This is a genomic window from Jiulongibacter sediminis (genome assembly GCF_001306455.1).
Lineage (GTDB): Bacteria > Bacteroidota > Bacteroidia > Cytophagales > Spirosomataceae > Jiulongibacter > Jiulongibacter sediminis.
Genome location: NZ_LGTQ01000009.1, coordinates 519,043 through 561,312, shown reverse-complemented (window position 1 = coordinate 561,312; position 42,270 = coordinate 519,043). Strand labels below are relative to the sequence as shown.

The 42,270-nt window shown below is 43.2% G+C and carries 32 protein-coding genes and 2 pseudogenes (1 of these 34 only partly in view); 18 read left to right on the top strand and 16 right to left on the bottom strand.

From position 1 onward, the window contains the following. Positions 1-193: 193 nt before the first annotated feature. The 4 genes from AFM12_RS13060 to AFM12_RS13045 form a co-directional block, all read right to left on the bottom strand. A complete protein-coding gene (locus AFM12_RS13060; RefSeq protein WP_055148880.1) occupies positions 194-925 on the bottom strand; it encodes a response regulator in 732 nt (243 codons plus the stop codon). After that, positions 922-2,721, bottom strand: coding sequence for a histidine kinase dimerization/phosphoacceptor domain -containing protein (locus tag AFM12_RS13055; protein WP_055148878.1), 1,800 nt, complete (start codon positions 2,719-2,721; stop codon positions 922-924). Before AFM12_RS13055 ends, AFM12_RS13060 begins: the two co-directional genes overlap by 4 nt. 134 nt (positions 2,722-2,855) lie before the next feature. Next, entirely contained in the window at positions 2,856-4,730 is a 1,875-nt protein-coding gene (locus tag AFM12_RS13050; protein WP_055148876.1) for a DUF5060 domain-containing protein, read from the bottom strand. An 83-nt stretch (positions 4,731-4,813) separates the two neighbouring features. Next, positions 4,814-6,352: a hypothetical protein gene (locus AFM12_RS13045; RefSeq protein ID WP_374754268.1), complete on the bottom strand. Its 1,539-nt coding sequence runs from the start codon at positions 6,350-6,352 to the stop codon at positions 4,814-4,816. Positions 6,353-6,704: 352 nt separating this feature from the next. On the opposite strand from AFM12_RS13045, the gene AFM12_RS19605 reads away from it, so the two are divergent. Next, positions 6,705-7,484, top strand: a complete 780-nt coding sequence (locus tag AFM12_RS19605; protein ID WP_055148874.1) for a 3-keto-disaccharide hydrolase — start codon at positions 6,705-6,707, stop codon at positions 7,482-7,484. A gap of 6 nt (positions 7,485-7,490) precedes the next feature. Continuing rightward, positions 7,491-8,921, top strand: coding sequence for a Gfo/Idh/MocA family protein (locus tag AFM12_RS19600; protein ID WP_055148872.1), 1,431 nt, complete (start codon positions 7,491-7,493; stop codon positions 8,919-8,921). A gap of 77 nt (positions 8,922-8,998) precedes the next feature. On the opposite strand, the gene AFM12_RS13030 is transcribed toward AFM12_RS19600, so the two are convergent. Beyond that, a complete protein-coding gene (locus tag AFM12_RS13030) occupies positions 8,999-10,036 on the bottom strand; it encodes a serine hydrolase domain-containing protein (protein ID WP_055148870.1) in 1,038 nt (345 codons plus the stop codon). A 182-nt stretch (positions 10,037-10,218) separates the two neighbouring features. Then, on the bottom strand, positions 10,219-12,342 hold the full coding sequence (locus AFM12_RS13025; RefSeq protein WP_055148868.1) for a hypothetical protein: 2,124 nt from the start codon (positions 12,340-12,342) through the stop codon (positions 10,219-10,221). A 336-nt stretch (positions 12,343-12,678) separates the two neighbouring features. Here AFM12_RS13025 and AFM12_RS13020 point away from each other — a divergent pair, with 336 nt between their 5' ends. The 5 genes from AFM12_RS13020 (at position 12,679) to AFM12_RS13000 (ending at position 21,730) form a co-directional block, all read left to right on the top strand. Next, positions 12,679-13,815: a glycoside hydrolase family 53 protein gene (locus AFM12_RS13020; protein WP_055148866.1), complete on the top strand. Its 1,137-nt coding sequence runs from the start codon at positions 12,679-12,681 to the stop codon at positions 13,813-13,815. A 53-nt stretch (positions 13,816-13,868) separates the two neighbouring features. Beyond that, positions 13,869-16,847 (top strand): SusC/RagA family TonB-linked outer membrane protein, encoded by a 2,979-nt coding sequence (locus AFM12_RS13015; protein WP_055148864.1) that lies wholly within the window; start codon positions 13,869-13,871, stop codon positions 16,845-16,847. A 21-nt stretch (positions 16,848-16,868) separates the two neighbouring features. Then, on the top strand, positions 16,869-18,410 hold the full coding sequence (locus tag AFM12_RS13010; protein WP_055148862.1) for a RagB/SusD family nutrient uptake outer membrane protein: 1,542 nt from the start codon (positions 16,869-16,871) through the stop codon (positions 18,408-18,410). A gap of 20 nt (positions 18,411-18,430) precedes the next feature. Then, the gene (locus tag AFM12_RS13005) at positions 18,431-19,732 is read left to right on the top strand and encodes a SusE domain-containing protein (RefSeq protein WP_055148860.1); all 1,302 of its coding nucleotides are present in this window, start codon (positions 18,431-18,433) and stop codon (positions 19,730-19,732) included. A 147-nt stretch (positions 19,733-19,879) separates the two neighbouring features. Continuing rightward, on the top strand, positions 19,880-21,730 hold the full coding sequence (locus tag AFM12_RS13000) for a glycoside hydrolase family 13 protein (protein ID WP_055148942.1): 1,851 nt from the start codon (positions 19,880-19,882) through the stop codon (positions 21,728-21,730). A 165-nt stretch (positions 21,731-21,895) separates the two neighbouring features. Here AFM12_RS13000 and AFM12_RS12995 read toward each other — a convergent pair whose 3' ends face one another. From AFM12_RS12995 to AFM12_RS12985, 3 genes are all read right to left on the bottom strand, one after another. Continuing rightward, complete coding sequence (locus AFM12_RS12995; RefSeq protein ID WP_055148857.1) at positions 21,896-22,744, bottom strand: DUF2971 domain-containing protein; 849 nt, start codon at positions 22,742-22,744, stop codon at positions 21,896-21,898. A gap of 295 nt (positions 22,745-23,039) precedes the next feature. Then, entirely contained in the window at positions 23,040-23,450 is a 411-nt protein-coding gene (locus tag AFM12_RS12990; protein ID WP_055148855.1) for a DUF6326 family protein, read from the bottom strand. 155 nt (positions 23,451-23,605) lie between these two features. Then, the gene (locus tag AFM12_RS12985) at positions 23,606-24,772 is read right to left on the bottom strand and encodes an alginate lyase family protein (RefSeq protein WP_216598512.1); all 1,167 of its coding nucleotides are present in this window, start codon (positions 24,770-24,772) and stop codon (positions 23,606-23,608) included. Between the two features lie 262 nt (positions 24,773-25,034). On the opposite strand from AFM12_RS12985, the gene AFM12_RS12980 reads away from it, so the two are divergent. Further along, positions 25,035-25,601, top strand: coding sequence for a hypothetical protein (locus AFM12_RS12980; RefSeq protein ID WP_055148852.1), 567 nt, complete (start codon positions 25,035-25,037; stop codon positions 25,599-25,601). Between the two features lie 89 nt (positions 25,602-25,690). Here AFM12_RS12980 and AFM12_RS12975 read toward each other — a convergent pair whose 3' ends face one another. Continuing rightward, positions 25,691-26,062, bottom strand: a complete 372-nt coding sequence (locus tag AFM12_RS12975; protein WP_055148850.1) for a VOC family protein — start codon at positions 26,060-26,062, stop codon at positions 25,691-25,693. 314 nt (positions 26,063-26,376) lie between these two features. On the opposite strand from AFM12_RS12975, the gene AFM12_RS19705 reads away from it, so the two are divergent. The 7 genes from AFM12_RS19705 to AFM12_RS12940 all read left to right on the top strand — a co-directional run bounded on the left by AFM12_RS19705 (position 26,377) and on the right by AFM12_RS12940 (position 32,194). After that, positions 26,377-26,529, top strand: a complete 153-nt coding sequence (locus AFM12_RS19705) for a hypothetical protein (RefSeq protein WP_157687398.1) — start codon at positions 26,377-26,379, stop codon at positions 26,527-26,529. Between the two features lie 215 nt (positions 26,530-26,744). Then, positions 26,745-26,978 carry a hypothetical protein gene (locus tag AFM12_RS12965; RefSeq protein WP_055148940.1) on the top strand — a complete coding sequence of 78 codons (234 nt, stop codon included), beginning with the start codon at positions 26,745-26,747 and terminating at the stop codon, positions 26,976-26,978. Between the two features lie 44 nt (positions 26,979-27,022). Beyond that, positions 27,023-27,748, top strand: a complete 726-nt coding sequence (locus AFM12_RS12960) for a hypothetical protein (protein WP_055148846.1) — start codon at positions 27,023-27,025, stop codon at positions 27,746-27,748. Continuing rightward, positions 27,745-28,008 carry a DUF2024 family protein gene (locus tag AFM12_RS12955; RefSeq protein ID WP_055148844.1) on the top strand — a complete coding sequence of 88 codons (264 nt, stop codon included), beginning with the start codon at positions 27,745-27,747 and terminating at the stop codon, positions 28,006-28,008. Before AFM12_RS12960 ends, AFM12_RS12955 begins: the two co-directional genes overlap by 4 nt. A gap of 51 nt (positions 28,009-28,059) precedes the next feature. Then, a complete protein-coding gene (locus AFM12_RS12950; RefSeq protein ID WP_055148842.1) occupies positions 28,060-28,665 on the top strand; it encodes a MarR family winged helix-turn-helix transcriptional regulator in 606 nt (201 codons plus the stop codon). A gap of 82 nt (positions 28,666-28,747) precedes the next feature. Beyond that, on the top strand, positions 28,748-30,259 hold the full coding sequence (locus AFM12_RS12945; protein WP_055148840.1) for a glutamate synthase-related protein: 1,512 nt from the start codon (positions 28,748-28,750) through the stop codon (positions 30,257-30,259). A gap of 258 nt (positions 30,260-30,517) precedes the next feature. Then, a complete protein-coding gene (locus AFM12_RS12940; protein WP_055148838.1) occupies positions 30,518-32,194 on the top strand; it encodes a 3-coathanger stack domain-containing protein in 1,677 nt (558 codons plus the stop codon). Position 32,195: 1 nt separating this feature from the next. Here the strand turns inward: AFM12_RS12940 and recQ are convergent, their stop codons facing one another. From recQ to AFM12_RS19500, 6 genes and pseudogenes are all read right to left on the bottom strand, one after another. Then, positions 32,196-34,376 carry a DNA helicase RecQ gene (gene recQ / locus AFM12_RS12935; RefSeq protein WP_055148938.1) on the bottom strand — a complete coding sequence of 727 codons (2,181 nt, stop codon included), beginning with the start codon at positions 34,374-34,376 and terminating at the stop codon, positions 32,196-32,198. A 165-nt stretch (positions 34,377-34,541) separates the two neighbouring features. Next, positions 34,542-34,847, bottom strand: a pseudogene (locus AFM12_RS12930) (GxxExxY protein). Positions 34,848-35,028: 181 nt separating this feature from the next. Next, the gene (locus AFM12_RS12925) at positions 35,029-35,352 is read right to left on the bottom strand and encodes a single-stranded DNA-binding protein (RefSeq protein WP_055148836.1); all 324 of its coding nucleotides are present in this window, start codon (positions 35,350-35,352) and stop codon (positions 35,029-35,031) included. A 220-nt stretch (positions 35,353-35,572) separates the two neighbouring features. Further along, a complete protein-coding gene (locus tag AFM12_RS12920; protein WP_055148834.1) occupies positions 35,573-36,694 on the bottom strand; it encodes a sialidase family protein in 1,122 nt (373 codons plus the stop codon). 28 nt (positions 36,695-36,722) lie between these two features. Next, positions 36,723-36,788, bottom strand: coding sequence for a DUF8493 domain-containing protein (locus AFM12_RS20095; RefSeq protein ID WP_510186027.1), 66 nt, complete (start codon positions 36,786-36,788; stop codon positions 36,723-36,725). Positions 36,789-36,860: 72 nt separating this feature from the next. Then, positions 36,861-38,509 (bottom strand): annotated as a pseudogene (locus tag AFM12_RS19500) (DNA polymerase III subunit gamma/tau); the annotation flags it as partial. A gap of 265 nt (positions 38,510-38,774) precedes the next feature. Between AFM12_RS19500 and AFM12_RS12910 the strand changes: the two are divergent. The 3 genes from AFM12_RS12910 to AFM12_RS12900 form a co-directional block, all read left to right on the top strand. Next, on the top strand, positions 38,775-39,170 hold the full coding sequence (locus AFM12_RS12910) for a hypothetical protein (protein ID WP_131458352.1): 396 nt from the start codon (positions 38,775-38,777) through the stop codon (positions 39,168-39,170). 157 nt (positions 39,171-39,327) lie between these two features. Next, positions 39,328-40,416, top strand: coding sequence for an efflux RND transporter periplasmic adaptor subunit (locus tag AFM12_RS12905; RefSeq protein ID WP_055148830.1), 1,089 nt, complete (start codon positions 39,328-39,330; stop codon positions 40,414-40,416). A 27-nt stretch (positions 40,417-40,443) separates the two neighbouring features. Further along, positions 40,444-42,270: the 5' portion of an efflux RND transporter permease subunit gene (locus AFM12_RS12900; protein WP_055148828.1), read on the top strand. Its footprint extends 1,428 nt past the window's final position; 1,827 of the gene's 3,255 nt are visible here — the first part of the coding sequence; its start codon is at positions 40,444-40,446; its stop codon lies beyond the right edge, outside the window.

Here is a 42,270-nt window from a genome sequence, read left to right as displayed (position 1 = left end):
GGAAGGTTCGCCGGTATCCGGACCCGTGAGAACTGACTGGGCCATAGACCGACCTAATGTCAAAAGAAAGAATAGGGAGAATAGTAACTGTTTCATGTGCTCCTGATTTGAATCAAAATTGACTCTTTACACAAGACCAAATGAACGAATGTATGTGAACAGCTAAAGCATTGCAGTGAAGAACCGGATTTTGTCAGCGAAGCATAAACCGACTGATAAAGTCATCCTTATAGGAAGGGCCAATAGGCAATGGACGATCCAGAATGGTCAATTCCTGCTCGCTGAAGGCCTCCACTTTACTTATATTTACGGCATATGACCGGTGAATCCTGACCATATATGAGAAATCAATCTTTTCGCAAAGCTGACTTAAAGTAAGCCGAAGTGTGTATTTCTTAGAGGAAGTGTAAATATGGGTGTGGGTATTATCGGCCTCCAGAATATGAATCTCGGTCAGTGGTAGCTTCACAAACTGATAGTTCTGTTTGACAAAAATGCTGTCCTGAGCCTGCAGAATGGTTTCTGCTGATAGTTTTTGACCTGTGTTTGCCGGATTCTCCTTCACAAAATTATGCAAAGCCAGCTCAATGGCCACACGTAACTGAGACACCTGATAAGGTTTTGGAATATAAGCCGATGGATAAGTTTTCATGGCCCTGTCAAGGGTCTCTTTATCCGTAAATGCCGTCAAATATATGACCGGTACTTTTTTGATTTTCAGAAGCTTACCAACTGTTTCTACGCCATCCATATCTCCCTTGATATGAATATCACAGAGCAACAAATCGAAGTCCTCCGAGCGAGCAAAATCAAGGGCTTCTTCGCCGTTGTCCAGCGTGGCCACTACCTCATAACCTTCTGACTCAAGGGTATCTGCCAGCTCGGCGGCCAGGATAAATTCGTCTTCTATGATCAGTATCTTCATTTGAGTTTATTTGCCGGAATAGTAATGGTAAAGCGTGTTCCTTTTTGACTTTCAATTTCAAGTTTTCCTCCCAACTGCCGGGTCAATCCATTGACCAACTGTTTGCCAAAAGACTGCCCTCTTTTTTGCCAGGAAGCCACATCCACACCGGGGCCATTGTCCTGAATAGTTAAGGTCAAATCTTTCGCCTTTTTCAAAGATACAGAGAGCACCGGGTTTTCATTTTCAGTGAACGCATATTTAAAGGCATTGGTCACCAGTTCATTGATTATCAAACCCAAAGGCATAGCTACGTCCACTTCCAGTTCTTCGCTTTCTACCTCAAGATAGAGCTTTAGTGTTTCCTCGGTAAATCCATATGCAGTCATCAGACTGAGGCAGAGCTCACCAATGTACTGCTTCATATTCACCTGGGAGACGTTCTCTTTGTGATACAATCCCTGGTGAATCAGCGACATGGCATCTACCCGTTGCCGACCTTGCAAAACGGCTTGAACGGCAGTCTCGTCTTCCATTCTGTTTGATTGAATTTTCAATAGACTACTCACAATCGCTAGGTTATTTTTCACACGATGGTGTAGCTCCCGCATCATGGTTTTGAGCTGACCCGACTGTTCCTCTATCTTCTTGTTTTTTACCTTTATACTTCGATTCTGTAACAAAGCGAGCCCGGCCAGTCCCAAAAAAAGCACAGAGGCCAGACCTGCACCGATAAACTGATTGCGTCTTCGGCGATTTTCTGTACTCAGTTGAGCAATTTCCTCTTCCTTTTTTTCCGTTTGATACCGTGTTTCTACCTCCGCTATGGCCAGGTTCTTTTCGACCGTAAGCGTGCTGTCTTCGTAGATTTTGTAAAGCCTCATGTGCTCCAGAGCCTTCCGGTAATCGCTGGTTTGATCATAAATCTCATAAAGAGCCTTGTGAGATAGAAAAATCCGGTATTTATCATTGAACCGCTGGCCTATTTCCAAAGCCATTTTACCATACATTTCTGCTTTGGCGTACTCCTTTTTCTGGGTGTAGGCCACTGCCAAATTGCGGTAGCTATGCTCCAGTCCGGTTTCATCTTCATAAAGAGGATATAGCTCCAATGCCCTGTTCAAATTTCTAATGGCCCTGTCAGGATCGTTCCTCAATTTGAGAATGACTTCGGCCGAATTGCTGTACAAACTCGGCAACCATGGAGCTTTCAGATTGACTATCTCTGCCAAAAGAAGACCTCTCTGAAACGCATTGAAAGCCACTTCATAATCTTCCTCATTATTGGCAATTACTCCTCTTGTATTGAGAGCGTTGACCAGAAAAATGGTATCTCTAAGTATCTCTATTTCTTTGATTGAAAGCTCAGAATACTCTGCTGCACGCTCGTAAAGGCTTTTAACGTCTTGCGAATGCCCCATTCGCAGATAAGCCACGGCCAGAGCATTGTGCAACTTGGCGATCCGGTTTTGATCCCGATTTTCCTCAGCAAACCTAAGAGCATCTAAATAAGCGTCTACGGCTTTATCATAGTGACTCTCAAAAAGATACAGATTACCCTGCTGGTGCATCGTTCTCCCAATGAGAGGTTTATCCTTGCTTTCCAGTGCCCATTGATATATATTGGGCATGAGCACCTTTGCGGTATCAGGGTTTTGGCGGGTCACTACATCCAGATAATCCAGACCTAGCAGTGTCTTCTCTTTAGCTCCGTTTGCCTTATAAAAAGCTTCCCTTTTCTCCTCTACAATAGTACTCTCCTGAGCCAGAGAGGCTACACTAAAAAGGAGACAGACGACGTGAAAAACTGTTTTCAAGGGCTACCGAATATTGAATCAAATGTCGGCAAAAAATGGATTTAATTTTGATGTTTTTATCAATGGGTTGCCTTCTCCAAAATGGAAGAAAACAAATAAAGCAACTAATTATTAATCAGAAACTTAAATCATCCTCATTTCTTCACCAAAGCTACCCAGTCCTCCTTATCCGGTGGATTGAGCTTACCTTTGGAGTTCACTTTTGAGGAAGAGCTTAACTCGCCTGTTCTGGGGTTGAACCATTGAACAGACCAACCTTTTGATGCCGGAAGCTTCAAATTGACGATCTTACCGTCTGGAATGTAAACCGCACATACTTCGCCTTCTTTGGCGAAAACATAATCGTCTGGATTGGCCGTCAGCTCATCCATGGAGTGCATTTGTTCAAAAGGCAGATGTTCCTCAAAGAAACGTCTGGCTATAGCTGCTTGTTCGTACTTCAAGGCACGGCTGCGATGATCCTGTGCGGTGAGGTCAGAAAGCTCTGTCTGGTAGCCGTAATAGTATTCCGTACCGTAGCCACCGGCCATTAATGTAGCCCAAAGCACCTTGTAACGAACCTCCTCCGCATTATCTTTCTTCACTTTTCCGGTATAACCAGGGTATGATTTGTCAACCGTAACGCCGTCAGAAGCATCCCCCTGCTCATCATTAGCGATGGCCCAGGGTTTCCCAGATTCCTCCGATAATTTGACCCATTTTTTCACCTGCTCATGAATATCCTTCTTTTGCAATTGTAAGGAAAGACCCGTCAGCTCCGACTGAAACCCAACCAGATTATAGTGGTAATACTCAAAATTCGGCCGAATCAGGCCTGTACTTGGGTATCCGATAGGAAAAGTATGCTGAACCACATGGTTTTTGTAAGGATCAAGGTTTCTGATGTAAGAAGCCGTATTCCTGATCACATTCAGGCTCACTTTGGTTTCTTCGCTCAGGTTCCAGTTCAGAGCCAGATGATGAGCAAAACGAGCAATCAGCTCGCGGTAATAGAGTTTACGATCATTGGTCATTTGCTCCATACCCATCAAGCCGACGTTCTCATTTTCGAAGGTTTTGAAATGCAAAAACATCCCTTTCATATCGGCATAACTGAATACCTTTTCCCACTGGGCCATTTTAGAGACATCAAATCGGTCGTGATACAAAGCATTCTCCCAGGTGGTATTGCCTTCATGATTTGCCAGAAAAACAGAATCGTTTTTCACTACATAGGGGTGTACAAAACCATCATCGCCGTCCGCCGAAAAAGTTAGAAAAGAGAAGGCATTCACCCCGGTTTCAGCCAAATAATTGACCATACCCAGGATATTCTTTCCTTTTCCATTTTGCCAGGTATATGGCTGAGCGGCTGAGTCATAATCGCGGGCGTGAGGTTGCCAGTCTTTCAACAAATGCTGATGCTCTTCCACTAAATCTAATTTTCGATTGGCATCTAATGTCCCATCGAAATCCTCGTAATGCAGAGCGTTTTCTGGCGAATCGGCTCCGGTTTTCAGAAAGCTTTTACCGGTTTCAGCCCATTTAAGATAGCGGGTTCCTATGTATTCTAAACGGCCTTTTGAGCGGTTATCGGGCCATTGTTTGTCTGAGGGCTTGACCTCAAAACTTCCAGTTTGTCCATCCATGTAACCAGCTGAGGCTCCATCATCTGAAAAGACAATATTTTCGCCAAACTTAAAAGATACCTCATATTTCCATTGCCCTTCTTTTGGCGGAGCAAAATGTACCCGCCAAGAATTTCCAGAAGTCGCTGAGGTATTTTCAGCCTGCCCGTCGGCCGCAAAGAATCCGGGAACTTTCAGAACCGGGGCACCACTCTCATGGCTAAACGTGACATCAAGTCGATAATCGGTAAAAGGATTGGGATTAGCCAGCTCAGCAGACATCGGTCCTTCAAAATCAAGAGTGACTTTATGCCACTTTTGTAAATCTCCATGGATTTGCTGGGCGGTGAGCAATTGAAAAGTAAAAACGGCCAAGACCGTCAGCAGATATTGTTTCTTCATTTTACGTAGGGTTGGGTCATCAATTTCATAAAAACTACTGAGAAGTTTAAATTCCACAGAGGTTAATAGATAGAAACATTGATTTATTCAATCACTTCTACCCCCATAAACATGTAAGGATTATCACTAACCCTTAACGGTTTTCCGCTTACAGTAACAATGTTTTTCAACTCCACTAATTTTGTTTTGACAAAAGGGAATTCTTCTACAAAATTTTCATCCGTCATTTCAGGGTTCATGTCAGAAAAAATAGCCGGTCCCTGATAGTTTTCGGGAGCGTTTGAGTCGTCTATTCTTAGGTTTTCAATCGTTATCTTTACCGGCATATAACAGGTGTAGCCAAAATCATGTTTTCCGGTATTATAACCAAGAATCAGGTTAACCTTCTCAAAATTTCCGTTGCCCGGCACATAAAGACAATTCCGGATGATGAACTCCCCTTCCCAGGTACTGCCGTAGTCAGATCGCAGATTGATCAACCGACTGCTTTTTATGGTACAATTTTCCACCAGCAGTGTTCCGCTGCCAATGGCATTGATACCCATGTGGCCCAGCGTAGAATTTCGGATGGTGGCATTGGCAACACCCTTGTGGGCATCAAAACGGGAAAAAGTACAATTATCATAGAGCATGTTCTTGCAATAATTGGAACCCAGAATGCCCCAGTAGGTTTTATCGGTGATATCATTTGTCTGGCTGCAATTGATAAAAGAGACATTAAGAGCCCTGCCAGCAATAATATCATAGGTCCCCATCGTCACCGGATCTCCCGCTGAGCCAATCGTCACATAGGTTTTATGGCCGGTAAGTATTGTATTTTTGACCGTGACATAAGAGCAGTCACTTATATTCAGAAATCCACCATAAGGAGCTCCATGGTCTCCCTCTCCCTCGACGGTATGCACGAGCCCATCCACAGTAACGTTTGATCGTTGAATGGCAATATTCCTGCTGTAATACGTATATTTTGATTCCGCCTGATTGGCTAGCGTAGTAAAATGTCCGCCACGAATCATCAATGGTGTTTCGTCAATCGGTAAGGCTTTGGCCTCCGTAATTTGATCAAAGTCCCAGATAATTGGAGCATTTAAATCAATATTGCCCTTGGCATCCACTACAAAAATATCAGTTTGTGGAGAGCCGCTATCCTGATTCGGGCCGTAACGGATATAATGCCTTACAGCCTCATTAGTTACCGTTACCAAACAAGGTCCCGGCAAACTAGCTTCAATTTTTTGCTGACCTTTTTTGAGACTCTTGATGCCATTAAGAGTAAATGATTTCAGATCAGAACTGACTTTAAAAACAGGTGCGGTTCGGTCTTCCACCTCTCTGTCGTCAATGATAAAAAAGGCAGAGCTAAAATCGGTATTGGTTCTTATTTCTGCGGTTCGCTCTTTTCCGCTAATATAGTAGCGAAAGCCCTCGTCGGCTTTTACGGGCAATTGATGCTCATTGGCATAAGCATGGGCGGCAACTATTGCATCGATATCATCTGTTTTACCATCTCCTTTGGCTCCAAAATCACTGTAGCGAACAAAACTACGGTCTACTAATTCTTCATTGGCCTGACCAAAGGCCGTAAAGAACGTAAATAGCAAAATCAATATTTTTCTCATCATGCATGGAAATTAATGGTATTTCCACCGGGAAAAAAGTGGAAACCCAAAGAGGTTTTGAGAAGGGTTAAAGTTTTCGCCATCAAGACTCTAAAGTTTGTCAAATTTGACTTTGCACAGTATGGTGCCTTCGAGACTTTGTGTCAATAAAAATTCTGGCTGCAACTTCATTGCTCGCAAACGACAAAAAAACCTGATTGCCTGACTTAATCCCAACATTGATCGAGCATAATCAAAGGTTTTTAAAATATTTTAGTATCAATCACCTAATTCGTACGATATTTAAGAAATTAAAGGGGCACTGAGAATTGAAGCCCTTTGAGTTAATGAACAATTAAAATCAACCTTAAAACCTATGAAAAAAAACTTCATTACGTTATTGGCCTTGTTTGTACTATTTGCATGCAATGAGAACTCAGATCAAAATCAGGAAAATTCAGGTATTGAAGAAGACAATTGGATTTACCTCTTTGACGGAACCAGTACCGAGGGATGGCGAGCGTACAACGGAGATTCTCTTCCACCCGGCTGGACCATCGCCGACAGTGCCCTCACCTTTGATACCGAATTGGGTCTGGAGCAGGATTATACCGGAGGCCAGGACCTTATTTATGCCGCAGAAGAATTTGACAATTTTGAGCTCTATCTGGAGTGGAAGCTGCCCAAAGGAGGAAACAGCGGTATCTTCTATCATGTTAAAGAGGGATTTGATGGTCTGCCTGAAATTGCTCCGGAGTATCAGCTGATCGACGATGAAAACTATGCAGAAATGCATGATCTTACCGAATACAATACCAGTCTCGGTTACACCGAAAACCCGGAAGAATTAAAGCCTTTACAACAAACCGGTTCTGATTATGCGATGCATCCGGCTGATGCTTCAAAGAAAAAGCTGAATCCTGTAGGCGAGTGGAACAGCTCTAAGATTGTCTTTACCCCTGAACGGGTTGAGCATTGGCTTAACGGTGAAATGATACTTTCTTTTGTGCCTTGGGATGACGCCTGGGAGGCTAAAAAGAACTCCGATAAATGGAAAAACAGCCCAAACTACGGAATTTTTAAAACCGGCTATATCGGCCTGCAGGATCACTCCAGCCCCATCTGGTTCAAAAACATTAAAATCAAGAAACTTTAACCTGACATGAAAAAAAGAGAATTTATTAAGACCAGTGGTCTCGGATTTTTAGGATTGATCTCTTCCCCGGCCTGGCTTAACTCCTGCTCTGCAAGTAGTGCTGGCAAACTAAGAACAGCTCATATTGGTGTTGGTAATATGGGGGCTGAAGATCTCAAAGCCGTTAGCTCTCACCCGAAGGTAGATGTGGTGGCCTTGTGTGATGTGGACGCCAAAAATCTGGCTGCAGCAAAAGAGCTGCACCCTAAGGCCAAAATATATTCAGATTACAGAATGATGATGAAAGAAATGGCCGATGAAATTGACGCGGTCATAGTTTCAACACCCGACCATACCCATGCCCCGGCTTCCATGCTGGCCATGGAAAATAACAAGCCAGTATACTGCCAAAAACCACTGACCCATTATGTGCACGAGTCAAGAGCCATGAACAAAATGGCCAAAGAGAAAGGCTTAATAACCCAAATGGGTATTCAGGTGCACTCTTTTTATGACTATAAATTGGCTACCCTGCTGATTCAAAGTGGAATTATTGGTAAAGTGCATACGGTGCATGCCTGGTCGCCAAAATCATGGGGTTATAACGGTGGCGAACCCGAAGGGGAAGATCCTGTACCGGAAAACCTGGACTGGAATCTCTGGCTCGGCACCTCGGCAGAAAGACCTTACAAAGAAGGATACTATCACCCGGGCAACTGGCGTAAACTGGTAGACTACGGATGTGGCACTTTGGGCGATATGGGAGTTCATATTTTTGATACGCCTTATAATGCATTGAATCTTGACGTTCCGCGAACCATAAAAAACGAATGCCGTGAGCCCGACGGTTTCGGATATCCGGAAAACAATACTGTGACCTATGAATTCCCGGGAACAGATTACACGACAGAAAGCCTCAAATGGATCTGGTATGACGGCCCGGGTATGCCACCAGCTCATGAAGATTTGAGTATACCAGGTGAAATAGCTGAGGCCAAAGATGCGGAAGAAGAGGAAAGCATGGAAGACAAAATATCTCTTGATGCTAATGTAGCCGCAGAAGGTCAATTACCTGAACAAGGGGCAATGTTTATAGGTACCGAGGGCCGGTTGTTACTTCCTCATTTCATGCAGTTGCCAAAGAAAATTGTCAATGGAGAATACGTTGATATTTCAAGTGAAATTGAAGCACTCTCTAAAGAGCACAATCTTGGTGAGCCTATCCGGAATTACGATACAGAAGGCCCAAAACATTATCATCAGTTTGTGGATGCTTGTCTAGGCCAGGGAGAGACTTCTGCACCTTTTGCCTATGCGGCCAGATTAACTGAAACCATTTTGTTAGGTGTTATTGCCGGGAGATTCCCGAATGAAACCCTGCATTGGGATGCCGAAAATGCCCGTTTCGCCGAGGAGGAAGCCAATCAATATCTGGCTGGAGATTATAGGGAGTTTTAGTCAATTATTAATAGTTTCAGCTCCACCTCTTTGGAGCTGAAACTTAAATTTCAAGAATTAAATAACCAACCCTCAACCTACTTATCACTCAAAATCTTCACAATTTTACGATACAAAACCTCTGACAAACCCCAGTTTGGGCCGGTAAAATTGGTGGTATTGGTAAACTGAATTACCACGGTATCCATATCCTTGATATATCTGGCGATACTCTGATAGCCAGGAATAAGACCAGTGTGATCATAAGTGTAGAGCGATGCATACAATTCTCTTTCAGCATCGGTAAAAAGTGAGCCATCATTGAGAGCCCTCAGAAAAATGCCGACATCTTCCGCTGTGGCAATCATTGATCCACCTGGATTTACATAACTATCCGTTTTAAGGTCCTTGTCGATTCCCACATAGTATCCGCTCATGAGGTCGTCCATGTTTTCGACTTCAGAAAGCAGGCTAAAGGTATTCATTAAGCCTAAAGGCTCAAGAATTTCCTCTTTAATATACTGATGATGACTGTAACCCAACTCCTGGTCCAGAATTTCTCCAAGAAGAGAGTAGTTGGTATTGGAGTACTTGTATGAGGCGTCAGGGGCGAATTCTGCTGGTAAGCCATAAATCAGTTCAATAGACTTGAGATTACTGTCAGGAACCTTATTCCAGAAATCAGGTGTATAACTATAATCCGGGATACCACTGCGATGCCTCACCAGCATCCTCAAAGTAATGGTTTCTGCATTCTCAATCTTGCCTACCATTGCAGGTAAATATTGGGCAAGAGTTTTGTCGAGAGAAAGTTTGCCCGCATTCACAGCTTTTGCGGTTGCTGCCGCAATATATAATTTACTGATACTGGCTATTTTATACAGTGCATGTGGATTAGCCTCAATCTTCTTGTCCCTGTCATGCCAGCCTGCCGCATAAAAAGCGGGCGGTTTCCCCGCCTGATCCACATAGACGATAATACCTTCAAAACCCAAATCAGTAGCCGCATTAACCTGTTCCTGCACGGTATCTGCCGCAGGAGTTAACTGAGCTTTAACCATGGTCCATGGAACAAAATATAGCGAAACGGCCGTAGCTACGGCCAATACAATTCTCACAATGTTCTTAGTTTTCATTTAATACTATTTCGAATGCAAAATTATAAGTTATCGAAACTCATGGCCTTAGTTTATTTTTCAAAGGGTCTGAGGGTGTATGGATGGTTTTTAGTGCAGAAAGGTGGAAAGGAGAACGGAACACGGAGAAGGGATTCTCTCAAAACCTGTCAACTGCAACTGAAAACTGCCCACTAACTACCCTACATCTCCTTCACCCTCTCCAATTCCTCCTCCACTTCTTGCAGCACCTTCTCCCAGTGAAACCAATTATTATCATTTGCCGTGAAGTAATTATGATTGTAGTGCGTTAAACGCATGTCTTTATAAATTGGCCGACTGATTTTTACAATCTCTTCCCAATACGAAAGTCCTTTTTTAAGATGCTCCAAAGCCTTTTGTTTCTTCAAGGCGTTTGCGGTCAATTGATATTCTTTTAAAGCTACACCCGCCCTTATTTTCTCCGAGAGATGTAGTCCAAGGTTCGCCCAGATTTTCACATCTGCTACTTCATACATGAGAGATGCATTGTCTCCTATGCTGATGTTTGAGACCAATCTTAACGCCTCTGAATTATCCCTTTCCAGCTGATCGGCCAGCATTAGAGGAGTAATTTCTCCCTCCCCGAATGAGCCACCAGCCCTATTGGTTTCCACAAAATCACTGATTGAAATGTATCGGGGGTCGGTGGTGGGATGATCCAGAATGGACTCAACTGAAATATACTTCACTGAATCCCCCTGAAGCCCCAGCATACCTTCGCCGTAAAGTGTAAAATCCCAACGGATGTCGTAAAAGGAGGCCAGTTGAAGCGACGTATTGGATGAAAGAGAAAGAGCATTGAGCAAATTCGCCGCTCCACTACCATACTTCCGCACATATTCCCGCTCAAAAACCTCATCCGGCGTAGTGGGGTCATACATCAGTCGTCCCCAAAGTTTATAAAACAACCATTGCCGCTGAAAAGCCCATTCCCAGTCCACAGGTTTATCTACAGCCGTAAAATAGTCTAAACCGGGAATGTAACACTCCGACCCAATGAAGTTGCCTCCCGTATAGGCCGCTTTACCGTTGCGGGCAATATGCTCACGAATAAATGAAGGCACACCCCAGCGTAAGGCAAAGAAATTCTCATTTCGCATCTGCCAGGTGATCTTGTAATTTGAAGGTAGAGGATCAAAATACGTATCGCCCAGCTTTCCACCGTGAACTTTTACAAGCCGTGGTGTGGAATGCCCGTGCGACCAGTTAAATTTCATTTCAACCCAGATAGGCCCCTCAAAAGTGTCGCCCAGTTTCTCCATGGCATCGCGAGTAACCACCTCCACATTTTTGCTGGTACCACCTTCTGAGCCTAATCCGCTTGAAAAAGGCACCCGATGGATCAGTTTCACCGGTCGCTCCACCTCACTCATAGCTTTGATGATAACGTCATCCATCCATTGCTGACGCTCGAGTGGGGTCATTCCAGCCATTCCTTCGCCATGTGAAATGCCGATCCCGTCAAGATTGGGATATTCTCCCAAAACCTGTTTTACACATTCCCTGGTGTATTGTTTGACCAGCTCGGTGGTATCGCCGGGCGTATAATAATGGGGATAATAATTCTGGCCCTTCAGCTCATGAGCATCTGAAAAAGACTTACTCACGAAAATGCTCCAATGTACCAGATAGGTATCCAGAGCACGCTCTTTGGCCATCCTGAAAAGTTCATGGTAAAAATGCTGCCATTCTTCCATCTCTGATTCTGACCACGGGCTCGCCTCCGGAAAGTTTTTAGGCTTTATCATAAAGGTGTACGGGTGCATATTCCAAAGACTGATCACATTGAAACGATTTTCCACCATCATATCTAAGAAAGCCTCCCAATATTTCAGGTTTTTCACGGTTTCAGTGTGCTGCATCAGAGCCAGACTGGGCCTGTATGTCTCCCAAGGGAGATTAAACTTTATTCCCCTGAACTCCTGATCAGGTTTTCCGGCCTCCGGTTTTATATCTTCAATAGCAACCCCATTTTTGAGCTGTTCTGCCAAAGCAAGCGTACCATAAATCAATCCCCGGTGATCTCCGCCCTTGACTTCAATCCTAAGACCCTCTTTTTTTATTTCAAAAGCCTCCGGCTTCGATGATTGTTTTAATCCGAGTTGAATAATGAAATCAGCTTGAGCTGAAGGCTGAACAAGAACATGATCGGACTTGAGTGTTTCACAAAGCTTTGAATATGCATAGGCTATCTGCGGGACTTGCAAATCAGCCTGAACTGACACACTTTGAGCAAAGGTGGTGAGACCAATTAAGTAAAGGAAAAGGGCTGTTATCTTTCTCAAGGGTTTTCGGGTTTTAAGGGAAAGATAAGTTTGATCTGCCGGGGTATGAAATAAAATAGACTAAAGCAGAAAATGTTTGGGCGGAAACCGCTCAAAGGAATCGCAACTTTCAAAGCTCATAGTTTTCTTAAACTGTCAAAAAAATCGACACAAGACAATAGCACAATTTCAAGACCCTCTCACCAAAAAAGAGGTTCCACATTATAAAATGAAACCCACAAACACCTTATAAACAATATATTAAATCATTTTCAAAAATTGCACTTTATTAGCAAAGCGGAACGACTCGCCTTGCACCCCGCCCTACCTTTGTAACGTTAAAATACCTCTTAAGCGGTGCAAAAATTCGTTAACCTATTCTTACTACTTACGCTCTCTTTCGCCTGGACGGCCTGCGAAACGGCTAGTCAGGAAATCAGTAATCCTTACCTTTTAGGTGCTGACCTTTCTTATGTCAACGAGCTGGAAGATTGTGGTGGTAAATTCTACAAAGACCTTCAACCCAGAGACCCTTTCACACTATTCTCTGATGAGGGCAGTAAGATTGTTCGTCTTCGTCTTTGGCACTCACCAGACTGGACAACTTACGGCACGCTGGCCGATGTCAAAAAGTCAATCAGGAGAGCAAAAGGAAATGAAATGGCCATCCTGTTAGATTTCCATTATTCTGACAACTGGGCCGATCCGGCACATCAGATCATTCCGGCTGCCTGGTCTGGCATAACAGATACAAACGTTTTGGGCGACAGCCTTTACAACTATACTTACAGTGTTTTAGAAGAGCTTTATTCAGAAAACCTAAGCCCTGAATATGTGCAGGTAGGCAATGAAATCAATTCCGAGATTTTGATGGAAAAGCCGACAGCTGAGAACGGACCTACCAACTGGGAGAGAAATGCAGCCTTGCTGAAAAGAGGGCTGCAGGCCGTAAAAGACTTTAATGAAGCCAAAGGGCTAAACATTCAGCGTATGCTACATGTCGCTCAGCCGGATGAAGCAAAAGAATGGTTTGCCAGTGCAGCCAAACAAAACCTGTCAGATTTTGAGTGGATAGGCCTCTCCTACTACCCAAACTGGTCAGAATTTGATTTAGAACAACTCTCTCAAACCATCTCCTTTTTAAAAAATACCTATCAGAAAGAAGTCATGGTGGTAGAGACCGGTTACCCCTACACGTTCCGGAATTTTGACGGGGCTAATAATGTGCTTGGTGAAGGTTCTGACCTCACCGGTTATCCGGCCAGTAAAGAAGGACAAATGAGCTTTATGATAGACCTGACTTCCTCGGTCATTAAAGGTGGTGGCCGTGGCGTTATTTACTGGGAAGCCGCCTGGATCAGCACTCCATGTAAAACGCAATGGGGCACGGGATCTCATTGGGAAAACGCAGCATTTTTTGACGCTGCCAACGGAAATGAGGCCCTTCCTGTTTTTGACTTCTTTAGTCATAACTACCAGATTATCGATAACTGACATCTAAAACCTGTAACGAAACATAAATTTTAAACTTAAACCTCAAAAAACGAATGCAACAAACCTTTGATTACACATTGAAAGCACTCAGCAAAAGCTGGCTGCTGTGGGCGGTGGTCCTCAATGTTTTCAGTATTCAGGCTTTTGCCCAGATGACAGTCTCGGGTACTGTGTCTGACGATTTAGACGGCACTGGCCTGCCGGGAGCTACCGTAACCATTAAAGGAAGCGCCGTAGGTACAGCCACAGACATGGACGGTAAGTACAGTATTCAGGTACCTAACAGTTCATCAGTACTGGTTTTTAGCTTTATCGGAAAGCAAAATCAGGAAATTACCGTGGGGAATCAGTCGGTGATTAATGTAACTCTTGCTGATGATAACCAAACACTGGAAGAAATCGTGGTGATTGGTTACGGTACGCAAAAGAAACAAGACATGACCGGAGCCATTACCTCAATAAATGAAAGAGATTTTGTTCAGGGTAATGTCTCTACACCAGATCAGCTGATCACAGGTAAACTTGCCGGTGTTCAAATCACCTCCGCCGGTGGTGCCCCTGGTTCGGGAGCAACTATTCGAATTCGTGGTGGTTCTTCGCTAAATGCCAGCAATGATCCTTTGATCGTCATTGATGGTGTACCTATTGATAACACCGACCTTTCAGGTTCTGCCAATCCATTGAGTTTCATTAACCCAAATGATATTGAGTCAATGAACGTATTGAAGGACGCTTCAGCAGCAGCCATTTACGGTTCACGTGCCGCCAACGGTGTGATCATCATCACCACGAAAAAGGGAAGAAAAGGTGCTGCCATGCAAGTGAATTTCAATAGCCGTTTCTCCTCTGCCTCAAACATCAATCAGGTGGATGTTTTGAAACCGACTCAATTTGCAACCGCAGTAACTGATTATGGAACAGCTGCTCAGCAAGCTCTATTGGGCTCTGCCTCTACAAACTGGCAGGATGTCATCTATAGAACGGCTTTGACCCAGGACAATAACCTAAGCGTTACGGGTTCTCTGGCCGGTATGCCTTTCCGTGCTTCTGTTGGCTTTTTGAATCAGAACGGTACATTGAAAACTTCAAACCTGAAGCGTACCTCAGGTTCTATCGGCCTTTCGCCGTCTCTTTTGGACGACCACCTGAGAGTGGATGCCAACCTGAAGTTTGCCAATAACAGATCTCAGTTTGCTGACGAGGGAGCTATCGGTACTGCCGTTAGCTTTGACCCTACTCAGCCCGTTTATGCCAGCAGCGACCAGTTCGGTGGCTATTTCAACTGGATCAACCAAAGCGGCGGAATTGAAGCCCTTGGGCCAAGCAACCCGCTTGCGATGCTTGAATTGAGAGATAATCTTGGGATTTTGAACCGTTATATCGGTAATGTGAGCTTGAATTACTCTTTCCACGGTTTGCCAGAACTGAAAGCGGTGGTGAACGCCGGTTTTGATGCGTCAAACACCGACGGAAATGATGTGACAAGTCCTTTGGTTTCTGCCAATTCATTCAATAATGGCGGATCTACCGCGTATTACACGCAAAACAGAAATAACAAAACCTTCCAGGCTTACCTGAACTACGCCAAAGAATTTGGTGCCAGTAAAGTAGACCTGATGGGTGGATATGAGTATCAGGGCTTTATTCGCGAAAACGATAACGGCACTATCTACGGTAATCCTGATGTTCCGGAAAGAAACACGTATTTCAAGACGGAATACCGTCTGGCTTCACAGTTTGGTCGTGTAAACTATGTATTGAGCGACAAATACTTAGCAACCGTGACTTTGAGAAGAGACGGAACTTCAAGATTTGCTCCTGATAACCGTTATGGTCTTTTCCCTTCAGCAGCTTTCGCCTGGAAAATGAATGAAGAGTTCGGTCTGAACGACGTTCTTTCTGATCTGAAATTAAGATTAGGGTGGGGCGTAACTGGCCAACAGGATATCGGTTCCGGTGATTTCCCTTACCTGGCAGCTTATACACCTGGTCAGGGTCTACGTTATGAGTTTGGCGGTCAGTTTTATGATGTACTTCGTCCAAACCCTTACGATGCTCAGATCAAGTGGGAAGAAACCACTTCATCGAACATTGGTTTAGACTTCGGCATCAGAGCTGCCAGACTATCCGGTAGTGTTGATTTTTATCTGAAACAAACCAAAGATTTGATCAATGAAATTGACGCCCCTGCGGGTACCAACTTCTCCAATAAAGTGGTAACCAACATTGGTTCACTGGAGAACAAAGGGGTTGAGTTTACTTTAAACTACACTCCAATTTCTAACAGCGAATTCAACTGGGATGTGAACTTCAATGCGACGTATAATCAGAACAAAATCACCGCTCTTACCCGTAATGAAGATCCTTCATACATCGGTGTATTGACAGGCGATATCAGTGGCGGTACAGGTTCTTACGGTCAGATTCACTCTACCGGTTTCTCTCGTTCAGCCTTCTATTTGTATCAGCAGGTTTATAATGAAAATGGTTCGCCAATTGAAGGTGTTTTTGTGGACAGAAATAACGACGGTGTAATCTCTGAACTTGACCGTTACCGTTACCAAAACCCTGACCCGAATTACTTCTTAGGTTTCTCTTCAAACATGCAGTACAGAGACCTGAGCATTGGGTTTATCATGAGAGCTAACATTGGCAATTACGTTTTCAATAACGTACAGTCTGGTGGAAGCAGCTACGCTAACATGACCGGTGCAGGTAACTTTATTTTTAACCTGAACAGCAATGTACTTAACAGCAATTTCAGCAGCACTACACGCAGAGAGCAGATCCTTTTGTCTGATTACTTTGTAGAAAATGCGTCCTTCCTGAGAATGGATAACATTAACCTGGGTTATGATCTGACGAATGCTTTAAAAGCAAGTAAGTATCAGGCTCGTCTGGGATTTATTGTTCAGAACGTGTTTACGGTGACCAATTATACCGGTCTTGACCCTGAGGTTCAGGGAGGTATTGACAGGAATATCTACCCACGTCCGCGTACGTACAGCTTGAATCTTAACGTGAATTTCTAATCCAATAAATTGAATAGAAAGATGAATAAAATATTAAAAATAGCAGGAATTATCGCAGCAGCCCTAAGTTTTACGGCCTGCGACCTGGACACTAAACCCTTTGTAGGCGAGGTCTCAGATCTTGTTTATGAAGACCCGGCCAACTACAAGAAAGTATTGGCTAAAATGTATGCCGGCCTTGCCGTTTCAGGTATTGAGCCACAGGATGGTAACGTTGACCTGAAAGGAATTGACGGTGGTTCACAGTCGTACCTTCGTGCATACTGGTATCTTCAGCAGTTTACCACTGATGAGTCAATTGTAGGCTGGGGAGACCCGGGCTTGCCTGACCTTCACGCTGCCACATGGACGGCCTCTAACCAGTGGACCTCTAATTTCTACAGCCGTGCCTTATATCAGGTAACTGTAGCCAATGAGTTTATCAGAGAAACATCTCCTGAAAAACTGGCTTCAAGAGATATCGCAGACAATGGCGAAATCGCCCTTTACAGAGCAGAAGCTAAGTTTTTGAGAGCTTTGGCTTATTACCATGCTTTGGATATGTTTGGCTCTGTGCCGTTTGTGACTGAGGATGATCCGGTAGGTGCGTTTTTGCCTGAGCAAATCAGCCGTGCAGACCTGTTTACTTATCTGGAAACAGAATTGAAAGCTCTGGAAACAGAATTGCCTGCTCCACGTGCCAATGAATACGGCCGTGCTGATCAGGGTGCTGTTTGGATGACCCTCGCCAAAATGTACCTGAACGCTGAAGTTTATACCGGAACTGCCCGTTATAACGAGGCTGCGGAATACGCTAAAAAGGTAATTGACGCCGGTTACAGCCTGACTTCAAATTATCAGGATAACTTCATGGCAGATAACAACACTTCTCCTGAGTTGATTTTCACCATCAATTATGACGGTAATCAAACTGCAACCTGGGGTGGTACTACTACTATCATTCATGCACAGGTAGGTGGCACAATGAACCCTGCGGATTTCGGTATTGACGGTGGATGGAGCGGTTTCCGTACAACACCTCAGTTTGTGGCACTTTTTGATGGCGATGCCAATGACGGCCGTGCTTTATTCCACAGCGATGGCCAAAGCCTTGAGATTGACGAAATAGGCACGTTTGATAATGGTTATGCGGTTACTAAATGGACAAACAAGACCAAAGATGGAGGTACCGGTAAAAACCTGACGCATACAGATACCGATTTCGGTGTGTATCGTCTGGCAGATGCCTACCTGATGTATGCTGAAGCTGTAACCCGTGGTGGTAACGGTAATGCTGCTCTTGCCCTTGATTTGGTAAACCAATTGAGAGAACGTGCCGGTGCAGCCCCTGTTTCTTCTCTTTCTCTTGATTTTCTTTTAGACGAAAGAGGTCGTGAGCTTTTCTGGGAAGCCCACAGAAGAACCGACCTGATTCGTTTTGGCAAGTTTGCCGCAGGGTATAACTGGGCCTGGAAAGGCAATGTAAAAGAAGGACGTGATCTGGAATCTTTCAGAACGGTTTTCCCGATTGCATCTTCTGATATCGTGGCCAATACCAACCTTACGCAGAACACTGGTTATTAATCTCAAACACTGATAAAGAAATGAATAAAGTCATAAATAAACTTTTTTTCTTCTTTGGCATTCTGACCGTGCTCAGTTCATGCGAAAAAGAAGAGATAAGAGCCGTACTCAATTCGGGTGCCAAACCCGTAGTTAGCGTTTCGTCGCAATCACTTCAACTCAACAAAGAAAGTGCTGATGCCAATGCTCTTACTGTGAGCTGGGCAGAGCCTGAATTCGGTTTCAATGCCGGTACACAATACCGTGTTTTGATTGACAAAAGCGGGAATAACTTTGCAGATGCTCAGGTATTTACTACCGGTACTGAGACCAGCAAGTCATGGACGCATAAGCAATTGAACAACCTGTTGATTTCAATGGGTATTGAACCGGATACTGAAGGTGCAATTGACATTGCGGTAGAATCACTTTTGAGTGATAAGGTTAGCCAGCGATCAGATGCCGCGAATCTTACAGCTATGCCTTATCTGGATAAACTTGACCTGAGCAGCCCATGGGGTGTTGTAGGTTCGGGTGCTGTGAATGGCTGGAACGGACCTGATATGCCGTTCTACAAAACAGGTGACGCCGGTGTGTATGTGGCCTATGTAATGTTACTGGATGGTGAAATCAAAATCAGAGAGAATAATGACTGGGCTGTCAACTATGGTGACAACGGAGCAGACGGTACGCTTGAAAGAGACGGTGCTAATATCGCTGTGGAAGCGGGTTCTTATGCCATCACTTTCAATGAAAATGATTTAACCTACACCATTGAACCACTTTCATGGGGTATTGTAGGTTCGGGTGCACCAAATGGCTGGAACGGACCGGATCTTGAGTTCATGTACGACCCATCTTCAGATCAGTGGAGAGCTATTGCCACGCTTGCTGATGGTGAAATCAAAATCAGAAAAAATAACGACTGGGGCCTAAACTATGGTGATGACGGAGCCGACGGTACTCTTGACCGCGATGGAGCCAATATCGCTGTAAGAGCCGGCACCTACTTAGTTACGCTAAATCTGAATGATCTGACTATCGTCATTGAAGAGGTGGATATCCCGGGCATCGTGGGATCTGCTGCTCCAAACGGCTGGGATGGTCCTGATGTTTCTCTGATGCCTGACTTCTCAAGAGATGGTGTTTGGGTAGCTTACAACGTAGAACTTGCCGATGGCGAAATCAAGTTCAGAATGAATAACGACTGGGGCGTAAACTATGGTGATGATAATGCTGATGGCTCTTTAGAGAGAGACGCGGCCAATATCGCTGTATCCGCCGGGGTCTATGATATCGAGGTTGACCTCGCTTCATTGACCTACACCATTACTGCGAAATAGTTAAAATGGTTGAATAGTGAGAATTGAAATGCCGGTGGGTCTTTAGGCCTGCTGGCTCAATTTTCATCTTTCCTTACCGTCTGATTTGACCAAATCAGCAAAAATCAAATGCCTGTTTCTTCAAAGGCTGTTTTTCAAAACCAACCCATGAAAAAGTTACTTCTGCTTTTTATTCTTATTGCAACGCAAAGTGTTGCTCAACAAACCCTTTCACCTAAAATTCAACACCTGGAGCCTGCCAACTGGTGGGTGGGTATGAATGAGCCTTTTTTGCAGCTGCTGGTGCATGGTGAAAATATTGCCGAATACAGCCCTTCATTGAAATACAAAGGGGTTGAGCTGCTCGCCTCCCACAAAACCGATAACCCAAATTACCTTTTCCTTGATTTACAAATTGGTTCAAAAACCAAAGCTGGAAGCATCAATATCCACTTCAATAAAGACAATGACTCTTTTACTCAGGAGTTTGAGTTAAAAGAAAGAAAATCTCAATCAGCCGGCCGCGAAGGTTTCAATACCTCTGACGCTATCTACCTGATCACGCCTGATCGTTTTGTGAATGGCGACCCTTCCAACGATACCGTAGAAGGCTATACGGACGCTCTCAATCGTGCCGAAGAATACGGCAGACATGGCGGCGATATTCAGGGAATGATCAATAGCCTGGATTATATCGCTGACCTTGGTTTTACTGCGATCTGGCCCATGCCGCTGGAAGAAAACGAGATGGATCAGTGGAGTTACCACGGCTACGCCATCACCGATTTTTATCAGATAGACCCTCGTTTCGGGTCAAACGAATCATATGTGGAGCTTTCTCAAAAGGCTTCTCAAAAAGGCCTGAAACTCATCAAAGACGTGGTGCTAAACCACTGCGGCAGCGGCCACTGGTGGATGGACGACATGCCCGCCAAAGACTGGATTAATTATGGCGGCGAATACAAAAACACCAACCACCGCCGGGAAGTGGTGCGTGATATCCACGCCGCACAGGCCGATAAAGAACTATATACCCGCGGCTGGTTCGTAGAAAGTATGCCGGATATGAATCAGCAAAACCCAATGATGGCCAACTACCTGATTCAGAACTGTATCTGGTGGATTGAAACCGCTGAACTGGGCGGATTCAGGGTGGACACCTACCCCTACTCTGATGCCTCTTTTCTGAGCCGATGGAGCAAACGAATCATGACTGAGTATCCTAACTTCAATATCACCAGCGAAGAATGGAGCACTAACCCGGCGATCACTTCGTATTGGCAAAAGGGTAAACAAAACCCTGACGGTTACCAATCTTACGTACCCACGCCGATGGATTTTCCGCTGCAGGAGGCTCTGGTGAAAGGACTCAATGAAGAATTAGGCTGGAACACTGACCTCAACAGAGTGTACCACTCAGTGAGCAATGACTTCCTGTATGCAGATGCCTCTAAACTGCTCATTTTCCCCGATAACCATGACATGAGCCGTATTTACACGCAACTCCATGAAAACGATAAGTATTATAAAATGGCCATGGTTATGATGGCAACTATGCGGGGTATTCCTCAAATATATTACGGTACCGAAGTACTGATGGCCAACCCAAACTCTGACTCTCACGGAGAAATCAGAGGGGAATTTCCCGGTGGATGGAGTGATCATACCGCCAATGCCTTCACCGGTCAAAACCTGACCGAAAAACAAAAAGAAGCTCAAAAGCTCATCAAAACCTTATTCAATTACCGCAAAAACACCCCGGCTCTTCATGAGGGTAAGCTACTGCATTTTACACCGGAGAATGGTGTTTATGTTTATTTCCGCTATACGGATAGCCAAAAGGTGATGGTGATCTTCAATAAAAACCCAAAAACTCAGCAACTAGACCTCACCCGCTTCGCAGAAATGCTGGAAGGCATCTCCGAAGGGAAAGACATTCTCAGCGGTGAAACGGTGGATTTAAAGCAACCTCTGACTTTAGATATGGAGACGGCGAGGGTAATTGAGATTGGGGGTTAAGGCCGAATACCAAGGATATTAGCATGTCTGAATACTCCGAACATATGCTCCTTAGTCAAAGACTGAGGATAGCTGTCTTTCCATTTCGGGATTAATAAGTGATTGATTTAAATCACTTTCTCAAAAAACGGGTCTAAGCTGAAAGTCTATTTGGGCAGCGTTTTTTCATCTGTAAGAGGCCTTTGATTTACTTATTTCTACTTTTTCAATTCCTATTGTTTCTAAAAATATTGAAATTGCTGTTTCCCTTACTTCATTTTTAGGTCCAATTACAACTTCTTTAATTGGATTTAATTTCTTTTGATTTGAAAAGTCTAGTTCAATGTATGGAGTAGGCATTCCTTGTTTTATTCTATACTTAACGTTTTCTCCTTTTCTTTCTTCACCAAAATAAACTCCTCCCCCATCAACAAGCTTCAAAAAATCATTACTTTTTTTGAAATCTAATACGTGGATAAGTCTTATTTCCTTTTCTTCTACAAAGGCCGGATTTTTAAAGGCCGATAAGTCATATCCAAAAACTCCACATAGCGTTTTAAATTCGTTCTGGTCTTCCTGCTTTAGTTGGTATAAAGCGTCTATAGTTGCCGTTGCTTCTTTTATTTGTTGTTCTTTGTCATATAAAACTTGTAATGCTCTAATAGGAAGTCCTAACAATTCTTTTGCATTAAAACCAACAACATATCCTTTTCCGTCATCTGCGTAGGCTCTCCATTGGCTTAATACATCTTTATCTCTTGAAAAACAATTTGCTAATAGTAAACCTTGTAATCCTGAAAAGTGAATTACTTCGTCAATTTCATCAAGGAATTCTCGTCCATATTTTTTAATTCTTGTGCTTGCTGATTGTTCCCAAATGGAGTATCCCCAATGCAACTCCATAAAATCGTTCATAGAATGTAAGTCATTCATCCAAAGTTTTTGATTAGTACAAATTGAAAAGAAGGCATTTGTATCACAATAATGATAAATTAAGTCATTGTCCTTGGGCTTATATTCTCTTGATATTATCATTTAAGAGTTCTGGAAAATTGCTATCGACATTAGTAAAGATATAAGATTCGGCGATTGAGCAGGGTCTCAGGATAGCTATCGAAATCCCAAAAGTCCGAAATTAATTAAAGCCGTGCTTCACCGTTCCATCCAAAAATATCCAGAATTTCCCGCTCCGCCAAGTCTTCAGACTTTATGGAAATTAGCTCACGGTCTTGAGGCCGGAGAGCTGGTGTAGTTTTTGGGTACTGATGTAACCACACAAATTCTGAAACTTTAGAACAGCAGTTTAAGCAAGAGACCCAACCGGAAAACTCTATTCCACTTCCTCCTTAGGCCATTTCAGAGCAGTCCAAAAAATGGTGAAAGTGATTATACTTTCAAGAAATGCCAGAAAAACATAGAAGCTATACCATTCTGTTAGTGAGAATACACCAATGAAGAGCATCATGAGGGTAAAAATGAGACCAAAAAGTATATTCAATAACCGGTTTAGCTTCGGAGCCGCAAAAACAGAGATGGCAACCATAAGAGAAGGAATGGCCAGTATTACAGAAGCCAATAACAAGCTTACCGGTGTATTCAGAACATTATCTCCCGAGACCATGCTATTGATTTTCTCAGGAGTATAAAGCTCAAAATAATCACCGTAGAGATAACAAAACGTTGCAGAAGCCCAAAGTAGAGACAGCTTGATTTTAATGTTTACTTCCTGATTTTTAAGCATAAGTCATATTTCAATGCTTTTTTGATGAAGAATCAGGTTTAAGGGTTGCATTAGATGTCCAATAGCTCCAAAGACGCTAAACCGGCTCTCATTGGTCGAACACATGTCATTTCCACGCCGGCAAAAACGACTGAATAAACGGAATGAATTGACAATCACAACCAAATCAAAACATTGCGAACCGGTGAGCTACGCACCATGGCTGTATGGGTTGTAAAATGTGGCAGGTTTTTCCATAGATCAAAATAGGTCGATTCCTTCAGTTGATCATACGCGAAAATCAAAAAGGAATAGGCAATAGGGTGCTTCTCAAAATTTGAAACATCTTTTTGATAAGGCCATGTAGCTTTATCCCTGATATATGGACTGAAGAAAGACATGGCCTTCTCCATATTTCGGCCGTCAGCTAAGCTGAAATGCCAGAGGTTTTCGGCTGGCTCACTCAGCGATTGACAAATAATACTCATGGCTTCCAGATTAAAACTGGAATATCCATAAGGTTTTGTACGAGCCAGCTCTTCCGGGAAACTGCCATCGGCTCCCATTTGGTGAGGCAACAGAATCTCTTTAAAACGGTTTCGGCATTCCTCTATCACCTCCTGATCGCCCAAAAGATGAGCAAAAACGCCCACCTGCATTACCCAGCAGGTGCTGTGGTTATTTTTGGTATCCCGCTCATCTATGCCAAACGGATGCGTACGTAGCCAGGTCAGGTATTGGCTAAACCAGCCTTTAATGCCTGCGGTAGCCTCAGGCTGAAAGCTTTGGCTATTTTGAAAAACCTCGAGGGCTTTGGCCACTTCTATGAGGTGAATGGTATCAATAATACCAATTCCACGACCACTCACCCGACCTTTTATAGCCTGCCCGTACAAAAGGTGCGGGCTCATATAGGTCATTGAATCTAAAAACCAAGCCTTGTAATGCTTTAGTGCTCCCTGAGCATATTTTTCGTCTTTGGTCAGTAAATAAGCCGATGCCAGACAGCCGGCCGTAAAATTAAACCGCTCCATTAGTCTGCGATGGTCCACAAAATTATCTGGGTTACTCAAGCCGTCTTTTCTGATGTATGGACCAACAGGGTTTTGAGGGTCAGGCCACCAATAGTCGCCTTCGGAATAAAAATCATGAATACCGCCTTCTGACCGCGAGCATTGGCTTGAGGTGACCGTCAGCGGAGAGAGCAGAAGTAATGAATCTGCCTTTCTGATCCATTCAGGGCCGATGATTTCACTTACTTTTTGAAAAGCTTCACTCTGATTTTGAGCATAAACCGCCGGACTCACCCAAAAGGACAAAAAACAGATTAAATAACGCATCATCTTCAAAATTAAGGATTTGTCATCTAAGTATTAGCTTTTAAAAAACAGAATAATTCCACTGGAATATTACCTTCAGTTTCTCAAACCTGAGTTTTGAAACTACCACTCCTAGAGGTGTCCAGTTCAATTTGCTAATACCCCTTTTACAAAAATTTACACAACTATTTACAGTTGATATCCATCTGGGTATATTCAATTCAAATAACTTTAAGCAACAATCATAATTACTTTGACGTCAACTATTTGTTTAAAAAGTAAACTCATGAAAAACAGAATTTTGCCTTTCCTTATTCTTTTGATAGCAGGTATCATTGGTTTCGCCGTACAAGCTCAGCAAAAAAAAGGTGCTGAAAAGATCAACTTATCCGGAGAATGGAAAGCCAAAGAATCGATTAGTATGGGCGGCAATATTGTTTGCTCTTATGACCAGGGCGATCGTATGCTCTCCAAAACAATGACACTCACCGAACGGGCCAACGCTCTGATGATAGAGGTTCCAAACCCAGCCGCAGTGGCACCGCTAAATACCAGCAGAGAAATCCTGACTTTTGATGGTAGAGAAACCGAGATTAATCATGAACACAACAGAGGAAGGAAGTTCACTGCACACTTATCTGCCGACAAAAAAACGATAACTGTTAAGTCCATTGTTCACCTGACCACAGCCACTCCGGGTCGCATGAATGAACAGCAACCAATGCTTGTTTATGTTACCGAGGTTTGGAAACTGAGTAATGACGGCAAGACTATTTCTATTCAGACTACCGCTAAATCAAGCTTACTAGGAGAGGAACGTAACTGGGAGACCGTATTCAATAGAGTCGGTTAGATACCGAAGTTAAACCAAATACAGAACTGCTTTAAACGGACAAAACCATACGTGTAAACCTACTTCACTGATGAGCTCAGCATTACTACCTAGCGATGTTGATCAAGCAAAATAACATTACCGTCAGGGTCAGATAACATGAGACTCGCGGGCCCTTCGGTATTTTCATCGGCTTCAGAAGTGATTGTAATTCCGTTTTCTTTCAAATGCTTTTGGATTTGCCTTATATCATCGAAATCCTCCATATTTCTGGCATTTTCATCCCAGCCCGGATTAAAGGTCAGTATGTTACCCGGAAACATTCCCTGAAAAAGTCCGATCAAGGCATTCCCGTTTTTCATGATCAGATAGTTCTGCTCCATAGCTCCACCAAAGACTACGAACCCTAGTTTTTCGTAAAACGCTTTAGAAATTTTCAAGTCTTTAACATTGAGACTCATAGAGAATGCTCCTAATTTCATATACATTTGTTTTTCGTTCAAATTACTTCTAAACCTAAGCTTTTAAAACCGTTTGGCTGAAAATGTAACATTAAGTCGATCAGATCTATGAGTCCTAAAATCTGACTCTTTAGCTGAAAAATTTTCAGTTAACTCAAGGTTCGAAGAGGTAGGCATAAGCAGCGATTTATGTCTTTCAAAATACTGTCAGATCATTTTTATTTCCGATGATTATTCGTGGCACTTCTCTTCAAAAAGTACTGAAGTCTTCGAAAGACTCAAACTTGTCATACTGCGAAAAAAGGCCTAAACTGCATTGCTCAATCTCATTACCTATGAAGAAAAATATCATTAACGGCTTGCTTGTTGGTGCAGGCGTAATTCTCTACCACTACTTTGCACACGGCACCATTAACTGGGCAAGAGGCCTTGGAATAGCCGTTATCACTACTATTCTGATGATTGTTTTTGATAAGCTTCGCAAATAAACTGGATGTTGACCAATTCACTCTTCCTGCCCGCCCCAATCGTAAGGCATTGATTATCAAATCAATGAAAGATTCAACAAGCTCGACAGAAATCTTTTGACCTTTGAAATATCTGCGGATTGATTGAAGAAAAATCTTATAAATATATTTTGGTTAGGATTCCTTATTATATTTGTATCGGCAATAAAGCCACAGCATCTAAAATTTTATCAAAAATGAACAAGTCAATCTTTTATCATGCAGGCTGCCCGGTATGCGTTAGTGCCGAGCAAGACATCATTTCGTTAATCGGTGAGCAGAACGTGCAAATCATTCATCTGGGCGAGCAGCAAGATCAAATCCAGGTGGCAGAAACTGCCGGATTAAAATCCGTACCTGCTCTTTTGACCCCGAACGGTAATGTCTTACACATCAATTTCGGAGCTTCAATTGAAGACCTAAAAAATTAATTTTGCTTTATATAGTTAGGACTCCTATTTTAAATTAAATACAAATGAAAGGACAAGCAATCATCATTCTGGCCTTAGCCATCAGTCTGGCTAATCAATGTACCGGACAAAACACGAAATATAATACAGACGACTTCGCCATCACGGAAGTGAGCGTTACTCACCAAAAAGACCTCGGCATGACCGTTTGGGAAATGACAGTCAAAGGAAATGCCGGCCAAACCATCCCTACCGAAACCGGAAAACTGGACGGAGCTCATGTGCTGGGCTATGTATTTCCCACCTCTTTATCTCCGGAAAATGTAGGTTTTAGTGCTACTGACGGTATTGTGGCCCTCGCACTTACGTCTCATCCTGATTTTGACGACACGCCATTATGGGATGAGAATAATGACAAAAATTATGGTAACGATGGTGTGGTGTGGCATCCGCATTGGGTGGTCCTTCATCAGGACAGTCGCGTAGCCGGTGGTTTCTCAGTGAAACAATTCAAAAAAGCCGATAAAACGGTGGTTTTACCTCAAACCAGCCCAGGTATGCCTATGTATATGGATTCTCCAGGTTTTCAGACGACGACTAAAAGCCATACCATCAGGGCCATTATTCCCGATTACCGAATCAGCAATGTTACCGATTTCAAGTTTGATGGCGTAACAGCCTTTATGAAGATCAATACCTCAAATATGGATCTGCCGATGCTGGGTGTTTACGAGGTCTTCGGAGTAGCCAGCGGCGATTTATCTTTACCCTTTATAGTAAGCAAAAAATGAAAGTAGCTGTTTGGGATACTTACGTCAAACGAGCCGATGGGGCTCTCATGCATTTCGATATTCTGGTGCCTGAAAACCAATCAAAAGAACAAAGTGTATTGATTTTTGGCAGCCTGTACTTATCAACAAAGAGTTTTGAAACGGGTACTTTTAGTGCCTCAGAGTGCCAGTTTTGCCATATTGAGCAAGCCGGCGAAGACCTTCAAAAGGCCATTCGGGAAAAAGGATTCTCCATAATAGAAATGGAAAATTGTGATTAACTGATTAGGACAACTAACTTAGCCTGCCGAAACCCTTCGGCAGGCTTTATCATGAAAAACAGCGTTTTTAATCCCAGTCAACAACAAAAAAGCCTTAGTGGCAAAATCGTAGCTTCTTTTGAGCGGATCTCAGAAGTATTTAAAGTTTTACTCTGGGAAAAAGCGAAGCTCTCAGGCCTCAGTCCTATTCAGATTCAACTGCTCATTTTCATTGCTTACCATGGTCCAGAGCTTTGCAATGTTAGTCATCTCGCCAAAGAGTTCAATGTCACCAAGCCCACCATCTCTGATGCCATTAAAATTCTGACACATAAGGCTTTGATTGAGAAATTCCCTTCGGTTTCGGATAGCAGAAGCTACACCATTGGCCTGACCGAGGCCGGGAAAACCATTGTGAACGAAACAGCCGGTTTTACACAGCCTCTTGAAAAACAGATTGAAAAGCTTTCAATCACAGAGCAAACCACACTTTTCTCTCAACTTAGCTCCATTATTTTTGAGTTACAACAAAACCAAATTCTCTCGGTGCAGAGAACTTGTTATGGCTGCCGGTATTTCTCTCAGCAAAATGAGCAGCCTTTTTGTAAGCTTCTCAATAGCCCACTTGCACAGCAAGATATCCGAATCGACTGCCCTGAATTTGAGGCGTCAGCCTGATTTTGAATGATTCTATTTGTAGACAAAAGTCCACAATATCAAAGTCTAATCTCTCGGAACATTCTTTTTCGGGTACCTGAACATGGAAGAGAACCAACAACCGAAAATAGCTGATACTAAACCAAAAGCTGTACAACTAAAAAAAGGAGAAGAGAAATTCTGGTGTGCCTGTGGGCGGTCAAATAATCAACCTTTCTGCGATGGATCACATCGAGACACAGGGTTTGAACCTGTAGGTTTCACTCCTGAAAAAACCGAAGAGGCCTATCTTTGCATGTGCAAATGCACTTCAAATCCGCCTTACTGCGACGGTACCCACAATTCTCTTTCTGAGGAAGAAAAAGATGACAAGGCAGAGGAAAAGCAAAATGAAAACATCAAGGAAGAACCTACGCTGACTTATGTCAAAAAATTGGCCTCCGGCGATTTAGGAAATCATGGAGAAATAGGGGCCATGGGTGTCCCTAAAAATCAGCTTCCAAAATGGGATGACATTCAACTGCTGACTGCACAACTCGCAAAAAAGCCATTGGCAGAAAACACGGAATTTTCCACCGAACTGATCATCGGGCCCAATGCCAAAAAACCTTTGAAACTGGACATTCCACTGTTTGTTTCTGACATGAGTTTCGGGGCTTTATCAGAAGAAGCCAAAATTGCACTTGCGAAAGGAGCTGAAATGGCCGGAACAGGCATTGCCTCCGGTGAAGGCGGAATGCTCGCCGAAGAACAAGTCGAAAATAGCCGGTACTTCTATGAATACGCCACAGGAGCATTTGGTTTTGAGTGGGAAAAACTCAGGAAAGTGCAAGCCTTCCATTTTAAAGGTGGCCAGGCGACTAAAACAGGGACAGGCGGTCATTTGCCAGGTAGTAAGGTTACTTCTAAAATCGCTGAAACCCGAAATCTTAAAGAAGGAGAAGATGCGATTTCACCAGCCACTTTTAAGGATCTTAGCTCAGTAGAGGACTTCAAAAAATTTGGAGACAAGGTAAGAGAGGTCACGGGGGGAGTTCCAATCGGCTTTAAACTTTCTGCAAATCACATTGAAAAAGATATCCAATTTGCTCTCGACGCAGGTGCGGATTACATCATTCTGGACGGCCGCGGTGGAGGAACCGGAGCTTCTCCCCTACTTTTCAGAAATCATATTTCGGTGCCAACCATTCCGGCTCTGGCCCGTGCTCGTCAATATCTTAACAGACAGAAACGTAATGATGTCACTCTTATCATTACCGGAGGCCTTAGGGTACCGGAGGATTTTATCAAAGCTCTGGCTTTAGGGGCAGACGGTATTGCAGTAGCAAATTCGGCTATACAATCTATAGGCTGTGTGGCGGCAAGAATTTGTCATACCAATAACTGTCCATCTGGTATTGCTACTCAAAACCCCGAACTTCGGAAGAAAATAGATATCGCTAAATCGGCAAACCAACTCAAAAACTTCTTTAATGAGTCTGTGAAACTCATGAAAGTTATGGCCAGAGCCTGCGGGCATAATGAACTTCAGAAATTCGATAAATCTGACCTCACCACATGGAAAAAAGAAATGGCTGAGCTGACCGGCATCAGTTTTGGAGGAGTGCGGCATTAATTATCGTATACTTCATAAAGTCACTCAGGTTAAATTGTTCCATAGGTAAACCTCTACTATTTAGATATTTAGGAAAATAAATAAATCTCGAAAGGCATTTAAATTCCCCGAATTTCCCCAAGCTTTTTGTGCACGGGGAAACTTTTACCCAACAAAGCCACTGATAATCAATAAGATAAACCTATCTTTGCCAAAGTTTTTATAATAGACAATAATTACGTGCTTTCTTTGCTTTCCGCTTGCGGCATATAAGATTAAATGGTTTTAAGATTTTCTAAACGATTGATCAGCGTTTTGCTGTTCATCGCTCCGGGTGTCTTATTTGCTCAAAAAGATAAAACGCCCCTCCGGCCCTTTAGCTCCACCTCCACGGTTCAGGACACCTGTGAAGTTACCTGTAGTCTTTTCGGTGCTAACATTGACAATCTCATTTCTACTGAAAATTTAAGTTTTGATGCTCCGGTTGACTTAATCTCTTGTCAGGACAATGCTCTTAATTTTGAACCCGGCTGTTTACTGAATTATAACAATCAAAAGTGGCTTCTGGTCAAAATTAAGTCGGGAAAAGATTTGGTCTTTACCATCGAAAATTCAGCCGAAACAGACATCGATGCGGCCATCTGGGGACCAGTAGCACAAAACGATATCAATCAGGCCTGCGATGTTCTGGGCGATTTCCCAAAGAGTTGTGAATACACTGAGACAGGTAAAGAGCTTACCCTGACCAATGTCAACGCCGGTGAATACTACGTAATGCTGGTCACTAATTTTGATAATGTAGAAACTACGATTGAACTCACTCAGCCTGAAGGTGGTGAAGTTCGGTACATCTATCTTTGTCCGTCTGATATCGTTCTGAACAGTGCTATAAATGGAAGCCAGAATCAATTTGCCGTCAACTCGGTGAGGATCAGCAGCGGTCTGCAGGATTCCACCATGTTTATAGCTCATAGTGGTAATAGCATTTCTCTGCTTCCTGGCTTTTCTACCAGTAATAATGTAGTTTTTGAAGCTAAGATTCAGGCCTGTTTGAATAATACCGAAAGTTACATTCCTGCATACAGTGAAATCGTTTGTGAAGACTTTTCAAATCATACATCAAATGTTCCTCATTTATATGCCAATAATGGCACCAATGAACTGGTAGGGACAGTTTTTGCCCAGTCACCTCCCATGTACTCCATAGATCAGGTCCACTGGAGTACCATGACTAAAATCGGATCAGACAAAGGTGGTAACCGATATTATTACGCTTACCGGGAGCCCTTCGAAAAAGCTTCGGTAGTGCTATTGAAATCAGCCGAGGGCTGCCCTGTTTATGGAGATACCCGAAGTACCTATCCGTTCACTTATAACGGGTATGAAGACTCCAATATCCCGACACTAGATTCTGTAACTCAATATTACGACCTCAACACGCCCTTTTTTATCTCAACAGATGTACAGGAACCACGTCCTAACCATGACGTTTATGCCCTGTATCTGAAACACGATTTGCCCGAAATAGGTTACCGAATTAATGGCCAAAACTGGCGATATAACGTAGATCACACATCTATTTATGAAGAATATAATCAGCGTTATATTGACGTTACCCGCATCAATGGCTTTACCGCACCGAAAGACTTTATTCTTGACTTTACCCAGGACGCTGGTGTTACTATTGACCGATATCATGTTACCAGAAGCTCAGCAGGAGGCCATTTCGCTGTCACCACAACTTTCACCCGTATAGAAGATGGCAAAACATGGGTTCACACTTTTCAGGGAGACATCAACGTAAACATGAAACTTGGAGAGTACACGTCAACCGACCTCTTCGGAAACTGCTTCTTCCTCGGCACTCAGGATGAAGGCGATACTTTCTATCCGCTTACCTCTGTAAAAGGAGAATACACGCTGGATGAAGCTATGCTGGTGAGGGTTCGTAGATAAGCTACTCTTTACTACTGGCAATTGTCAATGCCATTTTTATTTCTCCGTAAGAAACCTGCCCTTCCAGTTTCTCAAACAGAGGTTTTAGAGGGTCGGTAGATTTCAGGGATAGGCCTTGAGCAGCCTCCACGACTTTTTCATAGGTCTTTCGACTGACAAAACGTTTTAAGTCAATCTCTTTCCCGTCCTCCTTGAGTTTTATCAAATGTCCGAGGATTGTATTCAATGACAAGGCCCTTTGCTCTGCAATAGACTCTGCACCAAGGCCTTGCTCATAAAGCTCAAAAGTAGCCTCATAGGTATCAACCTTTGGTTTGTTAGCCTGTTGAGTCAAAGATATCTCAACCGGTTTTAAATCATTCGCCTCAACATAGCTCCTGATTTTTTTCAAAAAGTCGGCTCCATAACGCTGCATTTTCTGCTCACCCACCCCGCTCATCTGAAGCATTTGACCTTCGGTTTCCGGTCGATAGGAGGCCATGGCTCTGAGCGTACGGTCATTGAAAATGATGTAAGGTGGTACTCCCTCCTCATAAGCCAGCTCTTTGCGAAGCATCTTTAACTGCACAAAAAGGTTTTCATCCACGGGTAGTTCATCGGTCGCAATATTGACTGACTTCTGATTCATCATCTCCTGCCGCTCGCTATATGAGATGTAATTTGCCAACTGAAGTTTTTGCTGACCTTTCAGAATGGCAATACTTTGCTCATTGAGCTTAAACGAATGGCCTTCATCGTAGGCAATATCCATTACACCGGCATTGAGCATTTGCATAATATAATCAGCCCATTCCTCATACTTGAGGTCATTTCCAACAGCAAAAGTGGGAAGGCGATCATACCCTTTCTGCAGAATAGTTTGGTTTCTCGAACCTCTCAGAATATCTATCAAGGTATTCAAAGCCACGCTTTCACCAGTTCTGGCCACGGCAGAAAGTGCCTTTTGAGCCAGAACAGTGGCATCCATTAATTTAGGTGGATTTAGACACACATCGCAGTTGCCACAGTCTTTCTCTACTTTCTCATTGAAATAACTGAGCAAGATTCGGCGTCGACAAATCTGAGCTTCTGCGTACTGTTTCATACGTTCTAACTTCGCTCGCAGAACACCCTTTTGCTCCTCATCTGCACCTGACTCGTCAATAAATCGTTTTCGCTGCATGATGTCCGCATAGCTGAAAAATAATAATGCATGTGAGGGCTCACCATCACGACCAGCCCTACCTATTTCCTGGTAAAAGCCTTCCACGTTACCGGGCAAATTATAATGAATCACCCAACGGACGTTTGACTTATCAATGCCCATCCCAAAGGCAATGGTAGCCACTATAATCTGAATATCATCATTGATAAATTTCTCCTGAATTTTACTTCGCCAGTCAGGAGTACATCCCGCATGATAATACTCTGCACTGAAACCTTTATTTCTTAAATCTTCCGCGACCTTTTCCGTGTTTTTTCTGCTAAGGCAATAAATGATTCCACTTTGACCGGGTGATGCCTTGAGAAAGTCGGTGATCTGCTGCATCTTTTTTCTTCCCGGAGAAACAGTAAGGCGAATATTCGGTCGATCAAAACTGCTGACGAATTCTACAGCATTTTCGATCCCCAACTGTCGACAAATATCTCTTCGGGTTACCTTGTCCGCTGTGGCCGTCAGAGCCATTACGGGAATTTCAGAAAAAACCTCTTTCAACATTCCCAGTTTGCGATACTCTGGTCTGAAATCATGCCCCCAGGACGAGATACAATGAGATTCATCAATAGCAAAAAGACTAATGTTTAACGACTTTAAGAAATGCTCCGCATCTGCAGCAAAAAGTCTTTCAGGGGCTATGTAAAGTAATTTTAAGTCGCCTTTTCTAGCCCTGTCAATCACTTCAGTTTGCTCGGTATTTGATTGAGATGAATTGACATAGGCCGCAGCAATACCATTTGCCTTGAGGGCTTCAACCTGATCTTTCATCAGAGCTATCAGCGGCGAAATCACAATAGTGAGTCCTTCAAAAACTAAAGCCGGAATCTGATAGCAGATCGACTTCCCTCCACCTGTTGGCATCAGTACCAGAACATCTTTCCCTTCTAGTGCCTGATTAATAATCTCTGCCTGCTGTGGCCTGAAACTATCATAGCCAAAGTGTTTTTTGAGAAGTTGAAGGGGTAGTTTACTTTTATGTGCCATTTTTAATTCGTCGACTCTTTTTGCCACTAAGACTCTAAGTCACGAAGGTTCACAAAGTTTGTTCTTCGTGTCACTTGGTGTCCTGGAGCCATATTAACTACAAAATCATCCGCTTTATGCCTTGTTTTATCAGAGGCACATTAAAATTTATCAAAAACCCTAATGTCAAACCGTGAGTTTCAAATGACTCAGCAACTGTGCTTGCCAGACAGGATTCACCTGTTCCAAAGCCTTAAGTTCAATTATAACCTTCTTTTCGACAAGAATATCCAATCTCAAACCTTCTTCAAAATAAATTGAATCTTAATGAATAGGAACTTTCGTTTGTCTCTCAACGAGTAATCCGGACTTTCTTAATTCATATTCAAAACAGACCTCATATACCTTTTCAAGTAGACCTGGACCGAGTTCTTTATGTATTCGATAAGCTGCATTGACTACTCTTTTTGCTATTTCTTCTTTTTCGAACATCGTTAATTGTTTTTGCCACTAAGACTCGGAGGCACCAATGTTCACTTAGGCTTTCTCTTCGTCTACTTTGTAGCATGATTCGTGAGTTGTTTTGCCACCAAGACTCGGAGGTACAAAGGTTCATTAAAACTTATTCTTTGTGTTACTTCGTGTCTTGGTGACTTCGTGGCGAAAAATCATTTCAATTTTCGTCATTACCCGCCTCAGAAACTTTGAGAACCTGTACCTCTGTGATATAAACCTTCTGATTGTCTTTATTGGTGTAGTTTCTATTGACCAGCTTGCCTTCCACTTTGATGTACTTTCCTTTTACAACAAGTTCCTCTACCTGATCAGCTAATTTGCCCCAAGCTACCACACGGTGCCAGTCGGTTTTGGTAACCTGCTCGCTACCTCTCATGTAACGCTCGTTTGTGGCCAGACTGAAGTTCGCCAGTTTACCATTTTCAAAAGATTTTACTTCTGCGTTTCCACCTGCGTTTCCGATTAATACTACTGAGTTCATACCTGTAATTATTTAAAGTTTTTGATTTTACCAGACCTGTGTTTCAGATCGACAACACAAAGGTGGGAGCATTATCAAACTTTAGTCGGTAGATAAATAATTACAAACGGGTATAAGCATTTACACTTATTTACAACACGGTTTTAATTCTGGTTATAAGAAACTTACTAAAATAATTTTAGGAATCAGAAATTGCCGTTTTCAAAAAACATCTTTCACTTCAAAGCCCTATTTCCTTGAACACAATCCGCCTGTAATCATCCTTCTCATAAAGCACACCTACTTTATTTTTTGATAAAACTACCAGATCAGAGTAGGCGGAAGATCCTTTATCTATAGTGATTGTTTTCTCCCAGGTTCTGGCTCCATCGGTGCTGAAATGCAGACTTAGATTTTCCCTTTTGTGAGGGTGAAAGACCTGTGAAAGTAAAACCAGGTCTTTCTTTTTCCTTCTAATGATGTGTAAACTACCCTGACAAACCGGATCTGTTAGATAAGTATCAACCTCCTCAGTGTCCCAGGATTGACCATTATCTGTACTTCTGGCAGTGTAGCGTTTTCCTGTTTTTTCAGTTTGGTCACGGGCATTGAGTATCACTTCTCCGTTCGATAACTGAACTCCGGTTGATTCATTACTACCCTTTGATTTGAGAATTTTGGCGAGCTTAAAAGACTTCCCATGATCATCCGAATAAAAAGCCCCTGCCCGGTACGGTATTTTCCCGTTTTGAGGTTCGCCTATACTGATGTTTATTGGAATAAATAATCTGCCGTTTTCTAACTGAATCGCATGCCCGGGCGTTAAAGCATGATGCCTCCAATCTTCCTTGAAATTATAGTCAGGGTTGTAGTCAGGCTCATGGGGTTTGTGAACTTGTAGCGTAATATTTTGGGGCTGAGACCAGGATACCCCCAAGTCTTCTGAAGTTATAAACCAGGTCTCCCGAACTCCAGCACCATAAACAATATCATGCTCAGATGCTGTACCGGTATTATAAAACAAGAACAGCCTACCATTAGGGTACCGGGGATCACTCGCATCAAAAACCGGTGCCGGATTACCAGCCTGAATAGTTTCATTGTTGACAAGAAGCTTTAACTCAGACCACGTTTTGCCCTCATCATTACTGGTTTTCATAACAATATCCACATCGCCAAAATCAGAACAACCGTTTCTTCTACCTTCGGCAAAAGCAACCAGGGTCTTATTGACTTTGAGAATGGCTGGTATTCGATAGCAGGAATAGCCTTCTTTTCCTGATTCAAAAACAGTTTGTTGGGCAGTTGACCAAATTGGGACCAAGGCCAAAACCAATAAAAGGGTCGCTTTGATAAAGCTCATTATTAGATGGAATAGATAAAACCTGAGTTTAATATACCAAATCCAGACCTAAATCATCTTTGAAAGTCTTTAGAGCAGGGTTTTTCTCAACCATCGCCTTAAACTTTTCCTGCTCGGTACGTGGTTTGGCTTCTTTAACTTCAGCGATAAGGCGGGCATCTATTTGAATACTTCCGTTCTTAATTTCTTTCCGGACAAAGTCAAGAATCTCTTGCTTTAGCTCATGAAAAAGCTCCATCAGGGTATTATTGACAAGCAGTAAGGTGAGCATTCCGTCTTTGAGTTCGATATCGCTTTCAACAATAAATTTCTCCGTTTGCTTTTGCAAAGTTTTGCCATAAGCTTTCAATGCTGCTATTACACCCTCTTTTGTATACGTGGCATCGCCCTGATGAACTTGAACCTCCTCTGTTTGTTGCGATTTTTCGACTTCTTCAAGATCAGCCTCCAGGTCAGCTGTAGATTTTAACCGCGAAAGCTTTTTCGGTTTAGAGGTTTGAAAGTCAGAAAGTTTAGAAGTTTCAGCATCCGCATCAGATTTGACAACTACCGACTGAGAACTGGACACCGGTCTTCCGTCTTCCGTCTTCCGTCTTTCCGCAGGACTCTGTGAGCCATACTCCGGAACCTGAGCTTGTCGAAGGGCCGACTCTCCTATGCTGTCACCGGACTTTTTTTTTCAGCCCCGCCGTTCTCAGGCAATGCACTTAGCTGTAGCACCTGTGTGATGCTGGCCATTTTCATCAGGCCTATTTCTACATGAAGCCGTTGATTTTTGGCCACCTTGTACTGCAAATCGAGCTGACTACCAATACTCAAAGCCGACATCAGGAAACCTTTGTTGACCTTCTTTGTTTGGTCTGCATATTTTTTCTTGACCGAATCAGAGACTTCAAGCAAAGCAATGGTGCGAACATCCATACCAACCATAAGATTGCGGAAATGCTCATTCATACCCGTCACAAACTGATGACCGTCAAAACCTTTGTCCAGAATCTCATTGAATATCAATAAGGACTGAGACAAGTCACCTTCATAGAGAGCATCCGTGAGTTTAAAATAATAGTCGTAATCAAGTACGTGCAAATTCTCCAACACCTCAGCATAAGTCAAAAGTGTATCAGTGGAGAACGTGACGTTCAAATCAAACATACTGAGGGCATCGCGTAACCCCCCGTCAGCTTTTTGAGCAATCAGCTCAAGTGCCTCAGGTTCGGTCTGAATGCCTTCTTTCTCAGCTATGGTGGCCAGATGATTGGCCATGTCTTTGATCTGGATTCGGTTGAAATCAAAAATCTGACAACGGCTGAGAATAGTCGGTAAAATCTTGTGCTTTTCAGTGGTAGCCAGAATAAAAATGGCATACGACGGCGGCTCCTCAAGAGTTTTCAAAAAAGCATTAAAAGCCGCTGATGAAAGCATGTGAACCTCATCGATGATGTAGACCTTGTACTTACCATCCTGTGGAGGAAAGCGAACCTGGTCTATTAGATTTCGGATATCTTCGACCGAGTTATTTGAAGCCGCATCAAGCTCATGAATGTTAAAAGAAGCATTCTGACTGAAGTTTTTGCAGCTTGTACATTCGTTACATGGCTCGGTATTATCACCAACATTCTGGCAGTTAATAGTCTTGGCCAAGATACGGGCACAAGTGGTTTTCCCCACACCCCTGGGCCCACAAAAAAGGAAGGCCTGAGCCAAATGACCTGTTTTGATGGCGTTTTTCAAAGTCGTCGTGATATGGCTCTGCCCAACTACCGAGTCGAAGGTAATTGGTCTGTATTTCCGAGCTGATACTACGAATTGTTCCATCGCTGGCAAATATAGAAAAAGATGCGGCGAATCACGGAGGGCGTGGAAAACTTTGAGCTGGTTTTAATAGCTCGTGTGCCTTTATAATTCTCTGGTCTTTCAGCGTCTGAATACCTCATGATTTTGTTTTCATGCACTGAAATAATTAAAATCAATGTATAATTCTGCTATTTTTTTGAACTATACGCAGGACAATAATGCGAAGCCAAACAAATTGAAAATATCTCTTGACGAATCGATTACCCTAATTTACATTTGATTCCAAATGATGAAATTTCTGTCACGCGTCCTAATCGCAATGCTGGTTTTATCCGGCGTAAGCTTCAATGCTTCGGCATGGAAGACAGACCTTCATTATCTTGACTCTGAACTTCAGCAAAGCTCTTTACAACAGTCAGAAGAAAACGAACTTCATTTTAAAGTCTACTCTTCAGATGACCGGGAAGAATCCCTTCTTATAACAGAGGAAACTGATGAAGAGGAAAAAAATCATTTGTTTGAGGCTTCCGGCAACTCTAAAAGTGCTGGTTTCCATCAATCTTTCTCATACAAAGGCGGCCTAGAAATCATTGAGGCTTCAAACAAGCTTTTGAGAAGCCAGCCTTTTCTAAATCTCGGCTCCCAGAAATCTTACCTACTTTTCGAAGTCTTCAGGCTTTGAGATTCAATTTGACCGGATTCTAACCTGTAATCCGATCTTTCATTTTCTTTTTTTAATTAGTTCAATCGGGAGAAAACCTCTTCGACTGAATTCGTATATACCTATACGTTAATAACAAAAACCAAACTCAATCAAACATTTTTTTAATTGATTTATCATGAATAAACTACTCATGTTGGCAGGCCTGTATGCCTTACTCTGGAATTCAGGCTGCACTTCGGGAAAAGCAGAACACACCGAAGAAATTGAATCAAAGTTTCTCATCACCAGTCCTATCGTTAAGGACACCACGCTCATCAAAAACTACGTTTGTCAGATTCACTCGATCCAAAACATAGAGTTGCGGGCTCTGGAAAAAGGCTATTTGCAAGATATCTATGTAGACGAAGGAAAGTATGTCAAAAAAGGTCAGCTGATGTTTCAGATCATGCCCAATCTGTATGAAGCAGAGGTTTTGAAAAGTGAGGCAGAAGTAAAAGCAGCTGAAATTGAAGTTCTCAATGCCCGTACGCTGGCTGAAAAAAATGTGGTTTCACAAAATGAGCTACTTCTGGCAGAAGCTAAACTGGAAAAAGCAAAAGCTGAAAGGCAGTTGGCAAAGGTACATTTAGGCTTCACAGAAATCAGGGCTCCTTTTTCAGGAATTATGGACCGCCTGCGTGTGAGAAAAGGAAGCCTTGTGGATGAAGGTGAGCTGCTGACTACGCTCTCTGACAACAGCCAGATGTGGGTGTATTTCAACGTACCGGAGGCTGAATATCTAGATTACAGATCGCAAAAAAGCAAAGGCGAAATGCTCAACGTGAACCTGTTAATGGCTAATAATAAACTCTTCAACCACACCGGCCGGGTAGAAACTATTGAAGGTGAGTTTGATAACGAAACCGGAAACATCGCATTCAGAGCTACTTTCCCAAATCCTGAGGGGCTATTAAGACACGGAGAAACCGGAAACATTCAGGTTACCGTACCCATGCAGAAAGCTATGCTGATACCTCAGAAATGTACTTTTGAGGTACTTGAAAAAAATTATGTTTTCGTGGTGGATGAGGATAACACCATTCACTCCAGAGCCATCACCATTGGTGCTGAACTACCCCACCTTTATGCCATTACCGACGGCCTGAAAGAAGGAGACAAGATTCTGCTTGAAGGACTACGGAAGGTCAAAGAAAACGAAAAAATAGAAAGTGAATTTGAAGACCCGGCTCACGTCATTAGTCACTTGAGTCTGTACGCTGAGTAATCCTCGTCTCATAAAAGATTTTTATTTATGTTCAGAAATATCATTCACAGGCCTGTACTGGCAATTGTCATTTCGGTGATTATCGTCTTTACCGGTTCTTTAGCTATTAAGCAGTTACCCACTGCTCAGTTTCCCGAAATTGCCCCGACTACCGTCAATATCTTTATTGCCTACCCGGGAGCAAGTGCCGACGTACTCGTTAAATCTACACTGGTAACCCTTGAAAATGCCATTAACGGTGTTCAGGGTATGCGATACCTCGCTACTGATGCCACCAGTGCCGGCGAGGCTACTTTACGTGTCATTTTTGAACCCGGTACAGACCCTAATCAGGCCATGGTGCAGGTCAAAACCCGGGTGGATCAGGTGATGCCTTTACTACCTGAGCTGGTTCAGCGGGAAGGGGTGGTCATCACCCCTATTCAGCCCAGTATGTTGATGTATATCAACCTGTACGGACAGGGCAAGGACATGGACGAGAAGTTTTTGTATAACTACGCCGATGTGAATATCCTTCCCGAACTAAGCCGTATCAATGGTGTGGCCCGTTCCCAGATTCTGGGAAGCCGTCGCTATGCCATGAGAATCTGGCTTAATCCCGACCGAATGCGGGCCTATCACATTTCAGCAGAGGATGTTATGGATGCTCTGGCTGAACAGAGTGTTGTAGGGCGGCCCGGCCGAATTGGGCAAAGTTCCGGCATTTCAGCTCAGTCTTTAGAGTATGTGCTTACTTATAAAGGGCGTTTCAATAAGGCCGAAGAATATGAAAACGTTATCCTGAGGGCCAACCCGGCCGGAGAAAGTATTCACCTGGGCGATGTGGCCAAAATAGAACTTGGAAGCGAGTTCTTTGATATTTATTCAAACCTTGACGGGAATCCTTCTGCGGCTATTGTATTAAAACAAAATGTAGGTAGCAACGCCTCAGAGGTTATTCAGGAGGTTAAAGACAAAATGGAGGAACTCAAAGCAACTTTCCCTCCGGGAGTAGATTATAAATTGAGTTATGATGTGTCAAAGTTTTTGGATGCCTCAATGGAGCAGGTCATTCATACCCTCAGAGATGCCTTTATTCTGGTAGCCTTGGTGGTGTTCCTGTTTCTGGGCGACTGGCGATCAACGCTAATTCCCATCATCGCCGTTCCGGTTTCGTTAATCGGGGCCTTCTTTGTAATGCAGATGTTTGGTTTATCAATAAACCTGATCACTCTATTCGCCTTGGTTCTGGCCATAGGTATTGTGGTGGATGATGCCATTGTGGTGGTAGAGGCCGTCCATGCCAAAATGGAGGAAGAACACCTCTCTCCTTATTATGCCGTAAAAAAAGTGATGGGTGAGATTAGCGGAGCTATCATCGCCATTACGTTGGTGATGGTATCGGTGTTTCTGCCCATAGCGTTTATGTCTGGTCCGGTAGGCACATTTTACCGCCAGTTCTCGATTACCATGGCCAGTGCCATTATTCTTTCAGCTGTGGTGGCTTTGACTTTGACGCCTGTTTTGTGTGGGATGATACTGAAAAATAACCATGGAAAAGTCAGGAAAAAATCACCGCTCGACTGGCTTATTGATCAATTTAATAAAGGTTTTGATAAACTGACCGGTCGCTATGTGAGTGTTTTGAAAGTGATTGTGAATAAGCGATTGCTAACCTTCCTAATTCTTTTTGCCTTTGGATTGGGCATCGTCTTTGAAAATGAAATTCTGCCTGCCGGCTTTATCCCTAGCGAAGATCAGGGTACCATTTATGCCATTATTCAAACTCCGCCAGGTGCTACGCTGGAAAGAACCAATCAGGTTGCCCGTGAACTTCAGGAAATTTGTGAAACGGTTGAAGACGTAGAGTCGGTA

Bases quoted from the DNA above. Each gene is read 5' to 3' on its own strand.
- AFM12_RS12990 (WP_055148855.1), bottom strand. From the start codon at position 23,450: ATGCTTAAAAATCAGGAAGTAAACATTAAAATCAAGCTGTCTCTACTT.
- AFM12_RS12925 (WP_055148836.1), bottom strand. From the start codon at position 35,352: ATGAACTCAGTAGTATTAATCGGAAACGCAGGTGGAAACGCAGAAGTA.
- AFM12_RS12995 (WP_055148857.1), bottom strand. From the start codon at position 22,744: ATGATAATATCAAGAGAATATAAGCCCAAGGACAATGACTTAATTTAT.
- AFM12_RS12955 (WP_055148844.1), top strand. From the start codon at position 27,745: ATGAAAGTAGCTGTTTGGGATACTTACGTCAAACGAGCCGATGGGGCT.
- AFM12_RS12960 (WP_055148846.1), top strand. From the start codon at position 27,023: ATGAAAGGACAAGCAATCATCATTCTGGCCTTAGCCATCAGTCTGGCT.
- AFM12_RS12945 (WP_055148840.1), top strand. From the start codon at position 28,748: ATGGAAGAGAACCAACAACCGAAAATAGCTGATACTAAACCAAAAGCT.
- AFM12_RS12905 (WP_055148830.1), top strand. From the start codon at position 39,328: ATGAATAAACTACTCATGTTGGCAGGCCTGTATGCCTTACTCTGGAAT.
- AFM12_RS12950 (WP_055148842.1), top strand. From the start codon at position 28,060: ATGAAAAACAGCGTTTTTAATCCCAGTCAACAACAAAAAAGCCTTAGT.
- AFM12_RS12980 (WP_055148852.1), top strand. From the start codon at position 25,035: ATGAAAAACAGAATTTTGCCTTTCCTTATTCTTTTGATAGCAGGTATC.
- AFM12_RS12965 (WP_055148940.1), top strand. From the start codon at position 26,745: ATGAACAAGTCAATCTTTTATCATGCAGGCTGCCCGGTATGCGTTAGT.
- AFM12_RS13060 (WP_055148880.1), bottom strand. From the start codon at position 925: ATGAAGATACTGATCATAGAAGACGAATTTATCCTGGCCGCCGAGCTG.
- AFM12_RS13005 (WP_055148860.1), top strand. From the start codon at position 18,431: ATGAATAAAGTCATAAATAAACTTTTTTTCTTCTTTGGCATTCTGACC.
- AFM12_RS13015 (WP_055148864.1), top strand. From the start codon at position 13,869: ATGCAACAAACCTTTGATTACACATTGAAAGCACTCAGCAAAAGCTGG.
- recQ (WP_055148938.1), bottom strand. From the start codon at position 34,376: ATGGCACATAAAAGTAAACTACCCCTTCAACTTCTCAAAAAACACTTT.
- AFM12_RS12975 (WP_055148850.1), bottom strand. From the start codon at position 26,062: ATGAAATTAGGAGCATTCTCTATGAGTCTCAATGTTAAAGACTTGAAA.
- AFM12_RS19600 (WP_055148872.1), top strand. From the start codon at position 7,491: ATGAAAAAAAGAGAATTTATTAAGACCAGTGGTCTCGGATTTTTAGGA.
- AFM12_RS12985 (WP_216598512.1), bottom strand. From the start codon at position 24,772: ATGATGCGTTATTTAATCTGTTTTTTGTCCTTTTGGGTGAGTCCGGCG.
- AFM12_RS13030 (WP_055148870.1), bottom strand. From the start codon at position 10,036: ATGAAAACTAAGAACATTGTGAGAATTGTATTGGCCGTAGCTACGGCC.
- AFM12_RS12910 (WP_131458352.1), top strand. From the start codon at position 38,775: ATGATGAAATTTCTGTCACGCGTCCTAATCGCAATGCTGGTTTTATCC.
- AFM12_RS13050 (WP_055148876.1), bottom strand. From the start codon at position 4,730: ATGAAGAAACAATATCTGCTGACGGTCTTGGCCGTTTTTACTTTTCAA.
- AFM12_RS13010 (WP_055148862.1), top strand. From the start codon at position 16,869: ATGAATAAAATATTAAAAATAGCAGGAATTATCGCAGCAGCCCTAAGT.
- AFM12_RS19605 (WP_055148874.1), top strand. From the start codon at position 6,705: ATGAAAAAAAACTTCATTACGTTATTGGCCTTGTTTGTACTATTTGCA.
- AFM12_RS12920 (WP_055148834.1), bottom strand. From the start codon at position 36,694: ATGAGCTTTATCAAAGCGACCCTTTTATTGGTTTTGGCCTTGGTCCCA.
- AFM12_RS13000 (WP_055148942.1), top strand. From the start codon at position 19,880: ATGAAAAAGTTACTTCTGCTTTTTATTCTTATTGCAACGCAAAGTGTT.
- AFM12_RS13045 (WP_374754268.1), bottom strand. From the start codon at position 6,352: ATGATGAGAAAAATATTGATTTTGCTATTTACGTTCTTTACGGCCTTT.
- AFM12_RS12940 (WP_055148838.1), top strand. From the start codon at position 30,518: ATGGTTTTAAGATTTTCTAAACGATTGATCAGCGTTTTGCTGTTCATC.
- AFM12_RS19705 (WP_157687398.1), top strand. From the start codon at position 26,377: ATGAAGAAAAATATCATTAACGGCTTGCTTGTTGGTGCAGGCGTAATT.